Origin of the sequence: Nocardia vaccinii NBRC 15922 (genome assembly GCF_001613305.1) — a bacterium.
Taxonomy (GTDB): Bacteria; Actinomycetota; Actinomycetes; order Mycobacteriales; family Mycobacteriaceae; genus Nocardia; species Nocardia vaccinii.
Genome location: NZ_BDCC01000012.1, coordinates 172,574 through 230,244 on the forward strand (window position 1 = coordinate 172,574; position 57,671 = coordinate 230,244).

The following is a 57,671-nucleotide window of genomic DNA, read 5'->3' on the forward strand; positions in this document are numbered from 1 at the left end:
CCGCGATTCGTTCGGATTCGCGATGACGCCACTGGTGATCGCGCTGCAGGCGCTGCGACTCCGGCAGGTCCTTGGCAAAGGAGAGTATCTGCGCGAGAACGTATTCGGCGATGGGCGTATCGAAGACGCCGCGGGTGTTGGTGACGGTGACATCGCTGGCGACGAGCTCGTCGAACAACACCGAGTCGACACCGGTCGCGCCGACGTGCAACCATGACAAGCGGTCCGCCGCGGGCCACGCGCCGGGCAGCGCCGTGGTCAGGAAGTCGTAGACGAACAGTGCGTCGGCACCGCGCAAGGCCTCGGCCAACCCGTCCGCAGCCGTGTAGCGAACCTCGGCCCGCTCTTCGACCGGTCGCATCAGCTGCGCATCGGGCCGAGTGCCATCGTGCAGAACGGTGACTATGGGGCCCTCTTTCACATTGACAGACTAAAAACGCATCGTATGATTGTCAACAATCCGATCGTGTGCGGAGGAATACCAGGCTGGACGCGAGAGGGGCCCTCGTGGAACTGAATTTGCCCGAATTCGACGGGCCGGTTGCCCAGCGGGGCATTGGCATCATCGCGCCGTTCGATCTCGCGCTGGAGCGGGAACTATGGCGCTGGGCGCCGCTCGAGGTGAGCCTGCACCTCGCGCGCACCCCGTACGAACCTGTGCCGGTTTCGGTCGAAATGGCCGAATTGGTCTCCGACGCAGTGCATCTCACCTCGGCCACCCGCAACGTGCTACATGTGGATCCCGAGGTGATCGCCTATCTGTGCACCTCGGGCAGTTTCATCAAGGGGCTGGAGTACGAGCGGTCCCTGGTCGAGGCGATCTGCCGTGCCGGCGCCGCCGACGCGGTGACCACGTCGGGGGCGCTGGTGGAGGCGATCACCAAACTCGAGATCAGCCGCCTGTCGGTGATCACCCCCTACGACGAGATCCTCACCCACAAACTGCACGACTTCCTCGATGAAGCCGGCTGTGAGGTCATCCGCTCGGACCATCTCGGCCTGGGCGGCGGCATCTGGAAGGTCAGCTACCGCACCATCGCCGAGCGCATCATCAACGCCGACGATCCGCAGGCGCAGGCGATCTTCGTGAGCTGTACCAACCTGCCCACCTACGACCTGATCGAACCGCTCGAACAGGCCCTGGGCAAACCCGTGCTCACTGCGAACCAGCTCACCATGTGGGCATGCCTGGGCCGGATGAAACTGCCGATGATGGGGCCCGGCAAATGGCTCCAGAACGTGTTCTGACCGAAGGAGACCCATGACACCGACGATCGGCTTCATCTACCCGGACCACGCCGCCGAGGACGACTACCCCCGCGCCGCGGCGGTGCTGGGCGTGGACCTGCGCGTCGTCCACATCTACGGCACCGATCTGCACGCGGTGCCCGAACTGCTCGATCTGGGCAGCCCGGCCCGGCTGCGCGAGGGTGCGGCGCTGCTGGCCGAGTACGAGCCGAGCGCGGTGGTGTGGGCGTGCACCTCTGGCAGTTTCGTCTACGGACCCGAGGGGGCGCGCGAGCAGGTTCGCGGGCTCGCCGAGGCCGCCGCGGCGCCCGCGTCGAGCACCAGCTTCGCCTTCGTGAACGCAGCGAGGGCGATCGGGGTGACGCGGGTCGCGGTATGCGCGAGCTATCCGGACGACGTCGCCCGGCTGTTCGTGGAATTCCTCGCCGCCGAGGGGATCGAGGTGCTGTCGATGTCCAGCGCGGGCATCGACACCGCCGCGGAGGTCGGCACGCTGACCCCCGATCAGGTCATCGAACTGGCGGTGGCCAACGATCACACCGAAGCACAGGCGCTGTTGATTCCCGACACCGCCATGCACACCCTGGAAGTACTGCCGAAGCTCGAGGCGACCCTGGGCAAACCGGTTCTCACAGCCAATCAGGTAACAATCTGGGAGGGGCTGCGCCTGGCCGGATATGCTCCCGACACCGCACCGTCGCCCGGTGCCCCGTCCAGCTCCGTCATCGAACCAGTCGGGCCGGAAAAGCAGGGACTGGGAAAGCTATTGTCCGAAAGGCTGATTCATGTCGGTGATTGAATTCGAGCCGGTGAATCGGCAGTCCACCGCCGAGATGATCGCCGACCGGCTGCGCGACGCCATCATGCACGGCGCCCTCGGCCCCGGCGCACAGCTGGTCGAGGCCGATCTCGCCGCGCAGTTCGACGTCTCGCGCGGTCCCGTCCGAGAAGCCATGCAGCGCTTGGTATCCGAGGGTCTGCTGCACAGCATCCGGCACCGGGGCATCTTCGTCATCGAGCTGACTCCCGAGGACGTGGTCGATGTCTACCGGGCGCGCACCGCCATCGAGGGCGGCGCGCTGGAACTGATCCTGGACGGACGTCGCGCGATCGCCTACGAGGCCCTCGGACCCAGCGTCGCCGACATGCTGACCTGCGCCGAACGCGGTGACGCCGTCGGCGTCTCAGCCGCCGACCAGGCATTCCACGAGGCGCTCGTGGACAGCGCCGCCAGTGCCCGCCTCACCCGCGCCGCGCGCACCCTGCTGATCGAGACCCGCATGTGCCTGGGCGCCCTGCAAACGGCCTACCCGGACATCCGTGATCAGGCCCGCGAACACGTCGAGTTGCGCGAGGCGATCGGCCACGGCTCCCCCGCCCACGCCCGCACCCTCCTGATCCACCACATGCACGACGCGGTCGACCGCTTACGCCCCCTGCACCAGCCCGAGCCGGAAGCCCAGCCGGACGTGAGCTGAAAGTCATTGCGCCACAAAGCCCGGACTCCGTTCACGCGGTTCCGCACGAAGTCCGCCGCAGGCCGGCCTTACGAGGCGCGCAGCACCCTGGGCAACGGCCATCGGTATCGTCGCGTCCCGTGCCGACCAGGGGGCTGCGGCGGACCGGGCCGGACTGGCATATCCCTGCGGCTCAGTCGATCAGGCCGCGCGGGCGGACCACGAGGACCGGTGCGGAGCGTTTGCCCTTCTCTTCCAGGAGAGCGATCGCTCGGCCGTCCTCGGTGAGAGCGGCGTGGACGCCGCGTTGGCCGATCGGGTCGAGCCAGCGGCCGTCGCGCAGGGACTCGGCCTGTTCGGGGGTGACGGTGCGGTGCGGGAAGGCCAGGCGCGCTGCGGAATCGATGTCGAGATCGAGGGTCGGGTCCTCGGCCAGCGATTCCAGGGTGCGGGCGTGGTCCAGGGTGAACGGGCCGACTCGGGTGCGGCGCAGGGCGGTGAGATGACCTCCGACGCCGAGGCTTTCACCCAGATCTCGGGCCAGGGCGCGGATGTAGGTACCCGAGGAACATTCCACCTCGACGTCCAGGTCCACGAATGTGGCTGTGCCGGTGTCGATATCGCGGCGGGCGAGCAGATCGAAACGAGAGACGGTGACCGGGCGCGCGGCGAGTTGCACCTCTTCTCCCGCGCGGGCGCGGGCGTAGGCGCGTTCACCGTTGACCTTGATCGCACTGACCGTCGCCGGGATCTGTTCGATATCGCCGGTCAATCGCGCTGCGCCGGAGGCGATATCGGCGTCGGTGAGATGAGCGGCCGGCGTGGTGGCCAGGATCTCGCCCTCGGCGTCGTCGGTGACCGTGGACTGTCCCAACCGGATCGTCGCGGAATATGCCTTGGTGGTCAGGCTGAGCAGACCGAGCATCTTCGTGGCGCGCTCGACGCCCAGGACCAGCACGCCGGTCGCCATCGGGTCCAGCGTTCCGGCGTGGCCGATCTTGCGGGTGCGCAGGATCTTTCGGCACCGGGACACCACATCGTGGCTGGTCATACCGCCTGCTTTATCCACGATCAGCAGGCCGCCGAGGACATCCACCAGCGCGGGTTCGCGGCCCATCAGCCCACCACGATCGCGGTCAGGATCAGCCCCTCGCCGATCTGCCAGCGCCCGTCGAAGGACAGCAGCGGTGCGCCGCCATCGGTGGTCTGCCCGGGAACCAGCAGCTCGCTGCGGAAACCGCCGGAGGTGCCGTCGTCATCGATGGTAAAGGTGATGTGCGCGTCCTCGAATCCCAACCAGCGCAACGTCAGCGGGAACCACGCCTTGTAGGTGGCCTCCTTCGCGCAGAACAGCAGCCGGTCCATGTGCAGGCCCGTCGCCGGAAGCGCGCCCGCGAGCCAGGCGCGCTCCGCGGGCAGGCTCACCGATTCCAGCACACCCTCGGGCAGCGGACCGTGCGGCTCGGCATCGATCCCGATCGACCGCCAGCGCAACCGATGTGCCAGCGCCGCGGCCCGGTACCCATCGCAATGGGTGAGACTGCCGACGACACCGCGCGGGAACAGCGGCATTCCCCGCTCCCCCTTGCCGATCGCCACCTGCGGCTCACCCAGCTGCGCCAGCGCCTGCCGCGCGCAATACCGCGCGCCGATGAAATCCCGCCGACGCTTCTCCACCGATTTGGCGATCAGATGTTCCTCGCCCGGATGCACCCGCAGATCTTCGGGATACCGAACCAGTTCCGATGTGGCCACACCGCTGGGCAGAATTCTGCCGAGTATGCGTGCGGGCTCTGCTCGTTCGGTATGTGCACCGGTCCCATCGTGGTCGGACACGCTGCCTGCCGCGCGCATCTCGCTCGCCGACTCCTCGATGACCGCCTCCTGAATCGATGTTCAACCTGCTCCACGAGCCTAGCCGAGGGCTCGGATGCGTTGTCCGGGCAGCTATCGGGGAAGGCGGGACTGCCGGATGACTCAGGCGAGGCCGCGGCGACGTTCTGCCATCTGACGCATCTTCTCGGCGGCCTCGGCCATTTCCGGGGTGACCTTGAAATGGCCGCCCCACTGATTCAGGTCGTCGGGACCGTAGTGCGGCGCAGGCAGGATCTGACGCAGGAGTTTGTCGGGCAGACCGCGACGTTTCCATTCCCGCGGATAACCGAGCGAGACCTCCTCGAAGCGGACGCCGTCGTAGTGCGTGGTGCGCGGAATGTGCAGGTGACCGTAGACCGAACAGACCACGTTGTACCGCGTGTGCCAATCGGCGGTGAGTTCGGTGCCGCACCACAGCGCGAATTCCGGATAGAACAGCATCCGAGTGGGCTCGCGATTCAGCGGGAAATGGTTGATCAACACGACCGGGGTGCCGGGCTCGAGATCGTCGAGGCGGCGGCGGGTGTACTTCACCCGGGCCTCACACCACGCGTCGCGAGTGATGTACGGGTCCGGGAAGAGCAGGAATTCGTCGGTCGCGACGACGTTGCGGTCCCGGGCGATGCGCAGCGCATCGGTCGCGGTGTACGCGCCCTCGGGCATCCAGGAATAGTCGTAGAGCACGAACATCGGCGCGAGCGTCACCGGGCCACCGAACTCCTGCGACCCCTCGCCCTCCCATACCGGGAAGGGATCCTCCGGAGTGAGTACGTCCAGGTCGCGGCACAGCGACACCAGATAGTCGTAACGCGCCGCGCCGCGCATCTGCACCGGGTCCTTGGCCGTGGTCCACAATTCGTGGTTCCCGGGCACCCAGATCACCTTGGCGAACCGCTCTCGCAGAATGCTCAGCGCCCAGCGGATATCGTCACTGCGCTCCCCGACGTCCCCGGCGACGATCAGCCAGTCCTCGGGCGAGTCGGCGCGGATCGCCTCGACCACGGGCTTGTTGCCCTGATGCCCGACATGGATATCGCTCACCGCCATCAACTTCGGAACCACCCGGCACAACCTCTCTGCTCGCCCGCGTCCCCTGCGTAACCGCGGCCATCCCTGTCCACATTCCCATGCCTCCGGCTCCGCGGACCAACCGCGCTACGCCGGCAGTTCCGCACCTACCCGCGCCCAGCGGCCCGAAACCGCCCGGATACCGACCGCGACCAGGCGCGCGACGATGAAACCGCTCAGCCCCGCCCAGATTCCGGCGATCCCCCAGTGGAAGACCAACGACAGCCAGATCATCGGCAGGAATCCGAGCAGCCCGGCGAGCATCGTAGTGTTGCGCAGATAGGCCGCATCGCCCGCGCCGAGCAGCACGCCGTCCAGGGCGAAGACCACCCCGGCCACCGGAATCAGGGGGACGAAGAACCACCAGATGACGTGGACGCGATCGAGGACCTGCGCGTCACCGGTGAACAACTCCGGCACCAGGACGCTGCCCGCCGCGAAGATCACCGCGAGCACGACGGCGAACAGCGTCGACCAGGCAGTGATCCGCCGTGCGAGCCGCTGCGCACCGGCCGCCTGCCCGGCGCCCAGCGCCGCGCCCACCAGCGTCTGCGCCGCGATCGCGAGCGAATCGAGCGTCAGGCCGAGGAAGTTCCACAGCTGCAACACCAGCTGATGGGCGGCCACCGAGGGCGCGCCGAACCGGGAGGCCACCGCGCCCGCGGAGACGAAACACGCCTGAAAGGCGAAGCTGCGCATGATCAGATCCCGGCCCAGCCGCAACTGATCGCGCATCACGTCCGGCTGCGGAGCCAGCGGAACACCTTGCCGCACAAGCGAACCCAAGAACAGCCCACCCGACACCAGCTGCCCGGCCAGATTCGCCGTCGCCGATCCGGCCAGCCCCATACGCGGCGCGCCCAGCAGACCGTGCACCAGCGTCGGGCAGAGAACGGCCGAAGTCACCAGTCCCGCGATCACGTACACCAGCGGACGACGTATCCGCTGCACACCGCGCATCCATCCGTTACCGGCGTTGGCCAGCAGAATCATCGGCACCCCGCAGCAGGCGATCCGCACCCAGGTCACGGCCGCGTCAGCGATATCGGCCCGGCCCGCGACCGCATGGGTGATCGGTCCCGCGAACGCCTGCAGCGCCACGATGATGGCCGCCCCGATCCCGATCGCCAGCCAACTTGCCTGCACACCCTCCGCCACGGCCCCGCGGGTGTCCCCCGCGCCGTGCCGCCGGGCCGCCCGCGCGGTGGTGCCGTAACTGAGAAATGTCAGCTGAGTGCTGACCAGCCCCAGGATCAAGCCGCCGACCGCGAGCCCGGCCAGCGCCAGCGCACCCAGCCGCCCGACCACCGCCATATCGAACAGCAGATAGATCGGTTCGGCCACCAGCACGCCCAGCGTCGGAATCGCGATCCGCAGAATCCGGCCGGGGCCGGCCGCGGTCGGTGCGGCGGCCTGCGGCGTCACTTCGTCGCGCACCATGTCACCGGGCACCGCGGCCACCCGTCCCACACCGAGAGCGTCCATACGCACCGCCGGACAGCACCCCTCCGATCGAGTCCACCACAACCCTTCCCGATCGCCCGACAAAGCCGACACCACGATCGCACAGGGGTCCGACAGGTCGCCTACCGGGCACGATCCGGATACATCCCTTCGCCACATCACGCAGCCGATCGCGGTCGGCGCGAAGCAGCACCGACGATTACGGCGGATGCGCCGCTCGACCGTCGAGGGCCCACCGACGCCCGTCACGACGACTCGGTTCACCCACACAGTTACGGCAACCGCGGGCTAACCGACGGTGTCGAGAGCGGTCAGCAATGCCGCGACCAGGTTTTCGGGGGTTCCGGTAGTCGTGTAGCCCGCCGCATAGCGGTGTCCGCCGCCCCCCAGAAGTGCCGCGACGCAAGCCACATCGACGCCGTCGTCCGCGCCGATTCCCGACGCGCGAGAGCGCAGCGAGACCGTCCAGAGTTCGTCGGTGGTGCGAGATTCCTTGAATACCACCGCGATCGCGGCTTCGGCAGTCGTGCGGATGACATCGATGACGCTCTCGACCTCCTCCGAGCGCACCCCTTCCATATCGGCTCGGCGTACGAAGACGTACACCAGGCCGGCGCCACCGGCCGCGGCCGGCTCGATCCGCGCGGTACCCAGAACCCGCGAAAGCATGCCGAGCCAGCCGAACGGATGCGTGTCCATCAGCGTCCGGGTGATGCCCGCACCGTCGATTCCGGTCGCCAGCAATCTTTCGGCCAGCTTGTGCGTGCCCGGGCCCGCCCACTTGAACGAACCGGTGTCGGTGACCAGCCCCGCGAACAGGCAGAAGGCGATGTCGTGATCGATCGGCTCACCCCAGGCATCAAGGATGCGGGCCAGCAGCGCGGTGGTCGACTCCGCGGTCGGGTCCACCACGTTCACCGAGCCGAAAAAAGTGTTGGAACGATGATGGTCGAGTACCAAAGTCGTTGTCGCACCGTCGATCCGGTTCGCCAGGGCACCGAGCCGACCGGCACTGCCGCAGTCCACGGCGACCAGCACGTCCACGTCTGCGGGCACCTGCTCCGGCGGCACCAGATGTTCGGTCCCCGGCAGCGAACGCATCGAGATCGGTAACTCGGCCGGCGCGGCGAACGAGACCCGCACGGGTGTCCCGCGCCGGTGCAGCACCTGCGCGAGAGCCAGTCCGCTGCCGATGGTGTCGGCGTCGGGCTGAACGTGACACAGCACGGTCACCGACCGCGCCGTATCCAGAACCTGCACGGCCGCAGCGAGATCGGCCGCCGGCGTTACTGCTGTCATGGTCTCGACCACGTTTCCTCTGGCGATGGGGCGGCCCTCGATGCGATCACACCGAGCGCCGCGCCGCGTACTGGAACGGCTTTCCCACCGCGGCGACCACGAAACCGTGATCAGCCTTCCTCGTCCGGTTCGGTCTTGTACGGATCGGCGTCCCCGGCGTGCTTCGCGTTCGCCGCGACCTGGGCCACCCGCTCGTCGACCGCGCGGGCGCGGGCCAGCAGTTCCTCCATCTCCCGCGCCGCATCCGGCACGGTGTCCAGCACGAAGGCCAGCGAGGGGGTGAACTTGATCCCTGTCGCCGCGCCGACCTTGGACCGCAGTACGCCCTTCGCCTTGTCCAGCCCCGCGGCCGCGGCCGCGTAGTCGGGCTCGGACTGCAGATTCTGGCCGAGCACGGTGTAGTAGACCGTCGCTTCGCGTAGATCACCGGTAACTTTGGCATCGGTGATCGTCACGAAGCTCAGTCGCGGATCCTTGATCTCGTATTCGATCGCCGTACCCACGATCGAGACGATCCGCTTCGCGAGTCGGCGTGCCCTGGCTTGATCCACCATGGCGTCCTCCTGAAGTATCCACTAGCGGCGGACACGATGCCGCCGGTCAGTCCTCTGGCCCGAAGATTCTGCGGCGTACTGCCAGCAACTCTATCTCCGGGCGGGCCGCAACGTGGCGTTCGCACTTGTCCAGCACCTGGGTGAGATGGCCCATCTCGGAGCTGACCAGGGCGACGCCCAGTAGCGTGCGGCGATGTCTGTCGTGCTCTCCGCCCTCGGCCGCGCACACGCCGAAACGCTGCAACTCGGCCACGATCGGGCGGATCACGGAACGCTTCTGCTTCAGCGAATGAACGTCGCCGAGCAAGATGTCGAACTCGAGCGCTCCGACGAACAAGGGCTCACCTCATCTGTTTTTCAGCGGTACCGACCCGACCGCACCGCCGCCGTTCCCGCGCCTCCAGCCGGAAGACCCGGCCGGAAGCGCGGAACGACGACGATGTGACAGGTACGGAAATCCGCTCAGTCCCGCGGCTTCTCCCGAAGCTCGAAAGCCTCGATGATGTCGCCTTCCTTGATGTCGTTGTAGCCCAGGGTGATACCACATTCGAAGCCCTCGCGAGCCTCCATGACATCGTCCTTCTCCCGGCGCAACGACTGCAGCGTGGTCTCGGCGACCACCACACTGTCGCGGAGCAGGCGCACCTTGGCATTGCGCTTGACCGACCCGGCGGTGACCATACAACCGGCGATATTGCCGATCTTCGAGGAACGGAAGATCGCCCGGATCTCCGCACGCCCCAACTCGACCTCTTCGTAGATCGGCTTGAGCATGCCCTTGAGGGCCTTCTCGATCTCGTCGATGGCCTGGTAGATCACCGAGTAGTACCGGATGTCCACGCCTTCACGGTTGGCCAGCTCGGTCGCCTTGCCCTCCGCGCGCACGTTGAACCCGATGATGATCGCGTTCGACGCCGAAGCCAGGTTGACGTTGGTCTCGGTGACGCCACCGACACCGCGGTCGATGACCCGCAGCCGCACCTCGTCGCTGATCTCGATGCCCAGCAGGGCCTCCTCGAGCGCCTCGACGGTGCCCGAGTTGTCGCCCTTGAGGATCAGGTTCAGCTCCGAGGTCTCCTTCAGAGCGGCATCCAGATCTTCCAGGCTGATCCGTTTGCGGCTGCGTGCGGCCAGCGCGTTGCGCTTGCGCGCATTGCGGCGGTCGGCGATCTGCCGCGCGATGCGGTCCTCCTCGACGACGAGCAGGTTGTCACCCGCGCCGGGCACCGACGTGAAGCCGATGACCTGAACCGGCCGCGACGGCAGCGCCGCGTCCACGTCCTCGCCGTGCTCGTCGACCATGCGGCGCACACGCCCGTAGGCATCGCCGGCGACGATCGAGTCGCCGACCCGCAGGGTTCCGCGCTGGATGAGCACCGTGGCCACCGGACCGCGACCGCGGTCCAGGTGCGCCTCGATGGCGACACCCTGCGCGTCCATGTCCGGGTTGGCCCGCAGATCCAGCGCCGCGTCCGCGGTCAGCACGACCGCTTCCAGCAGACCCTGGATGTTGATGTTCTGCCGGGCGGAGATGTCGACGAACATGGTGTCGCCGCCGAACTCCTCGGCCACCAGGTTGTACTCGGTCAGCTGCTGGCGGATCTTCTGAGGGTTCGCACCCTCCTTGTCGATCTTGTTGACCGCCACCACGATCGGCACGTCCGCGGCCTGCGCGTGGTTGATCGCTTCCACCGTCTGCGGCATGACGCCGTCGTCGGCGGCCACCACCAGCACCGCGATGTCCGTGGACTTCGCACCGCGGGCACGCATGGCGGTGAACGCCTCGTGACCCGGGGTGTCGATGAAGGTGATCAGGCGATCCTCGTCGTTGACGTTCGTCAGGACCTGGTAGGCGCCGATGTGCTGGGTGATGCCGCCGGCCTCGCCCTCGCGGACGTTGGTCTTGCGGATGGTGTCCAACAGCCGGGTCTTACCGTGGTCGACGTGGCCCATGACGGTGACCACCGGCGGACGGACCTGCAGCTCGTCCTCGCCGCCCTCGTCCTCGCCGTAGGTGAGGTCGAAGCTCTCCAGCAGCTCGCGGTCCTCGTCCTCCGGGGAGACCACGTGCACGACGTAGTTCATCTCGCCGCCGAGCAGCTCGAGCGTCTCGTCGTTCACCGACTGGGTGGCGGTGACCATCTCGCCGAGGTTGAACAGCGCCTGCACCAGCGAGGCCGGGTTGGCGTTGATCTTCTCGGCGAAGTCGGACAGCGACGCGCCGCGGGCGAGCCGGATGATCTCGCCGTTACCGCGCGGCAGCCGCACGCCGCCGACGGCGGGCGCCTGCATCGAGTCGTATTCCTGGCGCTTCTGCCGCTTGGACTTGCGGCCGCGACGCGGCGCACCGCCGGGGCGTCCGAACGCGCCCGCGGCACCGCCGCGACCACCCGGACCACCGGGACGACCGCCGCCACCGGGACGACCCCGGAAGCCACCGGCCGCGGGAGCGCCCGCACCGGCACCGGGACCACCCGTGCCGGCGCCACCGCCGCCACCGCGGTAACCGCCACCGCCGCCACCGGGACGACCGCCGCCGCCACCGGGACCACCGCCCGGACGACCCGGACGACCGGCGCCGCTCGGCCCGGGACGCGCCGCACGCTGCGGCATCGCACCCGGATTCGGCCGCGGCGGCATCGAGCCGGGGCTGGGACGCGGACCACCCGGACGCGGGCCACCGCCCTGCGCCGCGGCCGGACGCGGACCGCCCTGACCGGGGCCGGGACGCTGGCCGGGCGTCGGCCGGGGACCGCCGCCCTGCGACGGACCCGGACGCGGGCCGCTGGGCCCGGGAGCCGGACGCGGCGCGGGCCGCTCGGGCGCCGAGGAGAACGGATTGTTGCCCACCCGAGGGGTTTTCGGGCCGGGCTTGGGGCCGCCGGGACGCGGGCCGCCGCCCTGCGCGGCAGCCGGACGCTGCTGCTGACCCGGACGCGGGCCCCCGGGAGCCGGGCGCGGGCCGGAGCGGTCCCCGCTCGGACGCGGAGCGTGCTCCTGCGGCGCGGGCTTGGCGGCCGGACCCGGCTTCACCGAGGGGCCCGGCTTGGCGGCCGGAGCATTCTCGGCCCGGGGAGCCGGTGCCGGGGCCTTGGCGGCCGGAGCCGCAGGCTGCTGCGCCGGAGCCGCGGGCTGCTGCGCCGGAGCCGGGGCGGGACGCGGACCCGGACGGGGACCGGGCGTCGCGCCGGATGAAGGTTTGGGTCCCGGACGCGCGGACTGACCCGGGCCGGGGCGGGGGCCGCCGGACTTGGCGCTCCCGTTCGCGGACGCGGATTTGGATGCGAACGATTCCCGCAGACGACGCGCGACGGGTGCTTCCACCGTCGACGACGCCGATTTCACGAACTCGCCCTGCTCCTTGAGCGTTGCGAGTAGTTCTTTGCTCGTGACACCGAGTTCCTTGGCCAACTCGTGCACGCGGGCCTTGCCTGCCACTGCTCTCCTCACTGAGAGGTCGAGCGTGGCGTTCCGTCACCTGTGGACGGGTGGCCCGCACGACCTCGGGTTATCTCCGATGGACGTTCATCGCTGGTACTTCACGGTGTGCTCATGAGTGCTCGTGCCTGTTCTCGACGTAGTGCTCAAGGGCTGAGATATCCAGTTTTCCGGACACTCGTAGTGCTCTGCCGAACGATCGGCGCCGTTCCGCAGTGCTCAGACAAGCTGAAGAGGGGTGCAGCCAGGCACCCCTTCCGGGAAGTCTGCGCCGCGGATCGGGAACGACCGCAATGCTGTCCGTTCCGGACGATTGCGCCACGATCCGCAACAGATCGGCGGCCAGCTCGCGTTTCCGGCATCCGACGCACGTCCGGACGGGTCCGGTGCGCGGCGGGTCCGAAGACTCGCGCTGAGCCAACGTCCACTGTACCGCTGCCATGTCCGGAACCCCGCATCCAGCCCTCTGGTTAGTTACCAACCTGTCATCCCGTGCGAGAAATCTCTCACCCGCGCTGGGCCTCCGAACGCACCGGACCGGCCGCGTCGGGCGCCGCATCGCTGCGGATATCGATCCGCCAACCGGTCAGGCGCGCGGCCAGGCGGGCGTTCTGCCCCTCCTTGCCGATCGCCAGCGACAGCTGGAAATCCGGGACGACGACCCGCGCGGCACGGCCCTCCGCATCGACGACCGTGACCGAGACAACCTTCGACGGGGACAGCGCATTCCCGACGAACGTGGCCGGATCGTCCGCGTAGTCGATGATGTCGATCTTCTCGCCCGCCAGCTCGCTCATCACGTTGCGCACGCGCTGACCCATCGGGCCGATGCACGCGCCCTTTGCGTTCACACCCGACACGGTGGTCCGCACGGCGATCTTGGAGCGGTGCCCGGCCTCGCGGGCGACCGCGACGATCTCCACCGAACCGTCGGCTATCTCGGGCACCTCCAGCGCGAACAACCGCCGCACCAGGTTCGGGTGGGTGCGCGAGAGCGTGATCTGCGGACCCCGCGGCCCGCGCGAGACGCCCACGACGTAGCACTTGATCCGATCGCCGTGCTCGTACCTCTCTCCCGGCACCTGCTCGGCGGGCGGGATCACCCCTTCGGCCCCGTGCGCCTCGCTGCCGATGCGCACCACGATGGTGCCGCGGGCGTTCATGCGGGCGTCGCGCTGCACGACGCCGCCGACGATATCGCCCTCGTGGGTGGAGAATTCGCCGAAGGACTTCTCGTTCTCCGCATCGCGCAACCGCTGCAGCACCACCTGCCGCGCGGTCGTCGCGGCGATACGCCCGAATCCCTCGGGGGTGTCGTCCCATTCGGAGATGACGTTGCCGTCCGCGTCGAGTTCACGGGCCATCACTCGCACCACACCGGACTTCTGGTCGATGTCGATGCGGGCGTTGGGCTCGTGTCCTTCGGTGTGCCGGTAGGCGGTGAGCAGCGCGGACTCGATCGCGGAGATCACGGTCTCCATCGCGATGCCCTTGTCCGCGACGATCGCGCGCAGGGCTTCGATTTCGATGTTCATGCCATGGTCCCTTCGGTCGAAGCTGCCGCTGATTGGATTGCTCCCTGGTCGTCCTGTGCCCCGGGCGCCGGGCGTCCGGGGGCGACTCCCCCGGCGAGTTCCATCTCCGCCGCGCCCGGCGCGGAGAATTCCACCTGGACCACGGCGCGCTCGACGTCGGCGAGCGGAATGTGGACGCGGTGAGGTTTACGCCGTCCGCCCAGTACCAGGGCCACCTCGGTCTCGGTGACCTCGCCGACCCGGGCGTCGAACTTGCCGTTGCCCTCGGGAGTGGGTGCATCGGACCGCAGGGTGATGCGCACCTTGCGGCCGCGGGCGCGGCGCCAGTGCCGCGGCAGGGTCAGCGGACGTTCCACTCCGGGCGTGCCGACCTCGAGCAGATACGGGGTCTCACCGAATTCACCCGCTTCGTCCAGGATCACGGAGATGTCGGTACTCAGGTCCGCCACGGCGTCCAGATCGACGGTGTCATCGCTGTCGACGGTGACCACGACCCGCGCCTGATCCTTGCCCGCGCCCGACACGGCAACGCCCTCGAGATCGAACCCTCGACTCTCGACGAGCTCAGCAACGAGCTGGCTCACCCTTTCCTCGGTCGGCATCGGCATGTTGGGCGGCTCCTGGTTCAGTTGTGGCGGGGTGGAGTTGTCGGTATCGGTCCTGGTCGAACATGGTCGGCGCGGGGCGGCTGCGGAATACTCCGTCGGAGGTCTAGCGTAACGCGCTGCAAGAGTGTAAAGGACCAGCGTCCGTTCTCAGGTTTCCCGTGCTCACAGCGGCCGCCGCGGGCTCCGGTCGCCCCGATCGGCCCATCCGGCCGCGAATCCGCGCAGCGAACGCGTCCGGACCGGAGGAGAATTCGCCGGGCGAACCGCAGGAGCCGGCACAGCGCGGGCCGCGGTGCGCCCGCCGTCCCCGGTCGGGACGATCACTGGCACGATGTACGCGTGCCGATCAGTCAACGCATCCATCCGCCGGGCAGTTCCGCGCCGCCCACCGCCGGTGCGGGGATTTCCGTCCCGCTCGACCGCCGAGCGTTGCTGCGCGTCGCGGGCGGTGGTGCGTTCGCGATCATGTCGCTGAGCGCCGCGGCCTGCGCGAAGGACAAACCGCTCGAGCCGGATGCACTACTGCCGCACGAGGTTTCGGCTCGAACCGATGCGGTGTGGGCGAAAGCCGCCGCGGCCACCGCACCCGATCGCGCCGCAGCACTGACCGTCATCGCGACCCAGCGCGCGGCCCACGCCGACGCCCTGCGCGCGGAGATCGATCGAGCCATCGGCCTCTACGGCGACGGCACCAAACCGAAGTCGGCGAGCCCACCGGTCACGCCTCCGGCGGCCCCGTCGCCGCCGCCGACCCTCGACGCCCTGCGCACCCGCCTGGCCGCGGCGCAGAAGTCGGCCGCCGACGCCGCACCGGCGAATTCCGCCTACCGCGCCGGGTTGCTGGCATCGATCAGCGCGTCCTGCGCCGCCCACGTGGAGGTTCTGCTGACTTGACGGTTCTCCTGCCTGAAGACAGGAGATTTCCAACTCAGACCGCAACCGAACCACCCACCCGGAGGAGGCGATCCGCTTGTCTTACAACCTCAACACTGACGTGGCCCCGTTCTGCCACGGCCAGAACCACTCTGGCGGCGTTCCGATCGCGGCTGTCGACGTCGTGAACGACGGAGCATCCAAGGGGAGATCCTGATGGGGACTGCCGATCAGCAGGCGTTGACCGATGCGCTCAACGCCGAATACGCCGCCGTCTACGCCTACGGCGTCATCTCGGCCTACGCGGCCGCCGACCGCAACCGGATCATCGTCGACTTCACCGCGGCCCATCGCGCCCGCCGCGACGCCACTATCGATGCCCTGGAGGCCCTCGGCGCGCCCGTCCCGAGCCCTGCGGCCGCCTATCCGCCGCCGTCCCCGGTGAACGACCCGATCCCGGCGGCCAAATTCGCCGTCACGGTCGAAACCGATACCGCGATCGCCTGGCGTTCGGCCGTCGAACGCGCCGAGTCCGCGGCCGTGCGCCGCACAGGCGCGCAAGCGCTGGCCGACTGTTCCGTCCGCCTGGCCACCTGGCAGAAGATTCTGGGCACGAATCCGGCGACGGTGGCCTTTCCCGGCAGGGCCTGAGCAACCAGCTGGGCGAACGTCCTCGGATCACCTGCCGCATGACGTTCGCCCACACCAGGGTGAGGGCGTAGCCGCGCATCGCCCTGCGCGCGCAGCCTGCCCGCCGGTACTCGCGGAAAGGTCGCCCATTGCACCGGACCGCGATTCGGCGCGCGCCCATACCGTGCGTCGAAAGCTCCGCGCCGCAGCGATATCCGACTCACCTCGACCTGCCGGTTCAGCCCTGTCGGAGGGGAACCGGTAAATGCCTCGGTGCGCGGCGGCGGGCGGGCCCGATCCGCCGAGCAGTGACCGAACTCGAACGCGACCCGGGTGTCTTCCCGCGAGGCCTCGCCTCCGGTCAGATCAGCCGCGCACCTTGTCCAGGACCGCCTGAACAGCGCTCTCGGCCGGAATCTCGTCGCCGGTGCCGGCGAAACGGTCGCGGAGTTCGACCTTGCCGTCGGCCCAGCCGCGGCCGACGACCAGGACCAGGGGCATCCCGAGTAGTTCGGCGTCCTTGAACTTGACTCCGGGGGATGCGGTGCGGTCGTCGAGCAGGACCTCGAGCCCGGCCGAATCCAACTGGGCGGCAACCTGTTCCGCACCGGAACGGGCGCCCTCGTCCTTGTTGGCGATGACCACGTGCACGTCGAACGGCGCGACCTCGCGCGGCCAGCGCAGGCCCTTGTCGTCGTGCATCTGCTCCGCGAGCACCGCGACCATGCGCGAGACGCCGATGCCGTATGAGCCCATGATCAGCCGGACCGGTTTGCCGTTCTCACCGAGGACGTCGACCTCGAAGGTGTCGGTGTACTTGTAGCCGAGCTGGAAGATGTGCCCGATCTCGATACCCCGCGCGGCCACCAGTGTGCCGCGGCCGTCGGGCGAGGGGTCCCCGTCACGTACCTCGGCGGCCTCGATGGTGCCGTCGGGGGTGAAATCGCGCCCGGCGACCAGGCCGACCACATGGCGTCCCGGTGCGTCCGCACCGGTGATCCAGGAGGTTCCGGTGACCACCCGCGGGTCGACCAGATAGCGAACCCCGTTGGCCTGCAGCGACTTCGGGCCGATGTAACCCTTCACCAGGAACGGGTTCGCGGTGAAGTCGTCCTCGGTGAGCAGTTCGACCTCGGCGGGTTCGAGCGACGCACCCAGACGCTTGTCGTCCACCTCGCGGTCCCCGGGCACGCCGATGCCCAGGATCTCGGTCTTGCCGTCCGGGTGACGCAACTTGACCATGACGTTCTTCAACGTGTCCGCGGCGGTGACCGGCCGGCCGTACCGCTCGGCGATCCCGGCGCCGTTGGCCCAGTCGACCAGCGAGGCGATGGTGGGCGTGCCGGGGGTGTCGTACTCCTGCACGGGCGCCTGACCCGCCAGCGGAATCTCCGCGGGCGAAGGGGTGACGACCGCCTCGACATTCGCCGCATATCCCGATTCGCGGCAGATCACATAGGTGTCCTCACCGACGGGGCTGTCGGCCAGGAATTCCTCCGAAGCGCTGCCACCCATCGCGCCGGAAGTCGCCGCGACGATCACATAACTGACCCCGAGCCGGTCGAAGATCCGCTGATACGCCTGGCGGTGGGCGTCGTAGCTGGCCTGCAGACCCCGCTCGTCCAGGTCGAACGAGTACGAGTCCTTCATGACGAATTCACGGCCGCGCAGAATTCCCGCGCGGGGGCGCTCCTCGTCGCGATACTTGGTCTGGATCTGGTACAGGGTGACGGGCAGATCCTTGTAGGAGTTGTACTCGCCCTTCACCGTGAGGGCGAACAATTCCTCGTGCGTGGGTCCGAGCAGATAATCGGCCTTCTTGCGATCCTGCAGACGGAACAGCGCGTCACCGTATTCGGTCCAGCGGTTGGTGGCCTCGTAGGGCTCGCGCGGCAACAGCGCGGGCAGCGAGATCTCCTGCGCGCCGATGCCGTTCATCTCCTCGCGCACCACCTGCTCCACCTTGCGCAGCACCCGCAGCCCCAGCGGCAGCCACGAGTAGACGCCCGGCGCGATCCGGCGGACGTATCCGGCGCGGACCAGAAGCTTGTGGCTGGGCACCTCGGCGTCGGCGGGATCGTCACGCAGGGTGCGCAGGAACAGGTGCGAGAGACGGGTGATCACGGATGCAAAGAGTAGACCGTGGCCTCGGCACTCGGATCGGCGAGCCACCGCCTCCCCACACAGGCGCTTCGCGCCGGTACCGTATCGGCTCGTGCTGGTGCTGCTGCCTCCCTCCGAAACCAAGTCCGACGGTGGAAAATTCGGTCCGCTCGACCTGGACGAGCTGTCCTTGCCGCAGCTCACCGCCGTGCGCGACAAGCTGGTCACCGAACTGGTCGAACTTGCCGCCGATCCCGCGGCCGCCCGCGCGGCCCTGGGCCTGGGCAAAGCCGCCGATGCGGAGATCGCCCGCAACGCCGCGCTGCGCACCTCGCCCACGCGGCCCGCGCTCGAGCGGTACACCGGAGTGCTCTACGACGCACTGGACGCACGTGCGTTCACACCCGCGCAGCGCGCGAAGGCGCGGGCCCGGCTGGCCATCGGCTCGGCCCTGTTCGGCGTGGTGCGCGCGGGGGATCCGATTCCGGCCTACCGCCTCTCGGGCGGTTCCAAGCTGCCCGGATCGGCAACGCTGGCCTCGCTGTGGAAACCGGTGCTGACGCCCGCGTTGCGGGAGGAGACCGCCGGGCAGTTGGTCGTGGATCTGCGCTCGGGCACCTATCAGCAGCTGGGCCGGGTCCCCGGTGCGGTCACCGCGGCCGTCCTCACCGAACGTCCGGACGGCAGCCGCACGGTGGTGAGTCATTTCAACAAGCATCACAAGGGCCTGCTGGCCCGCGCGCTGGTGCTCAGTCGCGCCGAGCCCACCGATATCGCGGGTCTGGCACACATCGCCGAAAAAGCCGGATTGCGTATCGAAATCGCCTCCTCCACCGAACTTCTCGTGCTCACCTGAGATGAATTTCCGGTATCGCAAAATTGAACGCGGCACATCGGAAAACGCAACTATTTTCGCGAAATCCCAGAGTGTGCAGGCATTTCCGCAGCAACTGCCGCGTAACTTATTGTCCCGCTTGGGAACGAAGGCGTCCGTGCCGTAATGTCTTCGGGACGCACCGGATAATGCCGCGCATTCATTCCCTGTGATGTCGAGGAGCTCGGCGTGGGTATCCATTCCCTACGTGAAGACAAGGCCGCACGCGAACGCGAAGACAAAGCACTGCGGCAATTGACCGATCGACTGGTCGCGGACTACACGGACACCCATGCCGAGCAGGACGTCCATACCGCGATCGGCGCCGCGCGCAGCCGCTTCGACGGACACACCATCCGCGACTTCATTCCGATCCTGGTCGAGCGGGTCGCCCGCCGGACGCTCGACGGCGAACCCGAGGCCACCGCCGAGTCCGCGGCGACGGAGCCGGAATCGAATGCGCCGCGGCCCACGGGAGCCGGTATCGCGAACCGATTGCGTTCCGCGGCAACGGATCTGCTGCCGCCGCCGTGGCGCGGCCGCAATCTGATCGGCCCGGTCGCCGCCGCGATCGTCGTGGTGGTCGTGGTGGCGCTCGCCTTCGGCACCGGCGGATCACACCAAACCAGCACGGCCGCAACATCTTCGACGACAACCCTGCACGGCGTGATCGGCTCGGAAAAGCTCGCCTACTTCAACGACCCGAAGGTGATCGCCGAGCTGGCCCGGCACGGGCTGCGGGTGCAGGTCGAGTCGGCCGGGTCGCGCCAGATCGCGACGTCGGTGGATCTGAACAAGTACGACTTCGCCTTCCCGTCGAGCACTCCTGCGGCGGAAGTGGTTCTGCGCGAGCGCAACATCACTACGCGCTACACGCCCTTCTCCTCGCCGATGGCGATCGCGACCTTCAAACCCATTGCGGATCTGCTCACCGCGGCCGGTGTCGTGCGGCCCGGTCCGGTGCCGACCCTGGACATGAAGCGCTATCTCGATCTGGTGAGTGCGGGGACGCAGTGGAATCAGTTGTCCGGCAACACCGTCTATCAGGTGCCGAAGAACGTCCTGGTCTCCACCACCGACCCGCGCAGCTCCAACTCCGCCGCGATGTACCTTGCGATCGCGAGTTACGTGGCCAACGACGACACGATCGTGCGCGGCGCCACGGCCGAGGACAACGCGGTGCAAAAGGTTTCGAAACTCTTTGTCGGCCAGGGTTATTCGGACAATTCCAGTAAGGGCCCGTTCGACGAGTACCTGTCCGGCGGCATGGGCCCGACGCCCATGGTGCTGATCTACGAGGCGCAGTACGTGGAGGCGTCGGTGGCCGGCCGGATCACCCCGGACATGGTGCTGATGTACCCGTCGCCGACGGTGCTGTCCCGGCACACCCTGGTACCGCTGAACGCCAACGGCGATCGTCTCGGCAAGCTGCTGTCCACCGACCCCGAGCTACAGCAGTTGGCCGCCGAACACGGTTTCCGCACCGGCGATCCGGCCCAATTCGCCTCGGTGACAACGGAATACCACGTGCCGGTCACTCCCCAGCTGGTCGATGTGGTCGATACGCCCAGCTACGACACCATGGAGCATCTGCTCGACGGTGTGGCGCGGGCCTACAACTGACCGGTCAGCGCGCTGCCCGATGAGCACGGCCCGATAATTCGGATGCGCCCTTCCGGCGAGTCCCGTACCGTCTGTTCGTCGCTCGCACTCGGTTATGACTCCAGGTGTGGCACAAGGTTTTCCGACGACTGCTGCACGGTACGAGAACGGTGCGGAGGGAGGCATCACCATGACCAAGCTCAATCAGATCATCGCGGTGGAGAAGGGCGTCAAGAGCGGAGCGCTGCGCGAACTCGCCGAGGTCCAGGCCGGGCTGCACAAGCCCGCCCTGCTGGCCGGCATCTCGCGGTCGTATCAGCCCAAGGACGAGGAGGGTGAGCAGCTTCCGCCCGAAGCGACTCGCGTGCAGCTGAAGTCGGAGGATGTGCTGCGCCGCACGGCCAACACCCTGACCCGGCTGTTCGACGTCACCGCTACCAAGGACTGGACCAACTGCCAGGCCACGGCCGATGTGATCGTCGACGGCGAGACGCTGCTGCGCGACGTCCCGGTCACCTATCTGCTGTTCCTGGAGAAGCAGCTCGGCGAGCTGCTGGCCTTCGCCAAGAAGCTGCCGGTGCTCGACGCCGCCGAGGCGTGGGTGTTCGACGACTCCTCGGACACCTGGCGGACCGATGCGGTGCGTACGATCCGCACCAAGAAGGTTCCGCGCAACCACGTCAAGGCCGAGGCCACCGAGAAGCACCCGGCCCAGGTCGACGTGTACTACGAGGACATCGCGATCGGGTACTGGACGACGACCAAGTTCTCCGGCGCACTGCCCGCCCGTCGCGTCAACGAGCTCGCCGACCGGATCGAAAAGCTGCGTCAGGCAGTGCAGTTCGCCCGCGAGGAGGCCAATGCGACGGAGGTGACCGACCGCAAGGTCGGCGAGGTCGTGTTCGGATACCTGTTCCGCTAGTACCGGGTCCGGGAATGCCCGGATCCCCACGGAATTCCCCCGCGGTGATCGCGGGGGAAGCGCGAGGAGCGCAAAGCTCAAACTGAACATGAATCTGATTCGCGGTATCAGTGCGGGTTCGAACCCCGCCCCGGGCACGGGCCCGGGTAGCCCAATTGGTAGAGGCAGCCGCGGCAATCTCAGACTCTCGCTCCAGATTGAGTATTTCGCCGCCGAACTCGAGCAGGCGGGAAACGGACGACCGCGACGAGGTGCCGGCTCATCTCCGGCTCTCCGCGCTCTCATGCGGAGGTGGTCCAACGGTAGGACGCGTCGCCGAGAACCTGATCCGTTCCCGCATTGTCCGAGTGCGAAATGGCGGCAACACGGCGCCCGGCGGATGGCAAAGCCGCCGGGTGCCCCCAAAACTTCCGGCGCTCGCTACCTCGCCACGCCGATGTCCTCGTACCACAGCTGCGGATGCTCGGCGATGAAGCGGCTCATCATGTCCACGCAGCGCGAATCATCGAGCACCGTGATCGACACCCCGGCTTCGGCGAGCCACTCGAGTCCGCCGGTGAAGGTCCGCGACTCCCCGACGATCACCGCGCCGATGCCGAACTGCCGCACCAGGCCGCTGCAGTACCAGCACGGCGAGAGCGTGGTCACCATGACGGTGCCGCGATAGTCCCGCCGTCGCCCGGCATCACGGAATGCGACGGTCTCTGCGTGCAGGCTCGGATCATCGTCCTGTACCCGCCGATTGTGTCCGCGGCCCAGGACGTTGCCCTGCGCGTCGAACAGTGCGGCACCGATCGGAATCCCGCCCTGCGACAGCCCCAACCGAGCTTGTTCGACGGCCACGTCCAGCATGCGTTCGGCGGTGATCATGGAACTCATGCTGCCCTACGTGCCGCGACCACAGTTCGGCAGTTCGCACGCAGAGGTCCGATCCGGCTGAGCGATCAGACCTCGGATCGGCCGAGCGGTGAAAGGGCGGCGGTTGACGTCATACCCCGCCGGACCCCGCGGTCATGTCACGGATCAGCAGGGCGGTGTGCAGGGAGGTGCGAATCTCACCGTCATCCAGATCCACGCCGAGGATGCGCTCGATGCGGGCCAGGCGGTCGTAGAGGGCCGGGCGCGAGATGTTCAGCCGCCGGGCGAGTTCGGTCTTGTTGCCCGCCAGATCCAGGAACCGCCGCAACGTCGGGGTGAGGTCGCCGCGGTGGCGAATGTCGTGGCGCAGCAGGGCGCTCAACTCCGTCTCGGCGAAACGCTGGACGCCGGGTTCGTTGCGGATCAGCGACAGCAGCCCGCGCAGTCGCACATCGCCGCTGCGGTAGTACGAGCGCGGCGCGGTCGATTCCAGCGACAGCGCGATCTCGGCGACGTGCGCGGCATGTGCGAGTTCGCGCGCGGCGTCCAGCAGCGATTCCGAATCCGCGCCCACACCCACCGCGATCCGCTGTACACCGTCGGTGCGGCGCAGCTCCGCGGCCAGTGCGGCACAGATCTGTTCCAGCCGGGGGTCCAGCTCGCCGTCCCGGCCGAGCCCCAGGATGAGGGTCAGCTGTTGTTCCTCCGCCGCACTCAGGGCGGTTGCCCGGCTCAGCGCCACGCCGTGGCCGGCCGCGTCCAGCAGTGTGGCCGCACGCCGCTGCCGGGCCACCGGATCCGGCTCGCTCACTGCGGCCACCCGGACCGAGACCGGTACGTAGCGAGCACGACGGGCCAGGCCCAGTGTCGCGGCGCGGGCCACCGCTTCCTGCTCGTCGATCACGCGACCGGCGACCATATCCTCGATGAGGCCGGTCTGCGCCTGCCGATGCAGCCCGAACCGATCCTTCTCGATCATCCGGTGCAAGGTGAGCGTCTGCGCGGCCCGCTCCAGGACCATCCGCGCCCGGGCCGAGGGGATGCTCTCCGAACGCAGCAGCAGCCGCCCCCAACGCTGGGTGTGCGGGCCGACCGGGACGGCGCTGTCCGCATCGTCGGGCAGCATGCGCGAAGTGGTCTCCCAGTTCTCCAGCAGCGCCGCGGCCGAGGTGCGCCGCGCCGACACCGCCAGCACCCGGTGCGCCAGATCCTCCAGGACCACCGACGAATCCAGCAGGGTCGCAGCGGTTTTCACGATCTCCTCGAGTGAAGCGCGGCGCACGCTGAGGGTGGTGAAGGTTTCGTGCACCGACTGGGCGAATTCCAGTTCGGCATACTGATCGGCCACGATCATCCGATGCACCGCCTCGGTGACCTCCACGAACCGAGTGATCCGGCGCAGCGAGATCACCGGCAGCCCGAGCCGATCGGCGACGGTCGCGACGAAGGTGGGCAGTTCGGCGACGTACCGGCCCAGTTCCACGACCAGACCCGCCACCCCGGCCGCGGACAGTGATTCCAGGTAGGCGCCCGTAGCCGGGGCCCCGTAGGCCAGCGGCTGGCCGGTGGTCAGGATGAGTTCCCCACCCGAGACGAGAGTGGCCAGATCCGCGGTCTCGCTGACGTGCACCCAGCGCACCGGCCGGTCCAGGCCCTGCGCGCCGCCGATCACCCGAGGTTCGCCGCCCCGGACCACGGGCATGTCGAGAATTTCGGCGACAGTGGGCAGCACCGACGAATCGTAATACATCCGGGCTCGAAGCCGACATTTCGTCGGGCGTCACTCCGGCCGCGGCGGGACACAGTGGAAGCATCAGTCCGGTCCGGATTCGAGGAGAGATATGCACACCATCGCGCATTGGGTCGACGGCAAACCGTTCGCCGGAACCAGCGAGGCGACCGCGCCGGTGACCAATCCCGCCACCGGCGAGGTCAGCGGACAGGTCGCGCTGGCCGATACCGCCGATGTCCGGGTGGCGATCGAGGCGGCCGCCGCGACGTTCCCGGCATGGCGCGACACCTCGCTCACCCGGCGGGTCCAAGTGCTGTTCCGCTTCCGCGAACTGCTCAACGAGCGCAAGCAGGATCTGGCCGCGATCATCACCGCCGAACATGGCAAGGTCCTCTCCGATGCGCTCGGCGAGGTGACCCGCGGTCTCGAGGTCGTCGAATTCGCCTGCGGCATACCCCATCTGCTCAAGGGCGGGTTCACCGAGAACGCCTCCACCAAGGTCGACATCTTCTCGATCCATCAGCCGCTGGGCCCGGTGGCGATCATCTCGCCGTTCAACTTCCCGGCCATGGTGCCGATGTGGTTCTTCCCGGTCGCCATCGCCGCGGGCAATACCGTGGTGCTCAAGCCGAGCGAGAAGGATCCCTCGGCGGCGCTGTGGCTCGCGCGACTGTGGGCCGAGGCGGGCCTGCCCGATGGAGTGTTCAACGTGGTCCAGGGCGATAAGACCGCCGTCGACGAACTGCTGGACAATCCGGCGATCAAGGCGGTGTCCTTCGTGGGCTCCACGCCGATCGCCCGCTACGTCTACGAGCGCGGCACCGCCGCCGGGAAACGGGTGCAGGCCCTGGGCGGGGCCAAGAACCACATGGTGGTGCTGCCCGATGCCGATCTGGATCTGGCCGCCGACGCCGCGGTCAACGCCGGATTCGGCTCTGCCGGTGAACGTTGTATGGCGATCAGCGTCCTGGTGGCCGTCGGCGAGATCGCCGACGACCTGATCGCGCGAATCACCCAGCGCGCCAAGACGATCAAGACCGGTGACGGCACCCGTGACAGCGATATGGGGCCGCTGGTGACCAGGGCGCACCGGGACAAGGTCGCCGCCTACATCACCGCCGGGGAATCGGAGGGCGCCACGGTGGCGCTCGACGGAAGAGATGTGCGGCCGGACGGCGGTGCGGACGGATTCTGGCTGGGACCGACCCTGCTCGACCACGTCGGCCCGGGAATGAGCGTCTACACCGACGAAATCTTCGGGCCCGTCCTCTCGGTGGTTCGCGTCGCGACCTACGAGGAGGCGCTGGCGCTGATCAATGCGAACCCGTACGGCAACGGCACCGCTATCTTCACCAACGACGGCGGCGCGGCGCGGCGTTTCCACAACGAGGTCGAGGTCGGCATGATCGGGATCAACGTGCCGATCCCGGTGCCCATGGCCTACTACAGCTTCGGCGGCTGGAAGGCCTCGCTGTTCGGCGACTCCCATGCGCACGGAACGGACGGCGTGCACTTCTACACCCGCACGAAGGCCATCACCTCCCGTTGGCTCGACCCCAGCCACGGAGGTCTGAACCTCGGCTTCCCACAGAACAGCTGACCACGGAGAGGGGAATTCCGGACGATGGCGCAGAGCACCACACCGATCCCGGACACGCCGCTGCCCAACGGCCTGAGCGTCACCGCCGCCCGTGCCGAGGCCGAGCGCGCCTACGAACTGGACCGCAGGCACGTCTTTCACTCCTGGTCGGCCCAGCGACGGCTCGATCCGATGACGATCAGCGCCGCGCAGGGTTGCTATGTCTGGGACGGTGCGGGCCGCCGCCTGCTGGACTTCTCCTCGCAGCTGGTGAACACCAACATCGGCCACCAACATCCGAAAGTGGTTGCGGCCGTTCAGGAACAGGCAGCCAAGCTGTGCACGATCGCGCCGCAGCACGTCAACGCGGCGCGATCGGAGGCCGCCCGGCTCATCGCCGAGCGGACCCCGGGCGAGCTGAAACAGATCTTCTTCACCAACGGCGGCGCCGACGCGGTCGAACACGCGGTGCGGATGGCGCGGCTGCACACCGGCCGCACCAAGGTGCTGGCCCGCTACCGCTCGTACCACGGCGGAACGGATCTGGCGGTGAATCTGACCGGCGACCCGCGCCGCTGGCCGAATGATCGCGGCGCCGCCGGAGTGGTGCACTTCCACGGCCCGTTCCGGTACCGCTCGCAGTTCCACGCGGAATCCGATGCGCAGGAGTGTGAGCGCGCGCTCGAACACCTCGAGCAGACCATTGTGCTGGAAGGATCCGAGACGATCGCGGCGATCATCCTGGAGTCGGTCCCGGGCACCGCGGGGATCATGGTGCCGCCGCCCGGATATCTGGCCGGCGTCCGCGCATTGTGCGATCGCTACGGCATCGTTTTCATCGCCGACGAGGTGATGTCCGGTTTCGGGCGCACGGGGCGATGGTTCGCAATCGAGCATGCCGCCGAATTCCCCTCCACCACTACGGAATTCCGCGCTGTCGTGCCCGATCTGCTCACCTTCGCCAAGGGGGTCAACTCCGGATATGTTCCGCTGGGCGGCGTAGCGATCGCACCCCATATCGCGGCGACCTTCGACGACCGGGCGTACCCCGGTGGGCTGACCTACTCCGGACATCCGCTGGCCACCGCAGCGGCTGTGGCGACGATCACGGCGATGGCCGAGGAACGCATCGTCGAGAATGCCGCCGAGATCGGCGAGCGTGTGCTCGGCCCCGAGCTGGGCGAGCTGGCCGAGCGGCATCGCTGTATCGGCGAGGTGCGCGGTCTCGGCGTGTTCTGGGCCCTGGAACTGGTCCGAGACATGCGGACCCGCGAACCGCTGGCGCCCCTCGGCGGCACCGCCACCGTGATGCGCGAAGTGGACGCGGCCTGCCGCGCGGCCGGACTCCTGCTGGCCGTGAACGCCAACCGCCTGCATATCGTGCCGCCGTGCACGATCAGCGAGGCCGAGGCGAAGGAAGGACTGGCGATCCTGGACGATGCGCTCACCCTGGCCGACGTACACGCCGCCTGAGTTCCACGCGAGCACCCGACTCCCGCACCGCCGACCAACGCGATTCCCCGCACCAATTCCGTTGTCGGGGCCATGTACGCAATCCGCAGTCGCCGAACCGCGGATGAGACACCGGCCGTAGCGATACCCGGCGGCGGGTGAGATCCCCTGATCGTTCCACCGTCGAGCAAACTCTCGGAGGAAACGCACCGCGGGCCGGCACCGGAACGGTACGGTTCGGCCATGCCCCTTCGACCCCAACGTTGGACGCCGCCGAAGGCCACCCCGCGCGCCCGCGAGAGCCACAGCGTGCCGCCGATGCCCGAACCGCGATTGCTCGACCTGCCGGGCGCCGTTCCCGAGGACGTGGTGCTCGCGCCGGACGGCCGGATCGTGACCGGGATCAGCGGCGGCGCGATCCTGCTGGTCGATCCTCGCGACGGCGCGGTGGAGCAGATCGCCGACACCGGCGGACGACCGCTGGGACTGCACGCCGACCCCGACGGTTCCCTGCTGATCTGCGATTCCGAGCGCGGGCTGCTCCGGTTGAGCGCACCGCACGGAACGCTCGAGGTCTTGGTGGACGAGGTGGACGGGGACCGGCTCAACTTCACCAGCAATGTCGTCGCCGATGAGGACGGCACGATCTACTTCTCCGCCTCCACCCGCCGATACTCGTTCGACGACTATCTGGGCGATTTCTTCGAACATTCCGGCACCGGACGACTGTTTCGCCGCACGCCCGACGGCCGGGTCGAAACCCTTTTGGACGGACTGCAATTCGCCAATGGTGTGGTGCTCGCCCCGGACCGCTCGCACCTTCTGGTCGCCGAGACCGCGGCCTATCGCATCACGCGGTACCACCTGTCCGGCCCGAAGGCCGGCACCTCGGACCATCTGATCGAGAATCTGCCCGGGCTTCCCGACAATATGGGCCTGGGCAGCGACGGATTGGTCTGGGTCGCCCTGGTCACACCGCGAAATCCGTTGCTGGACATGCTTCTTCCGCTGCCCGGCATACTGCGCAAACTGATTTGGGCGATACCAGCCGGTATGCAGCCCAAACCCGTGCGCACCGCCTGGGTACAGGCCTACGGCTTCGACGGCACGCTCGTTCACGACCTGCAACGCGAGGGAGATCGCTACGCGATGGTCACCGGGGTCGCCGAACAAGACGGCACCCTGTACTTGGGCACCCTCGCCGAGCCCGCGATCGCCGTGGTCCGGCTCGCTCCCTGACCGCATCGACATTCGCGCTCACCGCCCGGTCGTGACCGGCTCGACCGGGCCCCGGTACCCACCGCCGCGCCGCGGCGACATCGCCGCCAGCCCGCAACCACTCGATTCGCGCGAGGTCCTGCCGCCCGGCCGGGGTGTGTAGATCGCCGAGAGGTCGAGCCGCACCGGGAACGGCACGGCGGTGGACAACGTGCCGCTGTGGATCGGAGTGGGCGCCGGAACATATTCGCGCGATTCCTGATCGAGCCAATACTGATAGACGATCGGGCGATCGTCCTGCCCGCGCTCGACCCGCCAGAAATTGGCGATCCCCGCCGCGGCGTACACCCGCGGGGTGCGGTACCAATCGTCTCCTCCGGAATCGCCCGAGACGATCTCGACCACGAGCACCGCCGCGGCCGCCGGAATCCCCTCGGCGGCATACATCTCGACGGCCGACTCGTCGACCACCACGACGTCCGGTCTCAGGGCACTGCACTCGCCGAGCACCATGCGCTGGTCGGGACGGATCGCGTACGGAGCCCGCCGCGCGGACCCCAGCGCCCGCACCAATGCATCACGAATGAGCCTGTGCCGGTACCCGATTCGCCCGCGCACGACGACCTCCCCCTCCACCAACTCCCAGTCGTACGGTAGATCCAGCGCACTCACCTGCGCACAAGACCACCCGCCCCGCCCGACCTCCGGCCGCTCGCCGAACCCACCGGTCATCCCCACGGACATATTCCCCTCCATCCCCTACGCGAGGGCCCACTCCCCCGACCCGCCCCACCCTAATCACGCGCAGCCGCTCCCCACCAGCACAAACCCGCAGCCGCACCCCTTGGACGACGAATTTCCCTGTACCCCACCATAAAGCGAGTGCATCCAACGGCAACCAGTGCGACAGCCGCCACCGACCGCCGGTGCGAGCCGCCGACCTCAACCCCACGCGACGAACTCCCCGTGTCCGTCACCATCGCCGAATGCGTCCACCCGAAACCAGCGCGACGCCATCGACCACCCCACCTGCACGCATACCGCGCACGGCGAACCATTCTGTCCGCCATCATGAATCGAGTGCGCCCGGCGAACAGGGTGCGGCATTCACCACCGCTCGACCACATCAGGGCGAAATACGCTGTCCACCACCGGATTCGAGGGCAATCACAGGAAGCGGGCGCGGCGCCCGGTCATCAGCGCGTGATCAGAACTGCTGCGATTCCTTCTCCGCGTCCTGAGCGAGCGCGAGCTGGCGCGGGGTGTAGCGCAGGGTGAAGCCGATCAGGCCCACGATCAGAGCACCGAAGCCGCAGATGAGCAGTACCAGGGTGTAGCCGCTGCCGAGCGCTTCGATCTGGGCCGCGGTCATTCCCGCCGCACGTCCGGTACGTCCCCCCATGGACAGGGTGCGGGAGGCGGCGATGGGGGTCAGGATGCCGACCGACAGCGGGGTGCCCAGGCTGAAGATCATCTGGCCGATCGCCGAGAGCGGGCCGACCTCGGCCACCGGCACACCGACCAGTAGGCACAGCGGTCCGGTGACGATCACCAATCCGACGCCGAAACCCGCCCCCAGCAACAGGATCAGCAACGTCGGCCAGTATTGGACACCCCCGTCCAGCGTCGATCCGTAGACGCCCGCGGCGGCGAGGAACACACCAGCCAACACCAGCAACCATCGCGGCTTGACCATGACGACCGCCTTGGACGCCACCGCCGTGCCGACCCCGGCGCCGAGGGTGAACGGAATCGAGGCCACCCCCGCGACCAGCGGGCTGTAGCCCACGACATTCTGCAGGAACTGCGCGACGAAGTAGGTCATCCCGCCCAGCACACCGGACCCGAGCAACAGCGCCACGAATGTCACCGACCGGTCGCGATTCTTGAACAGCGACAGCGGCAGCACCGGATTGTCCGCATACCGTTCCACCGCGATGAAGGCCACGAGCAGTACGGCCCCCGCGATCAGCGAGCCGAGGATCACCGGACTGGTCCACCCCCAGTTGGGTCCCTCGGTGGCGCCGAGCACGACCGCAGCGCACGCCGCCGTCCCGAGTACCGAACCGGGCACGTCCAGCGCCAGCCGGTGATGAGCGGTGTCGCGAAGCACGAAAATCGCGCCGAGCACGATCAGGATGCCGATCGGAACGTTGATCAGGAAGACGAGCCGCCAGTTCAACTGGGTGAGCGCGCCGCCGATCACCAATCCGCCGACCGAACCGATGGCCTGCATGGAGGCGAAGATCGCGATGGCGCGGGTACGCACCGGACCGGGCGCATAGGTGCTCACCACCAGGGCCATCGCCGACGGCGCCGCGATGGCACCACCGATCCCCTGGACGCCGCGGGCGAGTATGAGCATGACCTCGTCCTGCGCCAACCCGCACACCAGCGAGGACAGGGTGAACACCGCGACGCCGATCATCAGCACTCGCTTGCGCCCGAACAGATCACCGATGCGTCCGCCCAGCAGCATGAGGCCGGCGAAGGTCAGGCCGTACGCGGTCACCGTCCAGGCACTGCCCGAACTCGACAGCCCCATCTGCTCCTGCAGACGCGGCAGCGCGAGGATCACGATGGTCCCGTCCAGGATCACCATCAGATTCAGCCCGCTGAGCACCAGAATCGGCAGCCCGAAAGCCCGCTGGGTCATCGGAGAGTCCATTGTCGCAGCGGGGTTATCTGGCACAGTGAGCCACTGTAACCGATCCCGGCCGGGTCAAAAACGAGCCGGTTCGGGCCGCACGGGCCACCTTCGACCGCCATTCCTCCAGCATCCCCGGCGCTCGGCGCCGCCCGCACACAACCCGCAACTCCATACCTGTCGGCGGCCCGCCCCTATCCACCACGAAAGGGACGGACCGCCGGGGGAATCCACTACAGCTGGGCCCAGACCGACTTGGTCTGCAGATACGCCTCGATACCCTCACGACCGAATTCGTGGCCCCAACCGGACTGCTTGTAACCGCCGAACGGCACCCCGTGGTCGAAGACCAGCTGACAGTTCAGGGTGACCGTGCCCGCCTGCAGGCGCTTGGCGATGCGGTGGGCGCGACCCAGATTGGTCGTCCAGGCGGTCGCGGCCAGGCCGTAGGTGGTGTCGTTGGCCAGGGCCACGGCCTCGTCATCGTCGTCGAACGGCAGGATCGTCACCACCGGTCCGAAGATCTCCTCCTGGTACAACCGGCTGGTGGCGGGGTCGACATTGGTCAGCACGGTCGGATGCACGAAATAGCCGGGCCGGTCCAGCCGGTGTCCGCCGGTGACGACCTCGACGCCGTCCCGCTTGCCCTCTTCGATGTAGCCCATCACGCGGGTGAGCTGTTTGGCGCTGATGAGCGGGCTGATCATGGCCCCCTCCTCCTTGGGCCCGCCCAGCTTCAGGTTGTTCGCGACCGTCGCGATGCCCTCCACGACGCGCTCGTACACCCCGCGCTGCACGAAGATCCGCGATCCGCAGACGCACCCCTGACCGGAGTGCACGAAGATCCCCATCGCCGCCATCATGATGGCCATGTCCAGATCGGCATCGTCGTAGATCAGCACCGGTGATTTCCCGCCGAGTTCGAGCATGACCTTCTTGAGATTGCCGGCCGAGGCCCGCACGATCTCCTTGCCGACCTCGGTCGAACCGGTGAAGGCGATCTTCTCCACGTCCGGGTGCGCGGTCAGCGCCGCGCCCGCGGTGTGACCGAAACCGTTGAGCAGGTTGACCACCCCCTCGGGCACCCCCGCTTCGGCGATGATGCGGTCCAGCAGCAGGGCCGACAGCGGCGTCTCCTCGGCGGGTTTGACGATGCTGCTGCACCCCGCGGCCAGCGCCGGGGCGATCTTGGCGCACGCGTTGAACACCGGACCGTTCCACGGGAAGATCAGCCCGACGACGCCGTACGGCTCCTTGAGCGTGTAGGCGTGCATATCGGCATACGCGCCGGATACGCCGCCGGTCATCTGCACCTCGTGTGCGGTGCCGTTGACCTTGGTGCACCACCCCGCGTAGTAACGGAAGAATTCCGCGCAGGTGGGCACGATCATCTGCGCCTGCGCCAGCGGCATACCCGTATTGAGCGAGTCGAGCTGGGCCAGATCCTCGGCGTAGTGATCCATCAGATCGGCGATGCGCCACATGATCTTCGCGCGCTCACGGCCCGGCATGGTGTGCCAGACACCCGATTCGAACGATGCCCGCGCCCGCTTCACCGCCTCGTCGACGGCCTCCGGCCCGCAGTCGGTGAATTCGGTGATCGGCTCCTCGGTCGCCGGGTCGATGACCGGAATGACCTCACCCGTTCCGGGCAACTTGCGTAGATCGTCCAATACCGACTGCAACGTCATCGCGGTACCTCACTCTTGAAAAATGGAAGTTTGATTCTCGATCGCGAGAATAACATTTCTCAGTGGCATGCGTCAGCATGCTGCGACCACTCACCTCCACTCTCGCGGCCCCCGAGAGGGACCTGGCCGGCTTCAGGCAAGAATGCCGAATGCTCTCGGCACCAATGGATTACGCACGCCGATAGCCCCGGCACGGCAGTGCCGGGGCTATCGGCTCGCGCGGCCCATCACGCACCCGGCCCGGACAGCGCGAACGCCATTTCGACACGGGCACAAGGACATTGCGGGATAAGACCGCGAATTCACTTGGCGGAGACGAGATCTCCGTCGTACCGACAGCTCGGCGGCGGCAGCTCACGAGTGCGGAACGCCTCGGTCAGCTCGGCCGAATCGCCCGGTAAGCCCGCCGCGGCCAGCGCGCACGTCTTGAACACCCGCGCCGCGTTGCTCATTCGACGGGATACCGGCTCGATCCGCTCGTCCAGTTCCGCGGGCAGTCCGTCCCCCCACAGCGCGACCTCGACAGGCCGGCCATCGAGGTATTCGTGCACGCCGTCGCGCACACGATCATCGGACAGATACGTCTGCGAGGCCACCGCCACCGCGTTCGGGTGCATATCACGCTCGAGGACGGTCAGGGCCTGCTCCAGATCCAGCACCGTCGCGCCGAGAATTCCGAGTGAGCGAACGTTCGAGCACTCGGCGACCAGGGCGGTCACCTCCCAGCCCGCACTCGTCCGATCGAAAACCCATCCGCCCGCACACCGCACCACTTCCGCGACGGTCGGCGCGATGACCACCAGGTGGTAGCGCAACGGATGCCTTCGTACATGAGCCCGCCAGCGGGCAACCTCCCAGATACCTCGGTCAATGGGATCGACAGATCGTACAGCCATATTTCCATCCCGCTTCTCGAACGTGAAGATCGCGGCAGGTCCTTCGGCTGGGCCACTACGCAGCACCCCGCCGTAACGACAACCGGCGGAGGCGATGAGCCTCCACCCGAGGGTGACGGCCACTCGCGACGCCGGGATCGCACCGGAGAGCATGCGACAGATCAGGGCTGGTGACCGTAGCGCCGCATTGCTCCACGGGGGAATCTACCGATCACACAGTAACCCGGTTACCTCGAGTTGTGGCAAGTCTGGCGCAAGTTGATATGTGATCCACGTCACATGGAAAGGTGATCGTACAATCCCACTCCGGGAACCGCGGCAACCCCGGTAATCGCGGGATATAACCGCTGTTCACAGCCGAAATCCCGTGGCCTGCCGGGACACTCGGCGACGATTATTCGGCTGCCGCGGTCCGCGCGGAATCCGGGATCGCGGCATCGAACCCGGCGGTCGGGCCGATGACGATGATCGCGGGCGGCCGGATGCCCTCGGCGCGTACGCGTTCGGCCACGGTGGACAGATCCGCGCGCAGCACGCGCTCGGTGCGCAGGCTGCCCTCCTGGACGACCGTGACGGGCGTGTCGGCGGGACGTCCACCGTCCAGAAGTGCGGCCGCGAACTTTTCGATCCGCTCGACCGCCATCAGCAGGACCAGCGTTCCGCGCAGCCGGGCCAGCGCGGGCCAATCCACCAGCGAGTCCGGGTGATCGGGCGCGATATGCCCGCTGACCACCACGAACTCATGGGTGACCCCGCGATGGGTGACCGGGATCCCGGCCAGTGCGGGCACGGAGATGGCGCTGGTGACACCGGGAACGACCGTCACCGGAACGCCCGCGGCCACGCACGCCTCGAGTTCTTCGTAGCCGCGCCCGAATACGTACGGGTCACCGCCCTTGAGCCGCACGACGAACTTCCCGGCCTTGGCGCCCTCGACGAGTGCGGTGTTGATGGCCTCCTGGGCCATGGAGCGCCCGTACGGGATCTTCGCCGCATCGATCACCTCGACATCGGGGGCGAGTTCGGCGAGCAGTTCCGGCGGTGCGAGCCGGTCGGCGACAACGAGATTCGCCCGCGCCAGCAATCGCCGTCCGCGCACGGTGATCAAATCCGGGTCGCCGGGTCCGCCGCCCACGAGTGCCACGCCGGGTGCGGCCGGTTCGGAATCGCCGGTCACCACACCGGATTGCAGCGCCTCGAGCAGGGCGTTGCGCACCGCGGCCGAACGACGATGCCGACCACCGGCCAGGACACCCAGGGTCATGCCGTCGTATCGGGCGGTGGCCGGAGTGACCGCCGTACCCAGCCGGGCGTTATCGGCGCGCACGCAGAAGATGCGCCGTTCGGTCGCCTCGGCGACGATCGCGGCATTGGTCTCGGGCTCGTCGGTACAGGCGACGGCGTACCACGCGCCGTCGAGATCGCCCGCTGCGTAATCGCGCAATTCGACCTCGATCTGCCCCGAGGCGGCCATCCCCTCGACGGCCGGGGTCACGGTCCGGCTGATCACCCGCACGTCGGCGCCGGAGGCGATCAGCAGCCCCAGCCGACGCTGGGCCACCGAGCCGCCGCCCACGACGACGACGCGGCGGCCCACGAGATCGAGCCCGACGACATAGTTCGGGTCACCTGTTTGCTGGTCGTCCTGCGTGTTCGGCACAAGTTTCGAGCCTACGGGCCGCGCGTTCGCCCCCGGCAACCACCCACGACCCGCCCGGCGCCGTTCAGAGACGTCCACGCACCGCCGTCGGGGTGACGCGCACGATCACGCGCTCGCCGTCGTTCACCGAAGCCGGGTTGAACTCGGCGTAGGGCTTGCCGGTGTACTTGTGCGACAACCGATCCGGCAGCTCGCGGGCGGTATCGGGGGTCACGGTGACGCTGCCGCGGATCTCCGCGTAGACGTACGGATCACCCGGCGGCACGATCATCACCGTCACGCGCGGATCGCGCGCGACGTTCTTGTACTGCTGCCGATCGACGGTGGTGGAGTAGACCAACTCGTCGCCGTCACGTTCGAGCCAGATCACGGTGAGGTGCGGCTGCCCGTTGCGACCGACGGTCGCCAGCGTCGCGAAAACGGCGGTGTCGTCCAGGAGTTTTTTCAGATTTTCGGAGAACTCGGCTGTCATACCGAATGCGAACCCCGCGCGCCGCAACGGAATTCCCGCGCACCCGCGCCGTCTTCGGGTCGAACCGGCCGAATCATGGCCGGGACATCCGGGCGGGCCGGGCCCGACGTCGAGTCGAGGCACTAGGGGTGGCGCGGATTGTTCTGGACCCAGTGGAAACCGGTGCTGCGCAACGGCAATCGGTCGGCATCGAAGTGTTCGAGCGAAATGGTCACCCGGTGGAGATTCAGTTCACCGGTCAGCACCGCACGGTCGGACACAGGCTGCTGGAAGGTCAGAACGCCCGTGGGGCCGGTCCGGCCCGGCACAGTCGTAATCGTGATCCGGTGCGCCGCCGGATCGACCGTCGCGGGCAGGCTGTCCAGGGTGCCGTCCATATGCTGGAACTCGAACGTGCCGGGATGGTCGAAGATGACCCGGTACCAGCGGTCCCCGTCGGTGACCAGCGGCGGCACATCCTGTCCGTCCCGGGTGAACCGCGTGACCGTCCATATGCCGTACAGCGCAGGCTTCGGCCGGCCGGTGCCGTACAGGTGCCAGTTCAGCCACTGCATGTGGCACAGACCGATGACCACCCAGACTGCCAGGAGGACCTGAACCAGTGCCGCTGTCCGCCGGGCCCGTGGTGTGTGGAACGGATAGGGCGCGGTCGAAGGTCCGGCGGCGCGGCCGAGCAGCAGCACGGCGACCAGCCGCCGAGCCTCCGGTGCGAGCAGGATCAGGCTCAGCAGCAGCAGATGTCCGGACAGAATCTTGACCGGCACGTCGAACGTCAGGTTCAGCAGGAACACCTGGGCCATGTCCACCACGCTCAGCATCGCGCCCAGCACCGCGGTACGCGGGATGTACAGCATCAGCCCGGCCAGCACCTCGGCCAGTCCGAGCGACATCTCGTACGGATGGGACGATCCCACCTGATTCCACAGCACCGCCATCGGGGTGAAATGCCCGTACGGTTCGAGCAGCGTGCTCAGGGACGGTGCGCGCATCTGCGTCGGAATCAGTTTGACGAATCCGTAGAAGAGCATCTGCCCGCCCAGGAACAGCGGCAGCACCAGCAGCGCCCAGCCCGCGAGCGTGCGGTATTCGAGCCGACGCCGGTCCAGCAGCGACCACACCGTCGTCGCGACGAGCGTCACGACCAGCAGGCCGAAGACCTGCACCCAGTAGATCGCCTGATCACCGCTTCCATTCGGGTAGAGCCGCACATCGCTCGCACCGAACACCGTGCGCCCCAACCAGCCGAGCGCCGGTTCGAGCCACTTTTCCGGACCGGTCGCCGACCGCTGCGGCAACCAGGTGCGGAACCAGCCCGCGAATACGGTCGTGATCTGCGGGATCGTCAGGCACAACAATCCGGCGTAGATCAGAAAGAACCGGAAGGCGATGCGGGTGAACGGGTTCCATGCCGTCGAATCACCCCGCTCCGGCCGGATCTCCGATACATCGTCCCGCTCCTGGACACCGTCGCTCATGCTCGCCCTCCCGATCGAACCCACGCAACCGAAACCGATTCCCGCCGGACACTCCCCACGAATATTCCGGCTCTCTTGATACATCCCGCGGCGACACGCTCAGCAGGCCACCCCCGACGACGGCAACCACCCATCCCGGTCATCGGTACCGGCGAAAAAGGGCTACGGATTCCACCACGCGCAGCGACTAGAACGCGTTACATTCCCTCCATCGTGCCGCCGCGCCCGAACCGGATCGCGACACGGCACGCAGGCATTTCCAGCAGCCAGGAGGTCCCGATCATGTCGGACGATTCCGATCCAGATCCCGAACAGCGGCGACAGCTCACCACCAGCGCCCGGGATCTCGACGACCTCGCCGAACGCCTGACCGGCTGGCTGGGCGACAAGGTCGGCTGCGACGGCACACCGGCGCTCACCGATCTGCGCCGACCGCAGGCGGGGGGCATGTCGAGTTCGTCGGTCTTGTTCGACGCCTCCTGGCAGGTGGACGGGAAGACGATCGGCGGCTCCTACGTGGCCCGGATGGCGCCGGAGGACGATTCCTTCCCGGTTTTCGAAACCTACGACCTGGCACGGCAATACGGGGTGATGGCCGCAGTCGGTGAACACAGTTCGGTGCCCGTGCCGCCGCTGTGCTGGTTCGAGGCGGACGAATCCGTGCTCGGTGCACCGTTTTTCGTCATGACGCGCGTGGACGGCCGCATCCCCGAGGACAATCCGCCGTACGTATTCATCGGCTGGCTGTTCGATGCCACCGCGGAGCAGCGAATGCTGCTGACCCGCAACACCATCGGCATCATCGCCGATATCCACGCCATCGCCGATCCGGCGGCGAGATTCCCGGCGTTGGTCGAACCCGGCGACTCGCTGCGCCGGCACGTGGATGCCACCCGATCCTGGTACCGCTGGGCCCTGGCCGAGGACGGATACGCGATCCCGCTGCTGGAGCGGGCATTCGACTGGCTCGAGCGGCACTGGCCGCAGAATCCGGGCGCCGACGTGCTCAGCTGGGGCGATTCGCGACCGGGCAACATCATCTACCGAGAGTTCGATCCGGTCGCGGTGCTGGACTGGGAAATGGCCGCACTGGGCCCACGCGAGCTCGACGTGGCGTGGGTGATCTTCATCCACCGGTTCTTCCAGGACCTGGCGACGCAGTTCGGTCAGCCGGGACTGCCGGATTTCCTGCGCCGGGAGGATGTGGTCGCGCTGTACGAGCAGGCCACCGGATATCGCCTGCGGGACCTGGACTTCTACCTGGTCTACGCCGCATTGCGGCACGGGGTGGTGATGGCCCGGGTCAAACGCCGGATGATCCACTTCGGCGAGGACACCGACACACCCGACCGGGACGACTACGTGATGCACCGCAAGAGTCTCGAGGCTCTGCTCGACGGCACCTACGAATGGGACTGACAGCATGGGATCGACGGCTATGAGCGAATCCGACGGCCGGGGCATCGGCCCGACCCCCGCACCCCTGGACGAGTTTCCGATCCACCAGACTCCGCTGTCGCTGGCCCGGGTCGGCACCAGCGACCGGAACTTCTACGACCGCAGCTATTTCAACGGCCACGACCGGGACGGGGGCACCTTTCTGGTGACCGGCCTGGGCGTCTATCCGAACCTGGGCGTCATCGATGCGTACGCGGCCGTGCGGCGTGGTGAAACCCAACGGGCCGTGCGCTTTTCGACCGAACTCAGCGAGCGCGGCCTGGACCAGCGGGTCGGCGGCTATCGCGTCGAGGTGCTCGAACCGCTCGACCGCATCCGGATCGTTTGCGAGCACGAGGATCTCGGTTTCGACCTGACCTGGACCGGAGCCTTCCCGGCGATCATGGAACAGCCGCATCTCATTCTGGCCGGGAATCGGCCGATCATCGACGCGTCCCGGTTCGCGCAGGTGGGCTCCTGGGCGGGCACGCTGCACGTGGACGGAACCGATATCGCGGTGGATCCGCAGGTCTGGACCGGCAGCCGGGACCGGTCGTGGGGGATCCGGCCGGTCGGAGAGACAGAACCGGCCGGACGCGCCGGCGCCTCCGGACCGGGCGGCTTCTGGTGGATGTACGCGCCGCTGCGCTTCGAGGACTTCGCCATCGTGGTCATCGTGCAGGAGAATCCGGACGGATTCCGCACCCTCAACGATGCCACCCGGATCTGGGCCGACGGCCGGGTCGAGCAACTCGGCTGGCCGCGCGTGCATATCGACTATCGTTCCGGCACGAGGATTCCCGTTGCCGCGCGGCTGGAAATGACAGCCTCGGACGGGAAGCCGGTGGAGGTGCGGATCACGCCGCACACCTTCATGGCACTGCATATCGGCTGCGGCTACGGCGGCGATCCGGATTGGCAGCACGGCATGTGGAAGGGGGCGGACTGGTCCTCGTCCAGCAGTTACGATCTGACCGATCCCGCTGTCGCCGCGCGCATTCCGTGGGGTGCGATCGATCATGTCGCGAGCGCTCGATGTGGTGACGCCGAGGGCTGGGGCCTGTTCGAACACGCCAGTATCGGGCGGCACGATCCGACCGGCTTCGCCGATTGGACGTCCGTGGCGCCCTGAGGCGGACGCGGCGGTTCGACGCCGATCGTGCCCCGGTCCGCATCGCGAATCAGGGCGCGGGATCTGTCGTCGCCGTGTTCTATGGTTCCCTTCATGTCCAAGCTCCGGCGTCGGGTGGTCGCGGCCGCGGAAGCGGCAATGGCCCAGTACAAGTACGTGTCCACGGTCGATGTGCTGGTCGGCTTGGGCTGGTTGACCTCGGCGCACGTCGAGCGGTGGCGGCAGGGGCGAGCGCCCTCGCTGGCGAAGCTGGCCCCGGTGGACGCGGGGCGGTTGCGCGATGTCGCGGATCTGCTTGGCGAATGGGCGCGCGAGGGCGGGCTCACCCCGAGCGATACCGCCTATCTGTCCGGCAGCCGCGATCGTGCGCCGCTGAGCTTCGTCGGCGACGGTGACGAGGCGGTGTTCCGCACGCACTGGCTCTCCCCCGACCTCAGCCCGGCCCGCCGCGAGCAGATGATGCAGCGCCAGAACAAAGCGCCCGATCTCACGGTCGTCGCGGTCACCGGAGACTGGACCTGCGCGGAATGTTCGGACACCGAGCCGTATCAGATCATGTCCGATGCGGGGCCGCTGTGCCTGACCTGCGCGGATCTCGACCATCTGGAATTCCTGCCCGCCGGGGATGCGGCCCTGAGCCGCCGCGCCAAGAAGGAGAGCACCCTGGCCGCGATCGTGGTGCGGTTCAATGCCCGGCGCAAACGTCATGAACGCGTGGGCATCCTGGTCGAGGAACAGGCGCTGGCCCGCGCGGAGGAACAGTGCCTGGCCGACGAGGACGCGCGGCTGCGCCGCCGCGAACGCGATACCGCCCGGCGTGCGGCTCAGGACGTCGAATTCCAGATGCGGATGTCCGCCGAGATCCAGCGGCTGTTCCCGAATTGCCCACCGGAACGGGCCACCGAGATCGCCGACCACGCCGCGGTGCGCGGCAGCGGGCGGGTAGGACGCAGCGCGGCCGCGAAAGTTCTTGCCGCCGAGGCGGTCACGCTCGCGGTCATCGCCTCGATCCGCCACCTGGACACCGACTACGACCGGCTGCTGATGGCGGGTACCCCGCGCAAGGAGGCCCGTGCGAGGATCCGACCGGCGCTGGACCGGGTACTCGAATCCTGGCGGGGGTGAGTACGGCGAACGGACCGGACCTCGGATCGGTTGTGGCTGTTTCGCGCCCTGGTCAACCTGCTCCGCAGCGGGCCACCGCGACCGTCACCGAGCCCAGGACTGTTTTCGGGATTACGAGGTAACCTGCGCCACAATACTTCTCGCAGGCGAGGAGGGCGGCGGCCTCGGCGACGCTGGAGGTGGCCACAGCGGCTCTGGTCCGGGATGCGGGATTCGGGACAGGCACTTCGGCGAGTACATCGGGGGTGAACGCGGTCACCGGAACACCTAATTCGGCTGCGGCCGCGGAGAATCCCGGTTCACCTGCTCTACGGTCGATCGTCGCCAGACAACGGAAGTTCTCGTCTCCCAGCACTTCGCGCACCGCGCGCACGATATCCGCGGCGTCGGTCGCAGGTCGGTATCCTACGCCGACGACGAGTTCGCCGCTGCCGGAACGTACTTCACACATCGGCGCGCAGGGCGGCGTAATCGGCTGCGGAAGTAACGAATCCGGCGATGATCGCGGGGTTTCCGGCGGGGTGGGTGTGCAGGTAGGAGGCGTGCACTCGATGGGTCACCGCACCCTCGCGCACGGTGGCGCCATCCGGTGAGCGCCACGCCCATGCCGCTTCGTCGACTATGGCGGAAATCAGTCTGGTCCGGTGGAATTCGTGTCCGCGAACCCGTTGCCCGGCAGACCAGAGCGGAGAATCGGTCAGCGCCACCGCGTCCCGATAACCCAGTGTCAATCGCGGACCGAATTCGGCGACCGCGTCGACTACCCCGGCCATGCGATGTCCGTCCAGACTTCGGGTCAGATAGAGCAGTCCCGCGCATTCGGCGTGCACCGGCATACCGGCCTGCGCCGCGGCGCGCACCGCGTCGAGCAGCCGATCGTTCGCCGAGAGCTCCGCCGCATGTTCCTCGGGGAAGCCGCCCGGCAGTACCACACCCGCTGTGCCGGCGGGCAAGTCGTCACGCAGGGGATCGAAGACCGCCACTCGCGCACCCGCCGCCGCCAGCAGTTCGCGATGTTCGGCGTATCCGAAGGTGAACGCCGGACCACCGGCCATGGCGATCACCGGACCATCGCCGACCGAACCGCCGGTCGCATTCGATTCGGGAGCACCGGCGGTATCCGCGGGCCGTGGGCCGCCCACACGGTCACGTGCCCCCCACATACCGGTAGCAGGGTTCGTCGAAGCGTCCACCGACGCGCACAATTCCGCCCCCGGTTCCCAGCTCGGCCCGGACACCCTCGCCCCAGCCAGCCGGGCGATCGCGGCCAGATCCACATGAGCGGCGACCAGTTCGGTCATCGCGTCGACCGCGGACCGCGCGGCGTCGCCGTGTTCCACCGCGGGGATGAGGCCCAGATGTCTCGAGGGAACGGACAATTCGGCCATCCTCGGCAGCGCGCCCAGCACTGGCAGACCGACCCGGTCGCACGCGGAGCGCAATACCTGTTCGTGTCGTTCACTGCCGACGCGGTTGAGAATCACTCCGCCGAGCCGGATCTCGCTGTCGTAGGTGGCGAATCCGTGCAACAGGGCGGCGAGGCTCTGGCTGTGCCCGCGCGCGTCCACGACCAGCACGACCGGCGCGCCCAGCAGCGCCGCGACCTGCGCGGTGGATCCCTCCGCGACCGACTGCGCCTGGTTCTCATCGATGCGACCGTCGAACAGGCCCATCACGCCCTCGACGACCGCGATATCGCACCCGCGCGTCCCGTGCCGATACAGCGGCGACACTCGCTCCGCGCCCACGAGCACCGGATCCAGATTCCGGCCCGGACGTCCGGCGGCCAGACCGTGATATCCGGGGTCGATATAGTCCGGGCCCACCTTGAACGGCGCCACGGTATGTCCCACGCGCCGCAGCGCTCCGATCAAACCCGTTGCGAGAGTGGTCTTTCCGCTTCCGGAGGCCGGTGCGGCGATGACCACCGCGGGTGTGCTCACCATTCGATACCGCGCTGACCCTTACGGCCCGCATCCATCGGGTGTTTGGTCTTGGTCATCTCGGTGACCAGATCGGCGGCATCGATCAGCGCCTGCGGCGCGTCCCGGCCGGTGATCACCACATGCTGATTACCGGTGCGGGCGCGCAGGGTCTCGACCACCTCGTCCACATCGACCCATCCCCATTTCATCGGATAGGTGAATTCGTCGAGGACGTAGAACCGGTGCTGTTCGGCGGCCAGGCGGCGGGCGATCTCGTGCCAACCGGCCAGCGCGGCCGCGGCGTGATCCTCCTCGGTGCCCTGTTTGCGGGTCCAGGACCAGCCCTCACCCATCTTGTGCCATTCGACCGGGCCGCCCACGCCGGTCTCCTCGTACAACCGACCGAGGGTGCGGAACGCCGACTCCTCCCCGACCTTCCATTTCGCACTCTTCACGAACTGGAACACCGCGATGTCGAACCCCTGATTCCAGGCCCGCAGCGCCATCCCGAACGCCGCGGTCGACTTCCCCTTGCCGGGCCCGGTATGCACCGCCAGAAGAGGCTGATTACGCCGCTGCCGAGTGGTCAACCCGTCATCGGGCACCGTCTCGGGAACACCCCTGGGCATCGACACCGCTCCTTCCGCACGCGAACTGCTGCTCCACGTTGCCACACCCGGCCAACACCCCGGCCCCCACCCCAGGCCGCACCGCGGCGGCGCAAGAAGCTTGCCGACGCCGGCGCGCGGACTCGCCCGCTCCCAGGAGCGGCCCCGTTGACGGGTCGTACGCTGGATTCATGCCGGAACTTCCGACCGTGAGCGCTGTCGATCGGGTGCTCGACATCGTCGCGGGCCGTCGGGTGGCGGTGTTGACCGGGGCGGGGTTGTCCACCGACAGCGGGATTCCGGATTATCGGGGGCCGAGTTCGCCGCCGCGCAATCCGATGACCTATCAGCAGTTCGTCGGGGATCCGGTGTTCCGGCAACGGTATTGGGCCCGCAATCATGTCGGCTGGCGGCGGATGGATGCCGCGCGGCCGAATCCCGGACATCGCGCGCTGGCCCGGCTGGAGCGTGCGGGCGCCGTCAGCGGGCTGATCACCCAGAACGTGGACCTGCTGCACACCAAGGCGGGCAGTCGCCGGGTGATCGACCTGCACGGCACCTACGCCCGCGTGCGCTGCCTGAGCTGCCCGACCCTGATCTCGCGGATGCGCCTGGCCGACCGGCTCGAAGCCGCCAATCCCGGCTTCGCCGACTCGGTCACCGATGGCCTGGAGGTCGCCCCCGACGCCGACGCCGTGGTCACCGACACCGCGAACTTCCGCATGGTCGACTGCGAACACTGTGGCGGAATGCTCAAACCCGACATCGTCTACTTCGGCGAGAACGTCCCGAAGGACCGCGTGGCGGAGGCATACGACCTGGTCGAGGCCGCCGAGGTCCTCCTGGCCGCGGGCTCCTCACTCACCGTCATGTCGGGCCTGCGCTTCGTACGTCACGCCGCCAAAACCGCCCGCCCGGTCGTCATCGTGAACCGCGGCCACACCCGCGGCGACCCGCTCGCCACCCTCACCGTCGACGCGGGCTGCTCCGAACTGCTGACCGCGCTCGCCGATCAACTCACCACGTCCGCCACGCAATAGCCCACGCGCCCGAGGCACTCCGCACTCACTCGCACGACGGTCGGCGAGCGCACGGCGTAACGATCAGGCAGCACGGACTCCGGAAACCTGCGACCGCACGACACCTGCCACGGCATCGCCGGTGATCTCGGCCAAGCGGATGTATGTGGCGCGCAGGTCGCGGGCGAGGTCGGCGGCGAGGCCGAGGCGGATCATGCCGCGTTCGCAGTCGACCACGACGCCGGTGACACCGTCCCGAGCCAGGACGCGGGCGGCGGCGCGGGCGCGCGGGAGTGGGTCGGTGCCGCCGGTGGCGCGGCCGTCGGTGAGCAGGACGACCATCGCGCGGCGCTGCGGATCGCGCACGCGCTCGCGCCGAACCACCTCCCGCGCCTCGACCAGGCCGCGCGCCAGCGGGGTCTTACCGCCGGTGCGCAGGCCCGCCAGGCGACGCACCGCGATATCCACCGAGGAGGTCGGCGGCAACACCAGTTCGGCCTCGCTGCCGCGCACGGTGATCACCGCGACCTTGTCGCGCCGCTGATAGGCATCGCGCAGCAGGGCGACGATCGCACCGGTGACCGCCGAGAGCCGATCCCGGGCGGCCATCGAGCCCGACGTGTCGACCACGAAGATCACCAGATTGCCTTCGCGCCCTTCGCGATACGCACCGCGCAGATCCTCCGGTTCCAGCGCCAGCGGACCCACGATCCGACCGCGGGCGCGCTGCTGTGGCGCGGCGGCGAAGACCGTACCGAGCAGATGCAGTCCGGCCGCGGCATCGGGTATCGCCCGCACGACGCGTCCGTGCCGGGTGCTCGCTCGCGAACGCCGTCCCGGCGCGCCCTCGCCGACGCCCCGCACCTCCCAACGAGGCGGCCGGGCAGTCGAATTGGCCGGAGCGCCCGCCCGGCCCTCGGGCGCGCCGCCACCGCCGCCGGGCGTATCGGGGCCGCCGTCCGGATCGTCGTCGGGCGGACCGCCGGGGCCCTCGGCACTCCCCTGCTCGGGCATCGGATCATCGGGCGGCGGAGTCTCCGATTCGCTTGCCGGACCGGAGGATTCGCCGGAGTTCTGTTCGGCTCGCGCGGCCTCCTCGGCGGCCTGCCGCATCGCCTCCTCCAGCTGTTCCTCGCTGATGCCCGGCTCGTCGAACGGATCACGCCGAAGCCGGTGCGGCAGTGCGAGTTCCGCGGCGATACGCACGTCATCGGCTGTCACACAATTAGTTCCACGCCACGCGGCATGTGCGGTCGCCGCGCGGGCGACAACCAGGTCGGCACGCATACCGTCCACGTCGAAGCCGGCGCACAACGCCGCGATACGGCGCAACTCCACATCGTCCAGCTCCACCTCGCCGACCAGGTCACGGGCAATGAGAATGCGGTCGGCGATCTCCCGGTCGGCCGCGGCGTACCGGGCGGCGAATCCGTTCGGGTCGGCCTCGTAGTCCAGGCGGCGACGCACGACGGCCATGCGCACGTCCACGTCGCGGGAGGCGGCCACGTCGACGGTCAGCCCGAATCGGTCCAGCAGCTGCGGACGCAGCTCGCCCTCCTCCGGGTTCATCGTCCCGACCAGCACGAACCGCGCCGGATGTGAATGGGACACCCCGTCGCGTTCGATATGCACCCGGCCCATCGCAGCCGCGTCCAGCAGGACGTCGACCAGATGGTCGTGCAGCAGATTCACCTCGTCCACATAAAGCACGCCGTGATGCGCGGCCGCCAGCAGGCCCGGCCGGAACGCCTGCTCCCCGTCACGCAGCACCCGCTGCAGATCCAGCGAGCCGACCACCCGATCCTCGGTCGCCCCGACCGGCAGCTCCACGAGCCGCGCGGGCCGCTCCGCACCGCGTTCGTCGGCCACCGGCGGCAACAACTGTGCCAGCGCCCGCACCACGGTCGACTTCGCGGTCCCCTTCTCCCCGCGCACCAGCACACCCCCGATCCCCGGATGCACCGCACACAGAATCAGCGCCAACTGCAACTGTTCCTGCCCCACCACCGCCGAGAACGGAAACCCGGCCTCTCTGGCAGCAATGGGCGGACCAGCGACGACATCAGCGACGGACTCGGACATTCCCCAACTCTATTGCCGCGTCGGCGAGGCATTCCCCCGCCCCTGCTGTGAGCGTGCGCGGCGAGAACGGCGAGGATCTGCACGACCGCTTCCCCGAGGACTACGAACCGTCCGACCGGCAGGCTCCGGCAGACACCCGCGGACATCCGGACCGGCCACGGAAATGCGCACCGCTCAGGCGTTTTCGACTGCGGGCGCATAGACTGCGCGCGTGCGTGATCTGGCTGCGGGGTTCGGATATCTGTTGCAGGGGCAGCGGTGGGTGGCGACGCATCGGCGGCGGTTCGGGTATGCGCTGGTGCCGGGGCTCATCGCGCTGGTGTTGTACCTGGTCGCGATCGTCGCCGTGGCGTGGTTCGCGGGAGACGTCGTCGCGTGGGCGACGCCGTTCGCGGATCATTGGGCATCGCCGTGGCCGGGCGTGCTGCGCGGCTTCCTGGACGTGTTGTTGCTGGTGTTGTGCCTGTTCCTGGCGGTGATCACGTTCACGGCGCTGACCTTGGCGCTGGGACAGCCGTTCTACGAGGCGCTGGCCGAGCACGTGGACCGCAGTCAGTCGCCGGGCGAGGCGCCACCGGGACCGGGTGTGCCGGCTTGGCGAATGTTCACGGACGGCATCGCGCTGGTGCTGCGAGCCGCGGTGTGGGGCGTGGTGCTGTTCGCGGCCGGATTCCTGCCTGTGGTGGGGCAGACGGTGGTGCCCGTGCTGGGCATCGGGGTCACCGGATTCTTCCTGGTGCAGGAATTGACCACCGTTCCCATGCAACGTCGCGGAATTCCCATGCGCGACCAACTCACATTACTGCGCTCACGCCGAATGTTGGTGTGGGGATTCGGAATTCCGCTCGCGGCGGCATTCCTGGTGCCGTTCGTCGCGATCGTGCTGATGCCGGGCGCGGTGGCGGGCGCGACCCTGCTCACCCGCGAAGTGCGCAACGAGCCGATCTCGCCGCACTGAGACGACCGAGCACCTGAGGACGACCGGAATAGACGGTCCCGCAAGCACTTCCGGGCCGCGGGACCGGCAGGCTAACCGCGCCGCATCGGAATGTGCGGGATACCGTCCTCGATGTACTCCTCGCCGTCGGTGACGAAACCGTGCTTGGTGTACATATCGATCAGGTAGGTCTGCGCATTGAGTCGCACTGTGGCCGAACCTGTTTCGGCGAGCGCGGCCTGCAGCAGCCGGGTGGTGTAGCCGTGCCCGCGGGCCTGCGGCGTGGTACACAGCCGGCCGATGCGGAACGACTTCACCCCGTTCTCGTGCTCCTCGCACAGGCGCAGCGTGCTGATCGCCTCACCCTCGTCGTCGAGCCACAGGTGCCGTGTCTCCGGCAGCAGGTCGAGTCCGTCCAGCTCCGGATACGCGCACTTCTGCTCGACAACGAAAACCTGGACGCGCAACTTCAGCAGCTTGTACAGCGTCGCGGTGTCCAGATCCGCGGCCCACGACCTTTTGAGAGCAACCGTTGACATCATCGCGTCTTGCTATCACATCGCTCAGCTCTGCGCGAGTTCTGCCGCCGGTGTGTTCTCGGTCAGACCGAGTGCCTTGGTCGACCAGTCCCAAACCTCGTGGTACAGCGCCTGATTCTCGGACAGCTTGACACCCAGCGAGGGAACCATGGCCTTCAGCTGCGGCGTCCAGTTCGCGTACTCGCGCGGGAAGCAGCGCTGCAGCACGTCCAGCATGGCCGAGACACAGGTGGACGCGCCCGGCGACGCGCCGAGCAGGCCCGCGATGGAACCGTCGGAGGCGGTGATGACCGCGGTGCCGAGTTCGAGCACACCCCCGACGCCCTTGCGCCGAATGATCTGCACACGCTGACCGGCGGTGATCAGCTCCCAGTCGTGACCGTCGGCGCGCGGGATGAACTCCTCCATCGCGTTCACCTTGCCCGCCGGGGACTTCAGCAGCTCGCTGACCAGGTACTTGACCAGGCCCAGCTCGGTCACGCCGACGCCGAGCATCGGGGTGAGATTGCCCGGACGGATCGACTTGAACAGATCGCCGTACTTGCCGTCCTTGAGGAATTTCGGCGTCCAGCCCGCGTACGGACCGAACAGCAGTCCGCGCTTACCGTCGATGACGCGAGTATCCAAGTGCGGCACCGACATCGGCGGCGCACCGACCGCGGCCATGCCGTACACCTTGGCCTCGTGCCGGGTGATCAGTTCGCGGTTGGTGCAGCGCAGGAACTGGCCGCTGACCGGGAATCCGGCGAAGCCCGCGATCTCGGAGATACCGGCCTTCTGCAGCAGCGGCAGTGCGTAACCGCCCGCGCCGACGAAGACGAATTTCGCGTTCACCGTACGGGTCGAACCGGTACGGGTGTTGCGCACCTTGACAAGCCAGCTGCCGTCGGACTGCTTGGACAGGTTGCGCACCTCGGTGCCGAAGGCGATGTCGACACCCGAGCGGCCCAGATAGGCCAGCAGCTGCTTTGTCAGCGCACCGAAGTTGATATCGGTGCCCTTGGAGCTCCAGTTCAGCGCCACCGGCTCGGCGAAGTCGCGGCCCTTGGCCATCAGCGGCAGCCGACGGGAGAACTCGTCGGGTGAGTCGATGAACTCCATCCCCTCGAACAACGGGTGCCGGGACAGCGCCTCGTACCGCTTGCGCAGGTACTCCACACCGTCCGCGCCGTGGGTGAAGCTGACATGCGGGACCGGGTTGATGAACTCCGAGGGCGTGCCCAGCACGCCGTTCTCCACCGCATAGGACCAGAACTGCCGCGAGACCTGGAACCGCTCGTTGATGTCGACAGCCTTGGACACGTCGACCCCGCCGTCGGCGGTGCGCGGGGTGTAGTTCAGCTCACACAACGCGGAATGCCCGGTACCGGCGTTGTTCCAGGGGTCACTGCTCTCCGGGGCGGCAGCGTCCAGGCGCTCGAACATCGTGATCGACCAATCGGGCTGCAGCTGGCGAAGCAGCGCGCCGAGGGTGGCACTCATGATGCCGGCACCGATGAGGACTACATCGGTCTTTTCAGTCATCGCAGCGTTCGGCACGGGTAGATCGACTTCCTTGTCCTTGTGCGCGGTCGCCCCCGGGCGGACCAACCTGGGCATTGTGTTGTGCGTCACCGGAATTCCGGCGAATACGACGGGTTCGAGGTTACCCGCCGTTCACTTCAACCTGATTCTGCCCCTCGGCATGCCCGTTTTTGAAACCGCCACACCTGCTGCGAGCGGGCTACCTGTGCCGAGACGCCGCTGAGCGGGTCGAATATCGTGGAGGCTGTGACGAACGAGACGCCGCTGGCCGGGCCGCGGACCGAATCCTGGCAGCCCGATGTCCTCGGTGCGGGATACGAACAATGCCGAATACCGCTGGGTTCCGACCCGGACGGCGAGGGCACGGTCGAGGCCACCCTGGTCCGATATCTGGCGACGACCGAGGCGACCGCCGCGGTGCTGTACGTCCACGGATTCACCGACTACTTCTTCCAGCGGCACCTCGCCGAGCACATGGCCGCCCAGGGCCACCACTTCTTCGCGCTGGATCTGCGCAAGTGCGGGCGTTCGCTGCGCTCGGGGCAGACCCCGCACTACGTCACCGATCTGGCGATGTACGACGCCGAGTTGAACGAGGCGCTGCGCCTCGTGCGCGAGGAGACCGGCCTGCCGGTGCTGGTGATGGGCCACTCCACCGGCGGACTGGTGACCTCGCTCTGGCTGGATCGGCTACAGGCTGCCGAAGGCGTTGCCGCACAGGGGATTACCGGACTGGCACTGAACAGCCCCTGGTTCGATCTGCAGGGCCCGGCCTACTACCGGACCATCGTCGGCAACGCCGTGATCGGCGGTCTGGGTCGGCTGCGCGCCATGGCCACCCTGCCCGGCCAGACGATCACCACCTACGGCGACAGCCTGCACCGGAGTGCGTCCGGCGAATGGGACTACGACCTGGACTGGAAGCCGCTGAGCGGATTCCCGGTACATTTCGGCTGGTTGCACGCGATCCGGCGCGGGCACGCTCGGCTGCATCAGGGCCTCGACGTCGGCGTTCCCGCTCTGATCCTGCGTTCGAAGGTGACCAAGTTCATGCGCGCTTACGGCCCCGCGGCCGACGTCGCGGACACCGTGCTCGACGTGCGCCAGATCCAACGCTGGTCCGGTTGCCTGGGGCAACGCACCAACGTCGTGCCGATCGAGGGCGCCCGGCACGATGTGTTCCTGTCCTCGGAGGCGGTGCGGCGGCAAGCGTTCACCGAACTGGACTCCTGGCTGCGCTGGCTCGCCGGTCACAACTCATGACGGTGCACCCCGCTCGCCACTCCTGACCCTTGGTCCCGCCAACCTCGCAGTACGCCGACTCCTGGTTCGCGGTGCGGGTGAGCCTTACAGCGCCGCGAACCCGCCGGAGCGGAGCGGAGGCAGAGGATGCGGAGCGGAGGCAGAGGATGCGGAGCGGAGGCAGAGGATGCGGAGCGGAGGCAGAGAATACAGCCTCACCACTGGCCGCTGCGCAGCACGATCTCGGTGGCGAATTCCTGCGCCGCCTCCGCGGCCGGATCGGTGACGTCGACCTGCGCGACGCGGAATTCTCCATAAACGTGGCGGGCGGCGGCCTCGGCGGCCGGGCGCGACAGCTTCTTCGTCGCGACGACGGTGGTGGGAATCTCCACGGCCGGGCAGTTCGGGTCGGCGACGGTGTCGTCCGCGCCGGGAGCGGCCGGATGTCCCCGTCCGGCGACGACCAGGCCCATGAATCGGCCGAAGCCCCGGGCGGCCAACTGCCACGCCAGGTCGGCGCCCGCGCCGTAACCGGCGAGATTGGCCCACGGGACGCCGAGGTCGTCCAGGATCGCGTAGACACCCGCGGTGTCGAGCCCCTCGATCGATTCCAGCACGATCGTGCGCAGGTCCGAGGTGTGCAGGCGGGCGCACACCGCGTCGTAGACATCGGCCGGAGCGCCCGCGTCGGGGAGCAGGACGACCGTGTGCCGGAACTGGGAGCCATCGATTCGAACGGTCCAGGCGCGGTCACCGACCGCGATCCGCCGTGTTTCCATGCCGTCCCACGGTACACGGCCCAGGGCCGGTGAACCTCGTGTCGCTGACCACGCACCGTCGCCATGGAGAGCTCCGCCACGCGCCGTCGTCGAATCGTCGCGGTGGCCCACTCACGGCCGGTCAGAGAGCTGTTCCACCCACAGGCGGCCCCGGCGCCCGACGGTCGTACCAGCCGTCCGAATGCGCCCGAACTCCACGACGAGACGAGACCGCGCAACCTGAGCAGAGCCGGGCGATGATCACGCGATCGACCTGCCGTACTGGCAGCAGCGCGGGCGAACCGAAGTCGTCCGGACAACGCTCGAGCATTCCGGTTCGAGCGGGACGAACAGTTCGGAAATGGTTGGCGCAGTCAAGCATTCGGGTTGCGTGACGCCGCGAGGGTGGGCAGCCCGGACGGTGCGCCGGCGGTGATCAGGCGTTCCAGTGCGGTCGTGTCGAGATGCTTCTCGATCAGATCGGCGAGTAGGTCGAGCTGGGACTCGCGTTCGTCGACGGTCGAAATATCCTCGGCGACAAGGAATCCGGAACGCCCGGCCTGCGCGGCGACCTCGCGCAGCCAGGCCCGGCGGAAGTCGTCGGACTCCATCAGGCCGTGCAGGTGCGTACCCCGGATCGCACCGCGCGCACTGCCTTCCGCGCGACCGTCGTCGAGCTCGAGCCAGGCGGGATCGCCGGTACGGCGGGCGCGGCCGTAGTGGATCTCGTAGCCGCTCAACGGGATTCCGGAACCGGCGGCCCGGCCGGTGGTGCGGCGCAACACCTTCGGTTCGGCGAACTCGATATCCAGGTCCAGCAGGCCGAGGCCGGCGATCTCCCCGGCACTCGATTCGACCTCGTCCACGATGCGCCGGGCCAGCATCTGATATCCGCCGCAAATACCCAGGATCGGCCGTCCGGCCGCGGCGCGCTCGCACAGCGCGTCGGCGATTCCGTTGCGGCGCAGCCATTCCAGATCGCTCACAGTGGATTTGCTGCCCGGCAGCACCACCAGGTCGGCATCGGCCAGCCGGGACGGATCGTCCGCCCAGCGCACCGACACCCCGGGCTCACAGGCCAGCGCCTCGACGTCGGTGGAGTTGGAGATACGCGGCAACCTGATCGCCGCGACGGTCAGCCATTCGGTTCCGAGCGGCGGACGCGGGCGACCGACCGGCGCGTCGGCGACGGTGCCGAGAGAATCCTCGGCGTCGATCCACAGATCCTCGGCGAAAGGCAGAACGCCGAGTGTGGGCCGGCCGGTGAGTTCGGCGAGCGTATCGAGTCCGGGCCGCAGCAACTCGACATCACCGCGGAACTTGTTCACGATGAATCCGCAGATGAGCTGCTGGTCTTCGGGTTCCAGAATCGCAACGGTCCCGAACAGATGCGCGAGCACACCCCCGCGATCGATATCGCCGACCAGCAGGACCGGCAGATCCGCCGCCCGCGCCAAACCCATGTTCGCCAGATCTGTTGCCCGCAGGTTGATTTCGGCGGGCGATCCGGCTCCCTCACAGATCACCACATCGAATTCGGCACGCAGGGCAGCCAATTCACCGGCCACGACCTCGCGCAGCTGCCGCCGATGCCGGAAGTAGTCCCGCGCCCCGACCGTATCCACGGCCCGGCCCCGGACCACCAGTTGCGAGCGCCGATCACTTCCGGGCTTGAGCAGCACCGGATTGAACCGCACACTCGGCTCCAGCCCGCACGCACGCGCCTGCAACGCCTGCGCCCGCCCGATCTCCCCCCCGTCGAGCGCCACCACCGAGTTGTTCGACATGTTCTGCGCCTTGAACGGCGCCACCCGCACCCCGCGCCGCGCCAGCATCCGGCACAAACCGGCCACCACGACACTCTTGCCCGCATCCGAGGTCGTCCCGGCGACCAGCAACGCCCCTTTCACCACGCCACCGTATCCGGACGAGGCGCCCTCGGCACCGGCACATCCGCGGGCCACGCACTTTCCCCGGTGACGAACCGCCGTACGTCACCGCCAGCCGAAACAGCTCGGCATCTCGACGCTCGCCACACGCGAACACCTGTGTGACACAGCCCTATTCGCGAGCGGACATCGAACCGACGCACGATGCCGCGAACCTGACTCACTTGTCGCCCCGGCACAACCGGGCACCGCGTGCGCAGTTCGAACCACGGGGCGTGCGCATCCTCACGGGAGGGTGAGGATTTCCGCGCCGGTGTCGGTGACGACCAGGGTGTGTTCGAACTGGGCGGTCCACTGGCGATCCTTGGTGACGACGGTCCAGCCGTCATCCCAGATCTCGTAGTCGATGCCGCCGAGGTTGATCATCGGCTCGATGGTGAAGGTCATGCCGGGTTCGATGACCGATTCGATGGCGGGCTGGTCGTAGTGCAGGATGACCAGCCCGCTGTGGAAGGTCGGGCCGACGCCGTGTCCGGTGAAGTCGCGCACCACGCCATAGCCGAAGCGGTTGGCATAGGACTCGATGACGCGGCCGATGACGTTCAGCGCCCGGCCCGGTCGCACCGCCTTGATCGCCCGCATGGTCGCCTCGTGGGTGCGTTCGACCAGCAACCGCGCCTCCTCGTCCACATCACCGGCGAGGAAGGTCGCGTTGGTGTCGCCGTGCACGCCGTCGATGTAGGCGGTGACGTCGATGTTGACGATGTCGCCGTCCTCGATGATCGTCGAGTCCGGGATGCCGTGGCAGATCACCTCGTTCAGCGAGGTGCAGCAGGATTTGGGAAATCCCTTGTAGCCCAACGTCGACGGGTACGCACCGTGATCGCACATGTACTCGTGCGCGATGCGGTCCAGATCATCGGTGAGGACGCCGGGCGCGACGGCCTTACCCGCCTCCTGAAGCGCCTGCGCGGCAATCTTGCCCGCGACACGCATCTTCTCGATCGTCTCGGGCGTCTGCACCCATGGCTCGCGGCCCTCGTTGACCGTGTTCTTCCACGCGTACTCCGGACGCGCGATCGATCGCGGAACTTCACGGATCGGGGACTGGACACCGGGGAAGAGCGGCTTGCGAGTGCGGACTGCCATGGAACAAGACTATCGGTATCCGCCCTCGAGAATCCCGGCACTCCGCAACGCCGACCCCGGCGGAATTTATCCGGACCACGGTCCGTTTAGGCTGTCGACATCGGCAGCACAGGAGGAAGAACAATGGAACTGGGACTGACGACCTTCGCCGAACGGCATCCGGTCGGCGAGCGACCCGCACCGAGTGCGGGCGAACGGCTGCGACAGGTCGTCGAGGAGGCCGTCGCCGCCGAACGCGCCGGTCTGGACGTGTACGGCGTCGGCGAACACCATCGCGAGGATTTCGCGGCGTCGGCGCCCGCGGTCGTCCTGGCGACCATCGCCGGGCGCACCGAACACATCCGGCTGACCAGCGCGGTGAGCGTGCTCAGCTCTGCGGATCCGGTACGACTGTACCAGGAATTCGCGACCCTGGACCTACTCTCGGACGGTCGCGCGGAGTTGATGGCCGGACGCGGCTCCTTCACCGAATCCTTTCCGCTGTTCGGGTACGACCTGGCCGATTACGACGACCTCTTCGACGAGAAGCTCGCCCTGCTGCTGCGCCTGCGCGCGGACGAGCCGGTGAGCTGGACCGGCCGATTCCGTCCCGCACTGCACGACACCGTCGTCCAGCCGCGCACCGACCGGCCGCTGCCGGTGTGGATCGCGGTCGGCGGCAGTCCCGAGTCGGTGGCGCGGGCCGGACTTCTGGGCCTCCCCTTGGCCATCGCCATCATCGGCGGTCAACCCGCCCGATTCCGCCCGCTGGTCGACCTGTACCACCGCGCCCTGGAGCAGGGCGGACACCAACCGCAGCCGATCGCGGTGCACGCCCACGGCTACATCGCCGACACCGACGAACAGGCCGTGACCGACTTCTACCGGCCCTACGCCGCGGCGATGAGCGGGCTGGGCCGCGAACGTGGCTGGGGCGCAATGACTCCCGACCAGTTCGAAGCCCTGCGCTCGCCCGCCGGATCACTGTTCGTCGGCACGCCGGACCGGGTCGCGGAGAAGATCGCCGGGATTCGCGACACCCTCGGCCTGGACCGCTTCATGCTGCACCCGAGCGTCGGCACTCTGCCCCACGATCGCGTGCTGCACACGATCGAACTACTCGGCGAGAAGGTCGCTCCCCAGATTCGCTGAGACGCCGTACGGTCCGAGTGCGCGAGAGAGCCGTCCCGCAGAACGCGGTTCCTCGCCACGCGCGACGATCGCTGGGAGTCGGTCGCACCGCGCGAACCTCATTCGCGCAGTTGGGTTTCGAAGGCCATCCGGTCGCCGCGATAGAGAGCGCGGACACGTTCGACCGGGATACCGTCGGCGTCGACCGTGCGCCGGTGCAGCAGGATCATCGGAAGTGCGGTGGTGCACTCCAGCAGAGCCGCCTCCCGGGGCGAGCCGAGGACGGTTTCGATGCGTTCGATGGCCGAGCCGAAGACGACGCCCGAGGCTCGGATGGCCGCGTAGAGCGACGTGGTCGGGTCGTAGGTCGCGCGCAGGGAACCGAAGCGGGCGGGGGTGAGATAGGTGCTCTCCAGGCCGACCTTCTCGTCGTCCGCCAACAGCACGCGTTCGAGATGCATGACCGTCCCGCCGGGCGGGATATCCAGCGCGGCGGCGGTTTCCGGATCGGCGGGAATGTCGTCCCAGCCGACCAACAGACGGCCCGGTCGGCGGCCGAGGCCGATCGCCCCCTCGGTGTACGAACGCAAGGACAAGGGCTGCACCATCTTCGGGCGGGAGACCACCGTGCCCCTGCCCTGGCGGCGAATCCGGCCCTGTACCAGCAACTCTCGCAGCGCCTGCCGGACGGTCTCGCGTGCGACCTCGAATCGCGCCGCGAGTTCGCGTTCGGGCGGCACCGGATCGCCCTCGCGCAGGCGATCCAGGATGGCCTCGATTTCGGTCCGCACCCGGTACGCCTTGGACATCCGGCCGAAATCGGCGCTCACGCCGGATATCTCGGTACGGGCCGATGCTGCGGCCTGCGGACCGGGCAGTGCCCGCGGTTCGCTCGCGAGATCGCTCACACCACGATTCTCGGCAATCCCTTTCTCGCCGCGCACACCGCCCCCGCGCCGAGCGAGCCCGCTCACCCGATCGTGGCGCCCGGCGCCCCTGACATTCACCCCGACAGCATACCCCAATTGGTCTATACCAATTGTTAACCCAGTGTTGGTGCGGGAAACACCAGACGGTCTAGACCATTGCGCATGATTTCGGTCATGCGATTGGTCATCGTCGGCGGCGGAATCCTCGGCACCGCACATGCCCTGGCCGCGACCGGCCGCGGGCATACGGTCATCCAGCTCGAACGCGAGATCGAGGCCCGCGGCGCCACGGTCCGCAACTTCGGGCTGGTCTGGGTATCGGGCCGCAGCGCGGGCGAATTGGAGTTGACGCTGCGTTCGCGCCGGTTGTGGGAGGAGATCGGCGGCCGGGTCACCGGAGTGGGATTCCGTGCGGCGGGCTCGATCACGCTGGTGCGCACCGAGGCCGAACTCGCCGTCGCCGGGGCCGCCGCGGCGGGCCCGAACGCGGACGAGCGCGGATTCGAACTCCTCGATCCTGACCGCGTGCGGGAATTGAATCCGGCCCTGCGCGGCAAATTCCTTGCCGGACTGCACTGTTCGACCGATGCGGTGGTGGAGTCGCGCCAGGCCATGCCCGCGCTGCGCGCCTATATGGAACGCACCGGCCGCTATACCTTCCATGCCGGAGCCGAGGCGCGCACGATCAGCGGCGGAGTCGTGGTGGACGATCGCGGCCGCCGCTTCGAGGCCGACCTGGTTCTGGTCTGCCCGGGGGCGGCGCATTCGGGCCTGACCCGGGAACTGGTGGGCGACATACCCGTTCGGCGCGTCCGGCTGCAGATGATGCAGACCGCCCCGCTGGGCGAACCGCTCACCACCGCCATCGCCGACGGCGACAGCTTCCGCTATTACCCGGGCTTCGCGGGCGAGGCACTGGAGCGGTTGCGACTCGAGCAGGCGCAGACGTTCACCGCCGCGCAACACCGCATGCAGTTGCTCTGCGTACAGCGGCTGCACGGCGGCCTGACCATCGGCGACACCCACGAATACGACG

At 68.1% G+C, this 57,671-nt stretch carries 51 protein-coding genes (2 of these 51 running past the window's edge); 19 read left to right on the forward strand and 32 right to left on the reverse strand.

All coding sequences use genetic code 11. From position 1 onward, the window contains the following. Positions 1-421, reverse strand: partial view of a D-2-hydroxyacid dehydrogenase gene (locus NV1_RS09385; RefSeq protein ID WP_157116720.1) — the 5' end (the start) only. The gene continues 545 nt to the left of window position 1, outside the view; only the first 421 of its 966 coding nucleotides appear in the window; the start codon lies at positions 419-421; its stop codon lies off the left edge, out of view. Between the two features lie 86 nt (positions 422-507). Here NV1_RS09385 and NV1_RS09390 point away from each other — a divergent pair, with 86 nt between their 5' ends. From NV1_RS09390 to NV1_RS09400, 3 genes are read left to right on the forward strand one after another with little or no spacing between them, the layout of a single operon-like run. Continuing rightward, a complete protein-coding gene (locus tag NV1_RS09390; protein WP_067888012.1) occupies positions 508-1,248 on the forward strand; it encodes a maleate cis-trans isomerase family protein in 741 nt (246 codons plus the stop codon). A gap of 13 nt (positions 1,249-1,261) precedes the next feature. After that, on the forward strand, positions 1,262-2,047 hold the full coding sequence (locus tag NV1_RS09395; RefSeq protein ID WP_169813305.1) for a maleate cis-trans isomerase family protein: 786 nt from the start codon (positions 1,262-1,264) through the stop codon (positions 2,045-2,047). Continuing rightward, on the forward strand, positions 2,034-2,726 hold the full coding sequence (locus NV1_RS09400; RefSeq protein ID WP_067888827.1) for a GntR family transcriptional regulator: 693 nt from the start codon (positions 2,034-2,036) through the stop codon (positions 2,724-2,726). Before NV1_RS09395 ends, NV1_RS09400 begins: the two co-directional genes overlap by 14 nt. 172 nt (positions 2,727-2,898) lie before the next feature. Here the strand turns inward: NV1_RS09400 and truB are convergent, their stop codons facing one another. From truB to rimP, 11 genes are all read right to left on the reverse strand, one after another. After that, positions 2,899-3,822, reverse strand: coding sequence for a tRNA pseudouridine(55) synthase TruB (gene truB / locus NV1_RS09405; RefSeq protein ID WP_067888014.1), 924 nt, complete (start codon positions 3,820-3,822; stop codon positions 2,899-2,901). Then, positions 3,822-4,487 carry a 4'-phosphopantetheinyl transferase Npt gene (npt, locus tag NV1_RS09410; protein WP_067888830.1) on the reverse strand — a complete coding sequence of 222 codons (666 nt, stop codon included), beginning with the start codon at positions 4,485-4,487 and terminating at the stop codon, positions 3,822-3,824. The genes truB and npt overlap by 1 nt, the downstream gene beginning before the upstream one ends. A 195-nt stretch (positions 4,488-4,682) precedes the next feature. Then, positions 4,683-5,642 (reverse strand): metallophosphoesterase family protein, encoded by a 960-nt coding sequence (locus NV1_RS09415; RefSeq protein ID WP_157116722.1) that lies wholly within the window; start codon positions 5,640-5,642, stop codon positions 4,683-4,685. 93 nt (positions 5,643-5,735) lie between these two features. After that, on the reverse strand, positions 5,736-7,088 hold the full coding sequence (locus NV1_RS09420) for an MATE family efflux transporter (RefSeq protein ID WP_067888833.1): 1,353 nt from the start codon (positions 7,086-7,088) through the stop codon (positions 5,736-5,738). A gap of 312 nt (positions 7,089-7,400) precedes the next feature. Then, positions 7,401-8,411: a DHH family phosphoesterase gene (locus NV1_RS09425; protein ID WP_067888835.1), complete on the reverse strand. Its 1,011-nt coding sequence runs from the start codon at positions 8,409-8,411 to the stop codon at positions 7,401-7,403. Positions 8,412-8,521: 110 nt separating this feature from the next. Beyond that, positions 8,522-8,965: a 30S ribosome-binding factor RbfA gene (gene rbfA, locus NV1_RS09430; RefSeq protein WP_067888019.1), complete on the reverse strand. Its 444-nt coding sequence runs from the start codon at positions 8,963-8,965 to the stop codon at positions 8,522-8,524. A 46-nt stretch (positions 8,966-9,011) separates the two neighbouring features. Further along, on the reverse strand, positions 9,012-9,302 hold the full coding sequence (locus tag NV1_RS09435) for a DUF503 domain-containing protein (protein WP_067888022.1): 291 nt from the start codon (positions 9,300-9,302) through the stop codon (positions 9,012-9,014). Positions 9,303-9,427: 125 nt separating this feature from the next. Then, positions 9,428-12,403 carry a translation initiation factor IF-2 gene (gene infB, locus NV1_RS09440; protein ID WP_067888025.1) on the reverse strand — a complete coding sequence of 992 codons (2,976 nt, stop codon included), beginning with the start codon at positions 12,401-12,403 and terminating at the stop codon, positions 9,428-9,430. Between the two features lie 112 nt (positions 12,404-12,515). After that, positions 12,516-12,845, reverse strand: coding sequence for a YlxR family protein (locus NV1_RS41990; RefSeq protein WP_084525216.1), 330 nt, complete (start codon positions 12,843-12,845; stop codon positions 12,516-12,518). 64 nt (positions 12,846-12,909) lie between these two features. After that, on the reverse strand, positions 12,910-13,938 hold the full coding sequence (gene nusA, locus NV1_RS09445; protein ID WP_067888028.1) for a transcription termination factor NusA: 1,029 nt from the start codon (positions 13,936-13,938) through the stop codon (positions 12,910-12,912). After that, positions 13,935-14,546, reverse strand: a complete 612-nt coding sequence (gene rimP / locus NV1_RS09450) for a ribosome maturation factor RimP (RefSeq protein ID WP_067888031.1) — start codon at positions 14,544-14,546, stop codon at positions 13,935-13,937. Before rimP ends, nusA begins: the two co-directional genes overlap by 4 nt. A gap of 339 nt (positions 14,547-14,885) precedes the next feature. Between rimP and NV1_RS09455 the strand changes: the two genes are divergently transcribed. Both NV1_RS09455 and NV1_RS09460 read left to right on the forward strand, forming a co-directional pair. Next, complete coding sequence (locus NV1_RS09455; RefSeq protein ID WP_245713622.1) at positions 14,886-15,440, forward strand: hypothetical protein; 555 nt, start codon at positions 14,886-14,888, stop codon at positions 15,438-15,440. A gap of 195 nt (positions 15,441-15,635) precedes the next feature. After that, positions 15,636-16,070, forward strand: a complete 435-nt coding sequence (locus NV1_RS09460) for a ferritin-like domain-containing protein (protein ID WP_067888034.1) — start codon at positions 15,636-15,638, stop codon at positions 16,068-16,070. Positions 16,071-16,415: 345 nt separating this feature from the next. Here the strand turns inward: NV1_RS09460 and NV1_RS09465 are convergent, their stop codons facing one another. Then, positions 16,416-18,173 (reverse strand): proline--tRNA ligase, encoded by a 1,758-nt coding sequence (locus NV1_RS09465; RefSeq protein WP_067888037.1) that lies wholly within the window; start codon positions 18,171-18,173, stop codon positions 16,416-16,418. A gap of 91 nt (positions 18,174-18,264) precedes the next feature. On the opposite strand from NV1_RS09465, the gene yaaA reads away from it, so the two are divergent. The 3 genes from yaaA to NV1_RS09480 all read left to right on the forward strand — a co-directional run bounded on the left by yaaA (position 18,265) and on the right by NV1_RS09480 (position 21,550). Further along, entirely contained in the window at positions 18,265-19,008 is a 744-nt protein-coding gene (gene yaaA, locus NV1_RS09470) for a peroxide stress protein YaaA (RefSeq protein ID WP_067888039.1), read from the forward strand. 207 nt (positions 19,009-19,215) lie between these two features. Next, positions 19,216-20,649, forward strand: coding sequence for a three-helix bundle dimerization domain-containing protein (locus NV1_RS09475; protein WP_245713623.1), 1,434 nt, complete (start codon positions 19,216-19,218; stop codon positions 20,647-20,649). Between the two features lie 169 nt (positions 20,650-20,818). Next, the gene (locus NV1_RS09480; RefSeq protein ID WP_067888845.1) at positions 20,819-21,550 is read left to right on the forward strand and encodes a DUF7873 family protein; all 732 of its coding nucleotides are present in this window, start codon (positions 20,819-20,821) and stop codon (positions 21,548-21,550) included. 420 nt (positions 21,551-21,970) lie between these two features. Here NV1_RS09480 and NV1_RS09485 read toward each other — a convergent pair whose 3' ends face one another. Beyond that, entirely contained in the window at positions 21,971-22,402 is a 432-nt protein-coding gene (locus tag NV1_RS09485) for a nucleoside deaminase (protein ID WP_067888848.1), read from the reverse strand. Between the two features lie 136 nt (positions 22,403-22,538). Then, positions 22,539-24,140: a PucR family transcriptional regulator gene (locus tag NV1_RS09490; RefSeq protein ID WP_067888851.1), complete on the reverse strand. Its 1,602-nt coding sequence runs from the start codon at positions 24,138-24,140 to the stop codon at positions 22,539-22,541. Positions 24,141-24,249: 109 nt separating this feature from the next. On the opposite strand from NV1_RS09490, the gene NV1_RS09495 reads away from it, so the two are divergent. The 3 genes from NV1_RS09495 (at position 24,250) to NV1_RS09505 (ending at position 28,410) form a co-directional block, all read left to right on the forward strand. Then, positions 24,250-25,740 (forward strand): CoA-acylating methylmalonate-semialdehyde dehydrogenase, encoded by a 1,491-nt coding sequence (locus tag NV1_RS09495; RefSeq protein WP_067888042.1) that lies wholly within the window; start codon positions 24,250-24,252, stop codon positions 25,738-25,740. Positions 25,741-25,764: 24 nt separating this feature from the next. Then, positions 25,765-27,192: an aspartate aminotransferase family protein gene (locus NV1_RS09500; RefSeq protein WP_067888046.1), complete on the forward strand. Its 1,428-nt coding sequence runs from the start codon at positions 25,765-25,767 to the stop codon at positions 27,190-27,192. 222 nt (positions 27,193-27,414) lie between these two features. Further along, positions 27,415-28,410 carry an SMP-30/gluconolactonase/LRE family protein gene (locus tag NV1_RS09505; protein ID WP_245713624.1) on the forward strand — a complete coding sequence of 332 codons (996 nt, stop codon included), beginning with the start codon at positions 27,415-27,417 and terminating at the stop codon, positions 28,408-28,410. 18 nt (positions 28,411-28,428) lie between these two features. Here the strand turns inward: NV1_RS09505 and NV1_RS09510 are convergent, their stop codons facing one another. The 7 genes from NV1_RS09510 to NV1_RS09540 form a co-directional block, all read right to left on the reverse strand. Next, positions 28,429-29,133, reverse strand: a complete 705-nt coding sequence (locus NV1_RS09510; protein ID WP_169813307.1) for a Uma2 family endonuclease — start codon at positions 29,131-29,133, stop codon at positions 28,429-28,431. A gap of 463 nt (positions 29,134-29,596) precedes the next feature. Then, positions 29,597-31,045, reverse strand: a complete 1,449-nt coding sequence (locus NV1_RS09515; RefSeq protein ID WP_245713625.1) for an MFS transporter — start codon at positions 31,043-31,045, stop codon at positions 29,597-29,599. A 224-nt stretch (positions 31,046-31,269) separates the two neighbouring features. Beyond that, positions 31,270-32,727: an aldehyde dehydrogenase family protein gene (locus NV1_RS09520; protein WP_067888054.1), complete on the reverse strand. Its 1,458-nt coding sequence runs from the start codon at positions 32,725-32,727 to the stop codon at positions 31,270-31,272. A gap of 302 nt (positions 32,728-33,029) precedes the next feature. Beyond that, the gene (locus NV1_RS09525) at positions 33,030-33,623 is read right to left on the reverse strand and encodes a hypothetical protein (protein ID WP_245713626.1); all 594 of its coding nucleotides are present in this window, start codon (positions 33,621-33,623) and stop codon (positions 33,030-33,032) included. A 394-nt stretch (positions 33,624-34,017) separates the two neighbouring features. Continuing rightward, positions 34,018-35,283 carry a uroporphyrinogen-III C-methyltransferase gene (gene cobA / locus NV1_RS09530; protein ID WP_067888059.1) on the reverse strand — a complete coding sequence of 422 codons (1,266 nt, stop codon included), beginning with the start codon at positions 35,281-35,283 and terminating at the stop codon, positions 34,018-34,020. Positions 35,284-35,347: 64 nt separating this feature from the next. Next, positions 35,348-35,755, reverse strand: a complete 408-nt coding sequence (locus NV1_RS09535; RefSeq protein ID WP_067888857.1) for a PPOX class F420-dependent oxidoreductase — start codon at positions 35,753-35,755, stop codon at positions 35,348-35,350. Positions 35,756-35,877: 122 nt separating this feature from the next. Continuing rightward, a complete protein-coding gene (locus tag NV1_RS09540) occupies positions 35,878-37,230 on the reverse strand; it encodes a DoxX family protein (RefSeq protein WP_245713627.1) in 1,353 nt (450 codons plus the stop codon). Between the two features lie 282 nt (positions 37,231-37,512). Between NV1_RS09540 and NV1_RS09545 the strand changes: the two genes are divergently transcribed. The 3 genes from NV1_RS09545 (at position 37,513) to NV1_RS09555 (ending at position 40,924) form a co-directional block, all read left to right on the forward strand. After that, positions 37,513-38,649, forward strand: a complete 1,137-nt coding sequence (locus tag NV1_RS09545; protein WP_067888062.1) for a phosphotransferase family protein — start codon at positions 37,513-37,515, stop codon at positions 38,647-38,649. A 19-nt stretch (positions 38,650-38,668) separates the two neighbouring features. Further along, a complete protein-coding gene (locus tag NV1_RS09550) occupies positions 38,669-39,799 on the forward strand; it encodes an Rv3169 family protein (protein WP_067888065.1) in 1,131 nt (376 codons plus the stop codon). Positions 39,800-39,892: 93 nt separating this feature from the next. After that, positions 39,893-40,924, forward strand: a complete 1,032-nt coding sequence (locus NV1_RS09555; RefSeq protein WP_067888863.1) for a DUF2293 domain-containing protein — start codon at positions 39,893-39,895, stop codon at positions 40,922-40,924. Between the two features lie 52 nt (positions 40,925-40,976). On the opposite strand, the gene NV1_RS09560 is transcribed toward NV1_RS09555, so the two are convergent. Genes NV1_RS09560 through cobO form a run of 3 tightly spaced genes read right to left on the reverse strand, consistent with a single transcriptional unit; the run spans position 40,977 to position 43,478 of the window. Next, on the reverse strand, positions 40,977-41,375 hold the full coding sequence (locus NV1_RS09560; protein ID WP_067888068.1) for a cobalamin biosynthesis protein: 399 nt from the start codon (positions 41,373-41,375) through the stop codon (positions 40,977-40,979). Further along, the gene (locus NV1_RS09565; protein WP_067888071.1) at positions 41,368-42,870 is read right to left on the reverse strand and encodes a cobyrinic acid a,c-diamide synthase CobB; all 1,503 of its coding nucleotides are present in this window, start codon (positions 42,868-42,870) and stop codon (positions 41,368-41,370) included. Before NV1_RS09565 ends, NV1_RS09560 begins: the two co-directional genes overlap by 8 nt. Then, the gene (gene cobO / locus NV1_RS09570; protein ID WP_067888074.1) at positions 42,864-43,478 is read right to left on the reverse strand and encodes a cob(I)yrinic acid a,c-diamide adenosyltransferase; all 615 of its coding nucleotides are present in this window, start codon (positions 43,476-43,478) and stop codon (positions 42,864-42,866) included. Before cobO ends, NV1_RS09565 begins: the two co-directional genes overlap by 7 nt. Before the next feature lie 170 nt (positions 43,479-43,648). Here cobO and NV1_RS09575 point away from each other — a divergent pair, with 170 nt between their 5' ends. Continuing rightward, entirely contained in the window at positions 43,649-44,497 is an 849-nt protein-coding gene (locus tag NV1_RS09575; RefSeq protein ID WP_067888077.1) for an NAD-dependent protein deacetylase, read from the forward strand. 63 nt (positions 44,498-44,560) lie between these two features. Here NV1_RS09575 and NV1_RS09580 read toward each other — a convergent pair whose 3' ends face one another. Next, the gene (locus tag NV1_RS09580) at positions 44,561-46,558 is read right to left on the reverse strand and encodes a VWA domain-containing protein (protein ID WP_067888080.1); all 1,998 of its coding nucleotides are present in this window, start codon (positions 46,556-46,558) and stop codon (positions 44,561-44,563) included. A 211-nt stretch (positions 46,559-46,769) separates the two neighbouring features. Here NV1_RS09580 and NV1_RS09585 point away from each other — a divergent pair, with 211 nt between their 5' ends. Then, positions 46,770-47,516, forward strand: a complete 747-nt coding sequence (locus NV1_RS09585) for an EI24 domain-containing protein (protein ID WP_067888083.1) — start codon at positions 46,770-46,772, stop codon at positions 47,514-47,516. Between the two features lie 71 nt (positions 47,517-47,587). On the opposite strand, the gene NV1_RS09590 is transcribed toward NV1_RS09585, so the two are convergent. Then, entirely contained in the window at positions 47,588-48,037 is a 450-nt protein-coding gene (locus tag NV1_RS09590) for a GNAT family N-acetyltransferase (RefSeq protein WP_067888085.1), read from the reverse strand. A gap of 21 nt (positions 48,038-48,058) precedes the next feature. Next, the gene (mqo, locus tag NV1_RS09595) at positions 48,059-49,558 is read right to left on the reverse strand and encodes a malate dehydrogenase (quinone) (protein WP_067888866.1); all 1,500 of its coding nucleotides are present in this window, start codon (positions 49,556-49,558) and stop codon (positions 48,059-48,061) included. A gap of 246 nt (positions 49,559-49,804) precedes the next feature. On the opposite strand from mqo, the gene NV1_RS09600 reads away from it, so the two are divergent. Beyond that, a complete protein-coding gene (locus NV1_RS09600; protein ID WP_067888088.1) occupies positions 49,805-50,821 on the forward strand; it encodes an alpha/beta hydrolase in 1,017 nt (338 codons plus the stop codon). A 194-nt stretch (positions 50,822-51,015) separates the two neighbouring features. Here the strand turns inward: NV1_RS09600 and NV1_RS09605 are convergent, their stop codons facing one another. The 3 genes from NV1_RS09605 to map all read right to left on the reverse strand — a co-directional run bounded on the left by NV1_RS09605 (position 51,016) and on the right by map (position 54,596). Next, positions 51,016-51,579, reverse strand: coding sequence for a hypothetical protein (locus NV1_RS09605; RefSeq protein WP_067888091.1), 564 nt, complete (start codon positions 51,577-51,579; stop codon positions 51,016-51,018). 353 nt (positions 51,580-51,932) lie between these two features. Continuing rightward, on the reverse strand, positions 51,933-53,468 hold the full coding sequence (locus NV1_RS09610) for a cobyric acid synthase (RefSeq protein ID WP_067888869.1): 1,536 nt from the start codon (positions 53,466-53,468) through the stop codon (positions 51,933-51,935). 264 nt (positions 53,469-53,732) lie between these two features. Further along, on the reverse strand, positions 53,733-54,596 hold the full coding sequence (gene map, locus NV1_RS09615; protein ID WP_067888093.1) for a type I methionyl aminopeptidase: 864 nt from the start codon (positions 54,594-54,596) through the stop codon (positions 53,733-53,735). Positions 54,597-54,719: 123 nt separating this feature from the next. Between map and NV1_RS09620 the strand changes: the two genes are divergently transcribed. Further along, a complete protein-coding gene (locus NV1_RS09620; protein WP_067888096.1) occupies positions 54,720-55,727 on the forward strand; it encodes an LLM class flavin-dependent oxidoreductase in 1,008 nt (335 codons plus the stop codon). Positions 55,728-55,825: 98 nt separating this feature from the next. Here the strand turns inward: NV1_RS09620 and NV1_RS09625 are convergent, their stop codons facing one another. Further along, positions 55,826-56,536, reverse strand: a complete 711-nt coding sequence (locus NV1_RS09625) for a GntR family transcriptional regulator (protein ID WP_067888872.1) — start codon at positions 56,534-56,536, stop codon at positions 55,826-55,828. 273 nt (positions 56,537-56,809) lie between these two features. Here NV1_RS09625 and NV1_RS09630 point away from each other — a divergent pair, with 273 nt between their 5' ends. Continuing rightward, positions 56,810-57,671, forward strand: partial view of a TIGR03364 family FAD-dependent oxidoreductase gene (locus NV1_RS09630; RefSeq protein WP_067888099.1) — the 5' portion only. It continues 254 nt past the right edge of the window; 862 of the gene's 1,116 nt are visible here — the first part of the coding sequence; its start codon is at positions 56,810-56,812; the stop codon falls past the right edge of the window.

What these genes read in the sequence shown, in the direction of transcription:
- rimP (WP_067888031.1), bottom strand. Translation starts at nt 14,546, where the DNA reads ATGCCGATGCCGACCGAGGAAAGGGTGAGCCAGCTCGTTGCTGAGCTC.
- NV1_RS09510 (WP_169813307.1), bottom strand. Translation starts at nt 29,133, where the DNA reads ATGTCCGTGGGGATGACCGGTGGGTTCGGCGAGCGGCCGGAGGTCGGG.
- map (WP_067888093.1), bottom strand. Translation starts at nt 54,596, where the DNA reads ATGGCAGTCCGCACTCGCAAGCCGCTCTTCCCCGGTGTCCAGTCCCCG.
- NV1_RS09545 (WP_067888062.1), top strand. Translation starts at nt 37,513, where the DNA reads ATGTCGGACGATTCCGATCCAGATCCCGAACAGCGGCGACAGCTCACC.
- NV1_RS09560 (WP_067888068.1), bottom strand. Translation starts at nt 41,375, where the DNA reads ATGTGTGAAGTACGTTCCGGCAGCGGCGAACTCGTCGTCGGCGTAGGA.
- NV1_RS09580 (WP_067888080.1), bottom strand. Translation starts at nt 46,558, where the DNA reads ATGTCCGAGTCCGTCGCTGATGTCGTCGCTGGTCCGCCCATTGCTGCC.
- NV1_RS09420 (WP_067888833.1), bottom strand. Translation starts at nt 7,088, where the DNA reads ATGGTGCGCGACGAAGTGACGCCGCAGGCCGCCGCACCGACCGCGGCC.
- NV1_RS09555 (WP_067888863.1), top strand. Translation starts at nt 39,893, where the DNA reads ATGTCCAAGCTCCGGCGTCGGGTGGTCGCGGCCGCGGAAGCGGCAATG.
- NV1_RS09495 (WP_067888042.1), top strand. Translation starts at nt 24,250, where the DNA reads ATGCACACCATCGCGCATTGGGTCGACGGCAAACCGTTCGCCGGAACC.
- mqo (WP_067888866.1), bottom strand. Translation starts at nt 49,558, where the DNA reads ATGACTGAAAAGACCGATGTAGTCCTCATCGGTGCCGGCATCATGAGT.
- rbfA (WP_067888019.1), bottom strand. Translation starts at nt 8,965, where the DNA reads ATGGTGGATCAAGCCAGGGCACGCCGACTCGCGAAGCGGATCGTCTCG.
- NV1_RS09540 (WP_245713627.1), bottom strand. Translation starts at nt 37,230, where the DNA reads ATGAGCGACGGTGTCCAGGAGCGGGACGATGTATCGGAGATCCGGCCG.
- NV1_RS09480 (WP_067888845.1), top strand. Translation starts at nt 20,819, where the DNA reads ATGACCAAGCTCAATCAGATCATCGCGGTGGAGAAGGGCGTCAAGAGC.
- cobO (WP_067888074.1), bottom strand. Translation starts at nt 43,478, where the DNA reads ATGCCCAGGGGTGTTCCCGAGACGGTGCCCGATGACGGGTTGACCACT.
- NV1_RS09515 (WP_245713625.1), bottom strand. Translation starts at nt 31,045, where the DNA reads ATGACCCAGCGGGCTTTCGGGCTGCCGATTCTGGTGCTCAGCGGGCTG.
- NV1_RS09425 (WP_067888835.1), bottom strand. Translation starts at nt 8,411, where the DNA reads ATGACAGCAGTAACGCCGGCGGCCGATCTCGCTGCGGCCGTGCAGGTT.
- NV1_RS09575 (WP_067888077.1), top strand. Translation starts at nt 43,649, where the DNA reads ATGCCGGAACTTCCGACCGTGAGCGCTGTCGATCGGGTGCTCGACATC.
- NV1_RS09500 (WP_067888046.1), top strand. Translation starts at nt 25,765, where the DNA reads ATGGCGCAGAGCACCACACCGATCCCGGACACGCCGCTGCCCAACGGC.
- NV1_RS09460 (WP_067888034.1), top strand. Translation starts at nt 15,636, where the DNA reads ATGGGGACTGCCGATCAGCAGGCGTTGACCGATGCGCTCAACGCCGAA.
- NV1_RS09605 (WP_067888091.1), bottom strand. Translation starts at nt 51,579, where the DNA reads ATGGAAACACGGCGGATCGCGGTCGGTGACCGCGCCTGGACCGTTCGA.
- NV1_RS09395 (WP_169813305.1), top strand. Translation starts at nt 1,262, where the DNA reads ATGACACCGACGATCGGCTTCATCTACCCGGACCACGCCGCCGAGGAC.
- NV1_RS41990 (WP_084525216.1), bottom strand. Translation starts at nt 12,845, where the DNA reads ATGGCAGCGGTACAGTGGACGTTGGCTCAGCGCGAGTCTTCGGACCCG.
- NV1_RS09525 (WP_245713626.1), bottom strand. Translation starts at nt 33,623, where the DNA reads ATGGCTGTACGATCTGTCGATCCCATTGACCGAGGTATCTGGGAGGTT.
- NV1_RS09550 (WP_067888065.1), top strand. Translation starts at nt 38,669, where the DNA reads ATGAGCGAATCCGACGGCCGGGGCATCGGCCCGACCCCCGCACCCCTG.
- NV1_RS09620 (WP_067888096.1), top strand. Translation starts at nt 54,720, where the DNA reads ATGGAACTGGGACTGACGACCTTCGCCGAACGGCATCCGGTCGGCGAG.
- NV1_RS09505 (WP_245713624.1), top strand. Translation starts at nt 27,415, where the DNA reads ATGCCCCTTCGACCCCAACGTTGGACGCCGCCGAAGGCCACCCCGCGC.
- truB (WP_067888014.1), bottom strand. Translation starts at nt 3,822, where the DNA reads ATGGGCCGCGAACCCGCGCTGGTGGATGTCCTCGGCGGCCTGCTGATC.
- NV1_RS09590 (WP_067888085.1), bottom strand. Translation starts at nt 48,037, where the DNA reads ATGATGTCAACGGTTGCTCTCAAAAGGTCGTGGGCCGCGGATCTGGAC.
- NV1_RS09400 (WP_067888827.1), top strand. Translation starts at nt 2,034, where the DNA reads ATGTCGGTGATTGAATTCGAGCCGGTGAATCGGCAGTCCACCGCCGAG.
- NV1_RS09565 (WP_067888071.1), bottom strand. Translation starts at nt 42,870, where the DNA reads ATGGTGAGCACACCCGCGGTGGTCATCGCCGCACCGGCCTCCGGAAGC.
- nusA (WP_067888028.1), bottom strand. Translation starts at nt 13,938, where the DNA reads ATGAACATCGAAATCGAAGCCCTGCGCGCGATCGTCGCGGACAAGGGC.
- NV1_RS09485 (WP_067888848.1), bottom strand. Translation starts at nt 22,402, where the DNA reads ATGCTGGACGTGGCCGTCGAACAAGCTCGGTTGGGGCTGTCGCAGGGC.
- NV1_RS09520 (WP_067888054.1), bottom strand. Translation starts at nt 32,727, where the DNA reads ATGACGTTGCAGTCGGTATTGGACGATCTACGCAAGTTGCCCGGAACG.
- NV1_RS09535 (WP_067888857.1), bottom strand. Translation starts at nt 35,755, where the DNA reads ATGACAGCCGAGTTCTCCGAAAATCTGAAAAAACTCCTGGACGACACC.